This window comes from Propionivibrio sp., from assembly GCF_016790145.1.
Lineage (GTDB): Bacteria > Pseudomonadota > Gammaproteobacteria > Burkholderiales > Rhodocyclaceae > Propionivibrio.
In genome coordinates, this window is the sequence record NZ_JAEUOI010000015.1 from 1 (window position 1) to 43,722 (window position 43,722).

The following is a 43,722-nucleotide window of genomic DNA, read 5'->3' on the forward strand; positions in this document are numbered from 1 at the left end:
GCTAATTTGTCAGGAAAGAGCCAGCTCAGTGTCAAACCAGATCCTGTTATGCCTCGTTTCGAAATAAGTTGTTCCTCATTCACTGCTTGCGGTGGAGCCCCGTACGTTTGGCGATTCACCGGGGCTGGATAAATTAAAGTCGGGTAGATAGGTTGATGCCCCGGATTGTGGAAGTTTACATTTCGAGTCGAGATGGTGTGCTTCCGCTGGAAGGCATCGTCTCACGCGGCCAGCACGTGCGCGACCAACTCCTCTTTACGAATGTGGCTCTTGCTTACATGCTCAATCTCAATCCCGGCTTCGGCGCATACTTCATGCGCCCGATCACGAATCCGGTACGCAACACTTCGGCAAACTTCGGGGAGTCAAAAATTCAAATACTATGCTGGTAAATTAAGTTCGTCATGCCCTGCGCGTAACACACACCCGGCAACGTACCCACAATGATCACTCGATCAAGACAAGACAGAACTCCATGCAGGTTCGATGGGTACCTTTCCACCAGCCCATTGCCCGTCATGATCGTCTCCACCACCACTCGTCATCCTCCCGTCGTAACCCCTGTTTGGTCCCGACTCGTCCAGCTTAGGGGTAAAAGTCACCATGGTACACCGATGTCATCGTTCCGTATTATTATTGACCCTTCACAAGAGGAAATATTGTCATGCGCATGAGTATCGCTCATCTGAAGCTGTCATCATCAGTTGCCATCGGAGTGATCAGCATTCTTAGCCTGGGCGTTCCTGTTCGCGCCGAACCGGTCAGTGGTCTGATCGTTGAGCAGTCTCCCGGCGAGTCGCTCACCCCGAGTAAATTGACGGAAGCAGGCGCAAGCCCGACAAGTGATTCCGGCGATGTCGCGGACGAGAAGAATAAAGCAACAGGTGCCAAACCCGCACAAGAACCGTTAGCCAGGGATCGTCAATCGATCCAGCCATCCGCTGGGCGAAACGAAAGACTGTTGAACCAATCAGGTAGCCAGATCATCGAGTCATCAGGTTCACTAGCGGCGGATGCCCGTGCAAACGAGGACGGGTTGTTAAGCAGAGAGTTCAAGGAAGCCGTTCGCCCGCTATACGAAGACCTGGCGGGCTCGGCCGTTGTGGAAACTTTGCGCGGCCTGAAGTCAGATCTTGGACTGAATAGCAGTCCGTCGTTAAACGGGACGACTTCATCGGACTATTCGCAAAATGGAAGCAATAGCGCCCCACAAGATTCTGAGCCATGGCAAGGGCCCGGTAACAGATACGGACATCACAATCGAGCGCAACCCGCCGCCCAAACCGAAAAGGAAAAGCTGGTAGCCGCAGTCATGCTAGACGAGTTAATCGAGGCGGTAAAACCTTGGCTATACGGTCTGGCAGGCCTTTATATTTTTGGCTACATGGTCAAGTTGGGGCTGGACTACTTTAGCTGGAAAACCACTCGCTCTCGCAAGCGTGCAGCAAGGGGCAAACGACGCCACCGACGCCCGCAACGCCCGACCGATAATCGCGGTGCCTGATCTCTGGGGCTGATCCAAGCGTACATATCAGACCCTTGGTGCTAAGTGTTCAGAAAATTTGCATGGTTTGATTGTATTTTTGTTCCAACTATTTTGCCTCGCCTTTCTTGTGAACCCTGCTACTTCCCAACACTATTTTGAGCCCATCGCGCGCAAGAGCCAATTGACGGCCAGCGGGCTGGATATTGCGCTACGCCGAATTGGCGTTTTTCCTGATGCGGGGCCCGTTGGCGGCACTTTGCCAATCGCCTGCTGCTGGCGGCCGGAACTCTCCTGCTGCCGACCGGGGCGGTGTTTTTCTTTGCCTTCAACTGGAACGGCCTGCAACGCTCCGTGATAATGGCTCTGGTGGTGTTTCCACTAGCAGCCTGGCTGCACCAGACGGCCAACCATGGCAAAAGAGAGCGAACCATGCTTGAGCCCTTGCTCAATGTATTGCGAACTGAAGGCCATTTGCGCGGTGAGGTTTCGCCACCCAAGTCGAGCAAGGCGGGTAAGTCGTGCTGGATTATCCCCTTGCAAGTCATCTGTGGCTGGCTGACCGCCCTTTTCATTCAGCTCTTTTTCGGCATGGGAGCCGCGCCCTTGATAAAAGGTGCGGAGGACTGGATTTGTCGTCGGGCTGATGATGACCTCGCTGAGTGCTCTGTTGCTGGGGTTGCGCGTAGAGTCCCGGCTCTCCGGGAACGTCGGGTCTATGGTGTTGCTTCAGTTTCTGCTGGGCGGCGCATGTCAGGCCGGGCATGGTGCACTGATTGTCGGCGCCAGCCAACTCAGCAAGGGTGCGGGAAGTATCACCCCCGTTTTTTCATAGCTTCACTGGCTATCGGTTTGCAGTGTATCTTCGGCAGTTACACGCCAGCCCCTACCAACCGGAGCGCATGACTTTCTCGGCCCAGAACAGGGCCGTGATGGTTTTGCCGTCCGTGATTTCGCCCTTGCGAAACGCCAGCAGAGCGTCATCCAGGCTCAGATTGAGCACATCAAGAAACTCGCCGTGATCAAGCTGCTGGCCTGATTCGTGTTGCAGGCCGCGGGCAAGAAAGATCTCGATTCGCTCGTTGGAATACCCGATGCAAGGATGCATCACCCCCAGATAGCGCCAATCGCTGGCGCTGTGCCCGGTCTCCTCAAGCAGTTCCCGGGTTGCGGTATTCAGAATGTCTTCGCCCGGCTCGATTTTCCCGGCCGGCAACTCAAGAAAGGCTCGGCCTAGCGGATAGCGAAACTGTCTTTCGAAGATCAATTCACCGTTATCGAGCAGTGGAATGATGAGCACCGCTCCCGGGTGCATGACGTACTCCCGCGCACTTTCGTTCCCGTCAGGCAACTGAATGCGGTCATGGCGCACATCGAGCAGTTTTCCGCGATAGACCTGGGTGCTCTCGAGCTGAATTTCGTGCAGATGTCGATGCTCGTCTTTTTGGCTTTTCATTCGAAACCCTTAATGAAAACGCCCCGGCGAGCGGGGCGTCAATGGCATCAAGCGTGCAGATTACAGCGAACGCAACAGGGAAAACGCACAGAGAGACATCAGCGTCTGCGGGAAGATACCGAGCAGCGCCACGGCCAGGCCGTTGGCCGACATCAGGATTCTTGCGTTCATCGGTGCAGCGATGGGTGCCTTGTTGGCCGGCGGATCGAAATACATGACCTTGACCACGCGCAGGTAGTAATAGGCACCGACCAGCGAGAAGAATACGGCGGCGATGGCCAGCCACAGATAGCCGGCGGCAACGACCGCCTGCAGCACCGAAAACTTCGCAAAGAAGCCGACGAAGAAGGGCACGCCGGCCATTGAGAACATCATCATCATCATGACGGCGGCAAACCACGGGCTGCGCTTGTTCAGCCCGGCAAAATCGCTAATCTCGTCGGACTCGAAGCCGGATCGGGAAAGCAGCAGAATCATGCCGAAGGTCCCGGCGCTGGTCAGCACATAGGTAATGACGTAAAACATCGACGAGCTGTAGGCATTGAGGGCATAGCGTGCATCGCCACCCACGACGCCGGTCACCATACCTAGCAACATGAAGCCCATGTGCGATATGGCCGAATAGGCGAGCATGCGCTTGAGATTTGTTTGCGCGATGGCGGCAAAATTGCCGACAGCCATCGACAGCACGGCGAGGATCAGCAACATCGCCTGCCAGTCCTGCGAAACAACGATCAGCCCATTGACCAGCACCCGAATGACAATGGCGAAAGCCGCGAGCTTGGGCGCGCTGGCGATGAACAGCGTAACCGGTGTCGGCGCTCCGTGATAAACATCGGGAATCCACATGTGAAAGGGAACGACACCGAGCTTGAAGGCAATGCCGGAAACCAGGAAAACGACGCCAAAACCAAGAATTGTCTTGTTCGCCTGCCCGTTGAACAGGCGCTCGGCAATCGCCGAGATTTCTAGCGAGCCGGTGGCACCATAGATCATCGACATGCCGTAGAGCAACAAACCGGAAGCCAGCGCGCCGAGAACAAAATATTTCATCGCCGCCTCGGTCGCCGAAATCGAATCACGATTCAGCGCCACCAGGGCGTAAAGCGACAATGACAGCAACTCGATACCGATATAGACCGTCACCAGATTATTCGCTGAAATCATCACCATCATGCCCAGTGTCGCGAACAGGGTCAGCGTGTAATACTCGCTCTTGGCCATCTGTGCTCGATCAAGCAGGTAAGCGCGCGAGTAGAACAACACCAGCATCACGGTAAGATAAAGCATGAGCTTGAGCAGATCGCCCATCAGGTCGTCGACATACATCTTGCTGAAGGTATAGGTGATCTCGTCACCGACAGGTATACCCAGGGCCTCAACGAAACGGGGCGTCAGATCGGTAGCCGCTTCGGGGCCAAGGACAACGGCGATCAACAAGGACAAAAGTCGCGCGCTGGTAAAAACCGTAACCAGCGCCGCACCCATCAAAGTCAATTGGGTGAGGACGAAACTCAGCGTGTTTTTCTTGTCCCTGACAAACAGATCGACGATCAGGATCAGACAGGCCATGGACAGCAGGAAAATCTCGGCACTGACGGGATAGAGATCGGGCGGAACAAATTGCATTTCGGCAAGCGTCATGGCGGATACCAGTTATAGGATCTTGCTTACGGCGATGTGACGCAGCAGCTCATTGACCGAGCTGTGCATGACTTCGGTGAAAGGCTGCGGGTAGAGTCCCATGCCCAGTGCGCCTGTGGCGAGCAGAGTCAGAACCAGAAATTCGCGCGCACTGATATCGGTGAGTTCGGCGACATGATGATTGGCCACCGCACCGAAGACCACGCGCTTGTACATCCACAGCGTGTAGGCCGCACCGACGATCATTGTCGAGGCGGCAGCGAATGCCACCCAGAAATTAAACTTGACCGCTGCCAGAATGACCATGAACTCGCCGACAAAGCCGGAAGTCGCCGGCAGACCGGCGTTGGCCATGGCGAACAGCATGAAAAAGGCAGCGAACTTGGGCATGGTATTGACGACGCCGCCATAATCGACAATCTGGCGCGAATGCACACGGTCGTACATGACCCCGATGCAATAGAACATGGCGCCGGCTATGAAGCCGTGCGAGATCATCTGCACCAGCGCCCCTTCAAGGCCGAGCGCGCTGAACATGAAGAAACCGAGTGTCACAAAACCCATGTGGGCAATCGACGAATAGGCCACCAGCTTTTTCATGTCTTCCTGAACCAGTGCCACCAGACCGATATAGACGATGGCGATCAGCGACAGGCCGACGATCAGGCCGGAAAGTTCGTGCGACGCATCCGGCGCGATCGGCAAGGAGAAACGCAGGAAGCCATAGGCACCGAGTTTCAGGGCAATCGCGGCCAGCACGATCGAACCGCCAGTCGGTGCTTCAACGTGGGCATCCGGCAGCCAGGTATGCACCGGCCACATCGGCACCTTGACGGCAAAGGCAACCAGGAAGGCGAGGAAGATCCACATCTGGGGAACCATGGCGAGCGGCAGTTGATGCCAGTCAAGAATCGAGAAGCTGCCCCCCGACTGAACAAAAAGATAGATCAGCGAAATCAGGAAGAGCAGCGAACCCATCAGCGTAAAGAGGAAAAACTTGAACGCGGCATAGACGCGGTTCGGCCCACCCCAGACCCCGATGATCAGATAGAGCGGGATCAGCGACGCTTCAAAGAAGATATAGAACAGCATGCCGTCGAGTGCCGCGAAAATCCCGTTCAACAGCCCCGACATGATCAGGAAAGCGGCGTTGTACTGGGCCACCTTGTTGTCGATGACTTTCCATCCGGCGAGCACAACAATGACTGTGATGAAGCTGTTGAGCATCACAAAAAACATCGAGATGCCGTCTACGCCCAGATGGTAGTTGATGTTGAAGCGCGGAATCCACGGCGAAAGTTCGACGAACTGCATCGCCGGTGTCGCCATGTCGAAACCGGTGTAGAGCGGAAGGGTAACCAGCAACCCGAAAATGGCTCCAAGCAGGGCAAGCATTCGAGCCAGCGGAGAATTGCGATCCGATCCGGTTGCCAGAACGACAAAGCCGGCAATAATCGGAACCCAGATGGCGAGTGAGAGCAGCGGCAGACCTGACATATCGTTCCCAGTCATTTAGTACAGTTCAGGCGCGCAACAGCCAGAAGGAGAGTAGCGCACAGACACCAAAGATCATCGTGAAGGCGTAGTGGTAAATATGTCCGGACTGGAAGAAGCGCGCCATCATCGAGACCCAGCCGATCAGACGTACCGATCCGCCGACGATCAGTCCGTCGATCACGGCGACATCGCCGCCTTTCCAGAGCCCCTTGCCCAGCAGGCGTGCGCCGCCGGCGAAAAAAACCTCGTTGAACTTGTCGAAGTAGTATTTGTTGTCAAGCAGGGTGTAGATCGGCCCGCAAGCCGACTTGATCGCCGCCGGGATTTCCGGGCGCTTCAGATAGAAGAACCACGACAGGACAACGCCCGCCAGGGCCAGCCAGAACACCGGCGAACTGACGGCGTGGATCGCCATGGCCAGAGCGCCGTGGAATTCATGGGCCATTTCTTCCATTACCGGATGCGCTTCGGCGTTGATGAAAATGGCATTCTTGAAGAAATTGCCGTAGAGCATCGGCTCGATGGTGAGGTAGCCGATCACCACTGAGGGGATGGCCAGCAGGACCAGTGGCAGGGTTACCACCCACGGTGTTTCGTGCGGTTTCTGGCCGGGCGCCAGGCCGTGATGCTCTTCGTGCACATCGGCAACAGCGTGGTGATCGTCGCCATGTGCGGCAGGATCATCGTGCCTGGCAGGGGCCTGATGCGCCGCCTCATGAACCTTGCCGAAACGTTCCTCGCCATGGAAGACCAGGAAATACATGCGGAACGAATAGAAAGCGGTGACGAAGACGCCGGCCATCACTGCGAAATAGGCAAATCCCGAACCGCTGATGTGCGACAGGGCGACAGCTTCAATGATCGAGTCCTTCGAGTAGAAACCGGCAAAGAAGGGCGTTCCGATCAGCGCCAGCGAGCCGATCAGCGAGGTCAGCCAGGTAATCGGCATGTATTTGCGCAGGCCGCCCATGTTGCGGATGTCCTGGTCATGGTGCATGCCGATGATCACCGAACCGGCCCCAAGGAACAGCAGCGCCTTGAAGAAGGCATGCGTCATCAGGTGGAAGATCGCCACCGAATAGGCCGAGACGCCCAGCGCAACCGTCATGTAGCCGAGCTGCGACAGCGTCGAGTAAGCCACCACACGCTTGATGTCGTTCTGGATGATGCCAAGGAAACCCATGAACAGCGCGGTGATCGAGCCGATGATGATGACGAAGGACAGTGCCGTATCGGACAGCTCGAACAGCGGCGACATGCGCGCCACCATGAATATGCCGGCCGTGACCATGGTCGCCGCGTGGATCAGCGCGGAGATCGGCGTCGGGCCTTCCATCGAATCCGGAAGCCAGACATGCAGCGGGACCTGCGCCGACTTGCCCATCGCACCGATGAACAGCAGGATGCAGGTGGCACTCATCAGCGACACCGTACCCCAGTCGCGATCTGAGATCAGCGTGATCGTGGCATCGGCCAGTGCGGGGGCCTTATCGAACACGGTCTGGTAATCGAGCGTACCAAAATGCGCCAGAACCAGACCGATACCGAGAATGAAGCCGAAGTCACCGACCCGGTTGACCAGGAAGGCCTTCATGTTGGCAAAGATCGCCGTCGGTCGGGTGTACCAGAAGCCGATCAGCAGGTAGGAGACCAGACCCACCGCTTCCCAGCCAAAAAACAGTTGCATGAAGTTGTTGCTCATCACCAGCATCAGCATCGAGAAGGTGAACAGCGCAATGTAGCTGAAGAAGCGGTTGTAGCCCGGATCGTCGTGCATGTAGCCGATGGTATAGATATGCACCATCAGCGAGACAAAGGTAACGACCAGCATCATCGTTACCGTCAGTTGATCGATCAGAAAGCCGACTTCGAAAGCATAGTCGCCTGAAGTCAGCCACTGGTAGACCGGGCCGTTGTAGGTGTTACCGGCTTGCACATCCCGGAAAATGATGAGCGAGGCAATAAAAGCGATCGCCACGCCTGAAATGGCGGCGGTGTGCGCCAGCCAGCGCGGGATCACGCGGCAGAAAAGACCGGCAATGGCCGCCCCGGCAAGGGGTGCCAGGGGAACCAGCAGATAGAGTTTTTGCATTTCCATGGTCAACCCTTCAGGCTGTCCAGATCATCCACGTGGATGGTCTTCAGGTTGCGGAAGAGTACAACGAGAATCGCCAGACCAATCGCCGATTCAGCCGCAGCAACGGTCAGAATGAAGAAGACGAATACCTGTCCGGCAAGATCCTGCAGGTAATGCGAAAAGGCGATGAAGTTCATGTTTACCGCCAGCAGCATCAACTCGATCGACATCAGGATGATGATCAGATTCTTCCGGTTAAGGAATATACCGACGATGCTGATCGCAAAAAGAATCGCGCCTAATATCAAAAAATGGGACAGTGTTAGCAAGGTGCCTCCCTGGTTCCTTCTGCAAAGGGCAGCGTCTTGCGCCACCCCATCGAATTCTTGTATCTCGAAAGCTCAAAACTGCGTATCAGTAAAACAGCGTTTCATTCCCGCTTCTCGGAAGGCATTTGCAGCACGCGAACGCGATCCTTGGACTTGACGAAAACCTGCTGCGCCGGACTGACCGATTTACTCAATCGCTTGCCGCGCAGGGTCAGTGCTACCGCAGCGACCATGGCGACGAGGAGAATGACCGAGGCCAGCACAAACGGATAAACGTACTGGGTGAACAACAGGCGGGCAACGGCCTGGACATTGCTGTAACCGGCAGCCGTCTGCGCAACGTCATGATCGAACAGATCGGAAGAGGTGGCCCAGATCACGAGGCTCATTTCAGCCACCATCAGTAGCGCGACGATAGCCCCCAGTGGCAGGTAGCTCCAGAAGCCTTCGCGCAGACGGTCGAGGTTGATATCGAGCATCATCACAACAAACAGGAAGAGAACCATCACCGCACCGACATAGACGAGTACCAGTGCAATGGCGAGAAACTCGGCCTGCAGGAGAATCCACACGCCGCTTGCGCTGAAAAACGCCAGGACGAGATGCAGCGCGGCGTGCACCGGATTGCGCAAGGTCACGACACGCAGACTGGCATAAACCAGAACCGTGGAAAGAAAATAAAAAACGAAGGTCTTGAATTCCATCGTAGCGGTGCCTATCGTGAGAATCGTGTGAGCGACTCTCGAATCTCCCCTCGCCCTGGGGGAGAGGGGTCGGGGGTGAGGGAAACGGGAATGCGTACGGCGTTCATACTGTGAGATGCTCCAGATCCATTCCCGTTAACGGTATTTCGAGTCAAGTTCGCGGTCTTCGGCGATCTCGGCTTCATAGCGATCGCCGTTGGCCAGCAACATTGGCTTGGTGTAGTAAAGGTCACCACGCTTTTCGCCGTGGTACTCGAAAACGCGCGTCTCTACAATCGCATCAACCGGGCAGGCTTCTTCACAAAAGCCGCAGAAGATACATTTGTTCAGATCAATGTCGTAGCGTGTCGTACGGCGCGAGCCATCGTCCCGCTGCTCGGATTCGATAACGATGGCCAGCGCCGGACAAACGGCTTCACAGAGCTTGCAGGCAATACAGCGTTCTTCACCATTCGGATAGCGACGCAAGGCGTGCAAGCCACGAAAACGGAAACTCTGCGGTGTCTTTTCCTCAGGATACTGAACGGTGATCTTGCGCGCGAACATGTAGCGCCCGGTCACCGACATTCCCTTGAACAACTCCCTGAGCAGGAGGCTGTTGAAAATTTCTCTCATCGAACCCATGACTAGCCTCTCATTTCCAGATATTCCACGGCGACATCATCCAGAAACCGACAACCACCACCCAGATGAGGCAAACGGGGATGAATACTTTCCAACCCAGACGCATGATCTGGTCGTAGCGATAGCGCGGGAAGGTAGCGCGAATCCAGAAGAAGAAGAAAATAATCGCGGATATTTTTGCAAACAACCAGAAGATGCTGTCCGGCAAAAAACCGACGGGCGATAACCAGCCGCCGAGGAACAGCAGCGAGGTCAATGTCGAACACAGGATCATTGCCGAGTATTCGGCAAGCGAGAAGACGGCAAACGCCATCCCCGAATAGTCGACGTGGAAGCCGACGATCTCGGATTCGCCTTCGGCCATGTCAAATGGAGCGCGGTTTGTTTCAGCAACACAGGAAACCAGATATACGACAAACATCGGCAGCAATGACAACCAGTTCCACGACAGGAAACCCAGCCCCATTTCGGCAAAACGGCCCTGCCCCTGGCCTTTGACGATCTCGCCCAGATTAAGGCTGTTCGAGACCATCAGTACGACCACCAGCGCAAGACCCATCGCCACTTCATAGGAAATCAATTGCGCTGCTGAACGCATGCCGCCCAGAAAGGCATACTTGGAGTTGGAAGCCCAGCCGGCAAGCATGATGCCGTAAACGCCGATTGAGGTCATCGCCATGACGTAGAGCAGACTGGCATTGACATTTGCCAGGACCAGCGTGGCGTTGAAGGGAATCACCGCCCACGCCGCCAGCGCCGGGGCAAAGGCAAAAACCGGCGCCAGCAGAAAAACCGATCTGTCCGCTCCGGAGGGTATCACCACCTCTTTCAGCATCAGCTTGAGACCATCGGCAATGGGCTGAATCAATCCCCAGGGGCCCACGCGGTTCGGGCCAATACGCACCTGCATCCAGCCGATGATCTTGCGTTCCCAGAAGGTCACGTAGGCCACAATCAGCAGCAGCGGCGCAATGATCAGCATGACCTTGATCACCGTCCACACCAGCGTCAGAATGTTCGCCCAGGCCGAGCCGAAGGTGTCCTGGCCCAACTGCATCAACCCGTTGAAATACGGAATCAGGAAACCCGGCAACAGTTGCTGCATCACATCCACCATCATGCACGCTCCACGTCGATTGGCCCGAACATGTCACCCAGCGCTGCCGTTGAGACATGGGCTGCCGCCACCCGAACGCATCCTGCCGGTACGCTCTCATCGGCCTTCGCCGTCAGCAGTGCTTCACCCTGCCCCTGCCTGACTCGCACCTGAGAACCATCACTAAGCCCCGCCTGCACCAGCGTTGCGGCACACATGCGTGCCGTCGGCGCTGCCGCGTCTCGCGTTTGCTGCAAGGCGGCGCCACGGCGGACCAGCGGATCAGCGAAATAAATCGGTACATCGGCGATGCGTTGCAGTCCCTTACTGGCCGGGTCAGAGGAAAGCGCAAGGTCGCCGATGCCATTATCCAGGCCAGCAACAAAGACAGTCTCCGGCGCAACGATCTCGTCACGAACCTGTTCGCTGGACGTGTAATCGAAGCCGGGAATCGCCAGCAGGTTGCCGAGAACGCGCAGCACCTTCCAGCCCGGTCGCGCATCGCCCAGCGGACGACAGACGCCGTTAAAACTTTGAATACGTCCTTCGGTGTTAACGAACGAACCGGAGGTTTCGGTAAACGGAGCAAGCGGTAGCAGTACGTCGGCGTAATCAGGCGCGGCCTCGTGTTTGAAAGGCGTCAACATCACGACCAGCGCGGCCTGCTGTAGTGCAGCAACGGCCTGGTGCGGGTTGTAGCAGTCAAGTTCTGCTTCGATACCCAGCAGGACATAGGCCTGGCGCGGCTGAGCGAACATTTCGTAAGCGTTGAGCGCTGTCGGCAAGGCCCTGGCCACATGGCCGCCGACGCTGTTTGCCGCTTCCCCGATAAAGCCGAAACGGGCTCCGGTCAGAGTGGCTAGCAGAGACGCCAGGGCGTGAAGCTGGGCCGCCTGTGCGCTTTGCTCGGCCACATTGCCGAGGAAAATGGCGCGCTTCTCGCCGGCCAGCAGGCTTTCGGCAATCGCCTGGCTCACGGCGCAGGGCTCGACTGATTCCAGGCCGACCGGCAGTGCAACCTTCTTGATCCGGGCCGCTGCCTTGACCACGGCGGCCAGCGCCCTCGTCAAATCGGCCGGAGAGACCGTCATACGGGAATGCAGCCTGATCAGCGGATCGTCACCGGTCACCGATATCAGGCTGACCTGGCCCGACTGCTTGGCCAGTTGGCGCAAGCGTTGGGCGAACAGCGGGTGATCCTTGCGCAGGAAACTGCCAATCACCAGTGCGGCATCAAGATCCTTGATTTCGGACAGCTTCAGACCGAGCCATGGAATGCCTGCCAGCTTGCCTTCGCTTGAAAAATCGCGGCGACGCGGCCGAAAATCAACACTCCCCGAACCCAGGCCACGGGTCAGTTTCTGGAGCAGATACAGCTCTTCAAGCGTTGCGCTTGGCGCGGCAAGGGCTGCGATGGACTCGCCGCCGTGCGTCCTGGCAATGTCCGTCAGCGCATGTGAAACGTAGTCCAGCGCGATATTCCATTCGACTTCACGCAGGCTGCCATCGACACGGATCATTGGCTTCTGCAAGCGCTCACCTGAATTGAGCGCTTCGTAGGAGAAACGATCCTTGTCGGATATCCAGCACTCGTTGATCTCTTCGTTATCGCGCGGTAGAACACGCATGACGCGGTTGCTCTTGACCTGTACCGTCAGATTCGATCCGATGCTGTCGTGTGGGCTGACCGACTTGCGGTGCGACAGTTCCCAGCTGCGTGCCGAGTAACGGAACGGCCTGGATGTCAGTGCGCCAACCGGGCACAGGTCGATCATGTTGCCCGACAATTCGGAGTCAACCGTGCGCCCGACAAATGTTTGAATCTCCGAATGCATGTTGCGGTTGGCCATGCCGAGTTCCATCACACCGGCGATTTCCTGACCAAAACGGACACAACGCGTGCAATGGATACAACGCGACATTTCCTGCATTGAAACCAGCGGACCAATATCCTTGTGAAAAACGACGCGCTTGGCTTCATCGTAGCGTGAGGCGCTGCCCCCGTAACCGACCGCCAGATCCTGCAACTGACACTCGCCACCCTGATCGCATATTGGACAATCCAGCGGGTGGTTGATCAGCAGAAATTCCATCACGCCCTTCTGGGCATTGATGGCAAGCTCCGAGTGGGTAAAAACCTTCATGCCGCTGGTCACCGGCGTAGCACAGGCAGGCAGGGGCTTGGGTGCCTTCTCGACCTGCACCAGGCACATCCGGCAGTTGGCGGCGATCGAAAGCTTCTTGTGGTAGCAAAAATGCGGGATATAAACGCCAATGAGCTGTGCGGCATCCATGATGGTGCTACCCGCTGGCACCTGCACCTGCTTGCCGTCAATTTCAATATCTAGCATATCGCTACCTTAGACCGTTGCCTTGAAGAAGCCACTGCCAGCGCGCTGAACATCAGGCGGAACCAGGCACTTCTTGTGTTCGATGTGGTACGCAAACTCGTCACGGAAATGCTTGACGAAGCTCTGCACCGGCATCGAAGCGGCATCGCCAAGCGCGCAAATGGTGCGTCCCATGATGTTGGTGGTCACACTGCCGAGCAGGTCGAGGTCATCCGGACGTCCCTGCCCGTTCTCGATGCGGTGGACAATCTTGTACAACCAGTTGGTGCCTTCGCGGCACGGCGTACATTGCCCGCAGGACTCTTCGTAGTAAAAGAAGGAAAGGCGTTCGAGCGCTTTCACCATGCAGGTTGTCTCATCCATGACGATGACTGCCCCGGAACCGAGCATCGAACCCGCCTTGCTGATCGAGTCGTAGTCCATCGTGCAGTCCATCATGGTGGCGCCAGGCACCACCGGGGAGGATGAACCGCCCGGTATGCAGCCCTTCAGCTTGCGCCCGCCACGCATGCCGCCGGCCATTTCGAGCAGCGTCGAAAAAGGCGTTCCGAGCGGAATTTCGTAATTGCCCGGCCGGTTGACATGGCCGGAAACCGAAAACAGTTTGGTGCCGCCGTTATTGGCCAGTCCGGCTTCCAGATAGGCCTCGCCGCCGATATTCATGATGAAGGGGACGGCGCCGAAAGTTTCGGTGTTGTTGATCGTTGTCGGCTTGCCGTAAAGACCGAAGCTGGCCGGAAATGGTGGCTTGAAGCGCGGTTGTCCCTTCTTGCCCTCAATCGACTCGAGGAGTGCGGTTTCTTCGCCGCAGATATAGGCGCCGTAACCGGGGTGGGCAAAAAGCTCGAAATCGAAGCCGGAACCGAGAATGTTCTTGCCGAGCAGGCCGGCCGCAATGGCCTCGTCCAGCGCTTCCTCAAAACGAGTGTAAACTTCCCAGATTTCACCATGGATGTAGTTATAACCGCGCGCCGCGCCCATGGCATAGGCGGCGATGGCCATCCCTTCGATGACCGAATGCGGATTGAAGAGCAGGATGTCCCGATCCTTGAAGGTTCCCGGTTCGCCCTCGTCGGAATTACAGACGACGTACTTGTCGCCCGGAAAGGCACGCGGCATGAAGCTCCATTTCAGTCCGGTCGGAAAGCCGGCGCCACCGCGACCGCGCAGGACGGATTTCTTGACCTCGTTGATCACCTGATCCTGCGGCATTTTTTTGGAGAGAATTCGTTTCAGGGCCGAATAACCACCGCGCTTGACGTAGGCGTCCAGCCGCCAGTCACGATCATTGTTGCCATCGAGCCCAACGGTGAGCATCGGATTGAGTGCGCCGAGGATCGCCATTATTCGAGCTCCGCCAGCAGTTTATCGATTTGCTCAGGGTACATCCAGCTGCACATGCGATGGTTATTGACCAGCATCACCGGGGCATCACCGCACGCCCCCATGCACTCGCCTTCCTTGAGCGTTATCCTGCCGTCAGGTGTCGTCTCGTTGTAACCGACACCCAGTTTTTTCTTCAGGTACTCGCCGGCATCGACACCGCCGGACAGCATGCACGGAAGATTGGTACAGACCGTCAGTTTGTATTTGCCAACCGGCTTCAGGTTATACATGTTGTAGAAACTGGCCACTTCGTAGGCGGCAATCGGTGCCATGCCAAGGTAGTTGGCGACAAACTCGATAGCCTCGCTTGACAGCCAGCCCTGCTCTTCCTGGGCAATCGCCAGCGCCGCCATAACCGCCGACTGTTTCTGCTCAACCGGATACTTGGCGATCTCTCGATCAATTCTCTTCAATGATTCTGTAGTCAGCATCAGCGGTCAATCTCGCCAAAAACGATGTCAATTGTGCCGACCATCGTTACCACGTCGGCAATCATGTGGCCACGTGTCAGCTCGTTCATGGCCGACAGATGGACGTAACCCGGCGAACGGATTTTCAGGCGGTAAGGCTTGTTGGCGCCATCCGAAATCGCGTAGATCCCAAACTCGCCTTTGGGGTGTTCGACGGCTGAGTACACCTGACCTTCGGGCACGTGAATACCCTCGGTGCACAACTTGAAGTGGTGGATCAGTTCCTCCATGTTCGACTTCATGTTCGCACGCGGAGGCGACGCGACCTTGTAGTTATCGGTGATCACCGGACCCGGATTGACACGCAACCAGTCGATACACTGTTTGATGATGCGATTCGACTGGCGCATTTCCTCGACCCGAACGAGGTAGCGGTCATAGCAGTCACCGGTCACGCCGACTGGAATATCGAAATCGAGTCGGTCATAAACCTCGTAAGACTGCTTCTTGCGCAGATCCCAGGCGATGCCCGAACCGCGCAGCATCGGTCCGGTAAAACCCAGTTGCATGGCACGCTCGGGAGAGACGATGCCGACATCAACCAGTCGCTGCTTCCAGATACGGTTATCGGTCAGCAGGGTTTCGTATTCGTCGAGGATTTTCGGAAAACGGCTGACAAAATCCCCAAGAAAATCGAGCAAAGAACCGCTGCGCACCTCATTGATCTTCTTGACCTCTGTTGCACTCTTCCATTTCGACTCGCGATACTGCGGCATGCTGTCCGGCAGATCACGATAGACGCCCCCCGGACGATAGTAAGCGGCATGCATGCGGGCGCCGGAAACAGCTTCATAACAGTCGACCAGATCCTCACGCTCACGGAAAGCGTAAAGGACCATGGTCATCGCACCGACATCAAGTCCATGCGCACCAATCCACAACAAGTGATTCAGAATGCGCGTTACCTCGTCGAACATCACGCGGATGTACTGAGCGCGAATCGGCACCTCGATTGCGAGCAGTCTTTCGATCGCCATGCAGTAGGCGTGCTCGTTGCACATCATCGACATGTAATCGAGTCGATCCATGTAAGGAACCGACTGCACCCAGGTTTTGGTTTCCGCCAGTTTTTCTGTCGCGCGATGCAGCAATCCGATGTGCGGGTCAGCACGCATCACGACTTCGCCGTCAAGCTCGAGCACCATGCGCAACACACCGTGCGCGGCAGGATGTTGCGGTCCGAAGTTGAGCGTGTAGTTCTGGATATCAGGCATTTTCCACGTCCCCGTAGCTCTCTTCACGAACAATTCGCGGCGTGACCTCACGCGGCTCGATGCTCACCGGCTGATAAATCACGCGTTTCTGATCAGGGTCGTAGCGCATCTCGACATATCCGGAAATCGGAAAATCCTTGCGGAAGGGATGCCCGATGAAGCCATAGTCGGTCAGAATCCGGCGCAGGTCGGCATGCCCGGGAAAAACAATCCCGTAAAGGTCGAAGGCTTCACGCTCGAACCAGTTCACCGAATTCCAGATCGAAACGATTGAAGGAATCGAGGGAAAATCATCATCCGGTGCGAAACAGCGAACACGGACACGCCAGTTGTGCGTAACCGATATCAGGTGGCTGACGGCGGCAAAACGCTTGCCGGCCCACTCGCCATTTCCATAGGTGGAGTAATCGACTCCGCACAGGTCCATCAACTCCTCGAATCGCAACTCCGGCTCATCGCGCAGCATAGTCATTACGCCGGGATAATCAGCCACGTCGACGTCAATAGTGATTTCACCCAGGGCAAGCTGTAGCGACCCGATTCGATCGCCGAGATGTTTTTGCAGATTCTGGCTAAGCATTTCAAGCTTGGCGGACATGATGCATTCTCGGTTGGTTTATCGGGCGATGGTGCTGGTACGGCGGATCTTGTTCTGCAACTGGATCAGGCCATAAATCAGCGCCTCAGCAGTTGGCGGGCAACCGGGAACATAGATATCGACAGGAACGATGCGGTCACAGCCACGGACTACCGAATAGGAATAGTGGTAATACCCCCCGCCATTGGCACAGGAGCCCATGGAAATCACCCAGCGCGGCTCGGCCATCTGGTCATAGACCTTGCGCATGGCCGGAGCCATCTTGTTGGTCAGCGTTCCGGCAACGATCATCACATCAGACTGGCGCGGACTGGGGCGAAATACGATACCGAAGCGGTCCAGATCGTAACGTGAGCAACCGGCATGGATCATTTCGATCGCACAACAGGCCAGACCGAAGGACATCGGCCACATTGAACCGGTGCGCATGTAGTTGATCAGCTTGTCGGCTGTCGTTGTAACAAAGCCTTCCTGGAGAATGCCATCAATAGCCATCGTTCACTCCCAATCCAGTGCGCCCTTGGCCCAGGCATAGGCATAGCCAACGACCAGAATGATGATAAAAACCAGCATCTCGACAAAGCCGAACCACTTGACCGATTCGGTGTGGACGATCTCCTTGAAGATCGTCGCCCACGGTACAAGGAAGGCTACTTCGAGATCAAACAGGATAAACAGGATGGCGATCAGGTAGTAGCGCACATCGAATTTCATGCGCGCATCCTCGAAAGCTTCGAAACCGCACTCGTACGGAGAGAGCTTTTCGCTATCGGGACGATGGGGAGCGACCAGCAGACCGGTGATGACCGGCGCAATACCAAATACGATACCAATCAGGATGAAGATAAAAACCGGGAAATAGTTTTCCAGCATGATCCGCCACGCTATCGCTTACATTCAGACCGGAGTCACCCGCATTGGACAACTCCACTTGGTGCCGACGATGAGACTCGAACTCATACGACCTAAGTCACTACCCCCTCAAGATAGCGTGTCTACCAATTTCACCACGTCGGCACAGCTATAGTCAGACGGCGAGGTACAACTACGAGGGGAAGCACCCCTCGCCGCTTTGCTGCAGTCACTCTACTTCGGAATATCTTTTGACTTCGAGCCAGAATCCACGGGGATTCCAGCCTTGTCAGCCGCCGCCGGAGCGGGCACCGAAACAGCCTCGGATTTTACCGCATCCTGCATCACACTACCAGTCGTTTTTGGCTTGTGGGAGGCTATATAGGCCAGTGAAAGGCTGGTTACGAAAAACACGGCGGCCAGCACTGCGGTGGAGCGGCTCAGGAAGTTGGCAGACCCCGTCGCTCCGAACAGGCTGCCCGAGGCACCACTACCGAAAGCCGCGCCCATGTCAGCACCCTTGCCGTGTTGCACCAGCACCAGACCGATGACGCTGATCGCCGCCAGAATGTGAATCACCAGAACTGTAGAAAACAGATAGTCCATGTTGTTATTGAGCCGCTGCGCGACAAATCGCCAGAAAGTCAGCCGCAACCAAAGACGCACCACCGATCAGACCACCATCGATATCAGGCATGCCGAACAGTTCGACCGCATTGGACGGCTTGACACTGCCACCGTAGAGAATTTGCAGACCTTCGGCCACCTTGGCATCGGCACGGGCAATCTGTGCGCGTATGGCGGCATGCACTTCCTGCGCCTGCTCGGAGGTCGCCGTACGACCGGTACCAATGGCCCAAACCGGCTCATAGGCAACAACAGCGCCGGAGAACGCGGCCACACCAGTGCGCTTCAGAACAGCATCCATTTGCGCCGAAACCACGGCGACGGTCTGCCCGGCTTCACGCTGCTCCAGCGTTTCACCGACACAAAGAACCGGACATAAACCGGCGGCCAGCGCAGCTGCAAACTTTTCGGCAACCAGGGTATCGGACTCACCATAGATAGCACGACGTTCGGAGTGCCCGACCAGCACATAACGACAGGAAAAATCCTTCAGCATTGCCGCACTGACTTCGCCGGTGAAGGCACCCTGTGCCTGCTCGCTCATATTTTGCGCACCCCAGGCGACAGATGTTCCGGTCAACGCGGACTGCGCCTGAGCCAGATAGGGGAAGGGGACGCAAACTGCCGCCGACATTCCACGCAATTGGGCTACACCGGCTACAACGTCCTGAAGCAATTGCAGGTTGGTCTTGAGCCCACCGTGCATCTTCCAATTACCCGCTACGAGCTTTTGACGCATTGTACACCCCCAAGAAAAAGGGAGGATTATAGTCAGACAGAGCCCTTCAGGTCAATAAAAAGACACTAAGCGCTTTTCCGGAAGCATAAAAAAGCGGCCGCTGGAAAGCGGCCGCCAGAGCAGGAAATACAAGGCAATCCGCCGTTTCAGGCTAACCAAAACGACCGGTAATATAATCCTCGGTCTCCTTCTTGTTGGGCTTGATGAAAACCTGATCGGTTTCGCCAAACTCGACCATCTCGCCGATATACATGTACGCGGTATAGTCCGAAATCCGGGCAGCCTGTTGCATGTTGTGCGTCACGATCAGAATCGTCACCTTCTCCTTCAACTCGGTGATGAGTTCCTCAATACTGGCCGTGGCGATCGGGTCGAGTGCCGAGGTCGGTTCGTCGAACAACATCAATTCCGGATCAGTCGCCAAAGCACGGGCGATGCACAGGCGTTGCTGCTGCCCCCCCGACAGATTGGCGCCCTGTTCATTCAGACGATCCTTGACCTCTCCCCACAGTGCGGCGCTGCGCAGCGCCGCCTCGACCTTGTCGTCGATCACCGAACGAGCGCTTTCACCGCGCACACGCAAGCCGTAGGCAACGTTCTCATAAATCGATTTCGGAAACGGATTGGGTTTCTGAAAGACCATGCTGATGCGCATGCGCACCTCGATCGGATCGACCTTTGGCGATAGCAGGTCGGTATGGTCGGGGTGGAAATCGATCGCTCCCTCATAACGATTACCCGGATACAGATCGTGCATGCGGTTGAAGCAGCGCAAATAAGTCGATTTTCCGCAGCCCGAAGGCCCGATCAGGGAGGTCACCCTTTTCTCGTAGATCGGCATGTTGACGTTCTTGAGCGCCTGAAAACTGCCGTAAAAAAAACTCAGGTTCCGGGCTTCCGCCTTGAGCGGCAATTGCGTCTCTTGCATGTTGATTTCAATCATAAAATTTTACCCAGGCATCCCTACCAATTGATATTCTTGCGCAATCGGTAGCGCAACCAGATGGCCAGTCCGTTCATGGCCAATGTCATCAGAACAAGAATGAAGCCGGCCGCCGCCGCATTGGCGAGAAAGGCCGCCTCCGGTCGCGAAGTCCAGTTGAACATCTGGATCGGCATCACGGTAAAGGGGGCAAATAGCCAGTCAAACACTCCAGCCGGCGGTTCTCCCGTAAAGGGTGCCGGAGGCAGGAAGGCAATGAAGGTCAGAGCGCCCACGGTAATGATCGGTGCGGTTTCACCAATGGCCCGCGCCATGCCGATGATCACACCGGTCAGAATGCCGGCGCTGGAATAAGGAACGATATGGTCGCTGACCACCTGCCAGGTGGTCGCTCCACAGGCATAGGCGCCCTCCCGGATGATCTGGGGAATCGAGCGGATCGCTTCGCGGGTGGCGACAATGACAACCGGTAAAATCAGCAACGCCAGGGTCAGGCCGGCAGTCAGGATGCTTTGCCCGAGGCCGAAGGTATAAACAAACAGGCCGAGCGCCAGCAAACCATATATTATCGATGGAACACCAGCCAGATTGCTGACATTGATCTCGATGATGTCGGTCACCCAGTTCTTTCGAGCATATTCTTCGAGGTAAACGCCAGCCGCCACCCCTAAAGGTACGGCAGCAACTGCGGTCACCAGCATTACCAGCACCGAGCCCACCCAGGCCGAGAGTATCCCCGCGTTGGCGGCACGCCGCGAGGGAAAGGAAGTCAGAAATTCCCAACTGATTCGACCCAGTCCATTGATTGCCATATCGGCGAACAGCGCGGTGAAGGTCATCAGAGCGATCATCAGCGCCAGGATACCGAGCAGACCAAACATCATGTCCCAGCGCTTGTGCGCAACGATCATCGTGCGCAGAGCCTGCAATTCCTGTTGATTCATTTCAGTACACCTCGCGATACTTCTTGCGCATGTAAAAGCCGATCAGGTTGAATACCAGCGTCAGCAGCATCAGCGTCAAACCGGCAGCAAAGATCGTCTGATATCCGATGCTGCCGTGCGGCAGGTCACCCAGCGCCACCTGAACGATGAAGGAAGTGATCGTTGCACCGGGCTCCGCCGGGTTGAAGGTCAGATTCGGCTGCATACCGGCCGCTACCGCAAGAATCATCGTCTCGCCGACTGCCCGCGAGATGCCGAGAATGTACGCTGCGGCGATCCCCGAGGTGGCCGCTGGCACGACAACCCGCAAGGCGGTCTGCAGGCGGGTGGCTCCGGTGGCGTAAGACCCTTCACGCAGCGCCATGGGGACAGCGCGCATGGCATCCTCGGAGAGCGACGCAACATAAGGTATGATCATGACTCCCATGACCATACCGGCAGAAAGCAGATTGAAACCGGGCAATTCAGGGAACACTTTTTGCAGCAAGGGGGTCACGAACAGCAAGGCAAAGTAGCCGTAAATGATCGTTGGAATACCGCCAAGCAACTCAAGGAATGGCTTGGCAATCTCCCGAATGCTGAAGGGTGCAAACTCGGAGAGGTAAATGGCGATGATGGTCCCCAGGGGAATCGCCACCAGCAAGGCCACCATCGAACTGGTAATGGTTCCGGAGAGCAGTACCATGATGCCGTAGTGGGCATCATCAAAAAGTGGTGTCCACTGCGTATCGAAAAGGAAATCGGTCAGCGGAACGTGTTGAAAGAAAATCCAGGACTCTTTGACCAGAATGTAGACAATCGCTGTCGTGGTAAAAACCGAAAGAAACGCCGCGAGAAAAAGGATCGCCTCGATCACCCGTTCCTTGAAATGGCGGGAAAAGTCTTTTTTCAGTCGATCACTCGGTTGCGGCATAAGGTCAAGACTTTCGGCAGTAATAGCGTATGAATTCACCGGCAAAACCCCCAGGAATAGCCTGCTTGAGGCATTGAAAGCCCCCGGTCAGGCCGGGGGATGTATTCAGGGAGTCTTGTTACTTGGCTTCCAGCTTCATCAATTCCTCGATGGTGATACCAACCTTGTTCTCGCCGCCAAACTTGGTTCCCTTGTCGCGCTTGGCAAAGTGACCCAGGTTGTAGTCATAGGCCTTGGCAGGCAAGGGAACATACTTGACTTCCTTGGTCAGCTTCTCGGCGTTTTTCATGTAGTACTCTACGAACTCCTTGACTTCAGGCTTGTCGGCCGACTTGGCATTGACGTAAATGAAGATCGGTCGAGCCAGCGGCTGGTAGCTACCGTCAATTACCGTCTTGATTGACGGGGCAACCGCCGGCTTGCCTTCCTTATCGACAATCGGCACCGCCCTCAGTTTGTCCTTGTTTTCCTCGTAGTAGGCAAAACCGAAGAAGCCAAGGGCACCGACATCGCGAGCCACGCCCTGAACCAGGACATTGTCGTCCTCCGAGGCGGTGAAGTCGCCGCGGCTGGCCTTCGACTTGCCGTTGATGGCTTCGGTGAAATAATCGAAGGTACCCGAATCGGCGCCGGCACCGAACAGCTTCAGCGGACGATCCGGCCAGGCCGGATTAACCTGCTTCCAGTTGGTGATCTTGCCCTGCGCGCCAGGCTCCCACATAGTTTTGAGTTCGGCGACGGTCAGCGACTTGATCCAGTCATTTTTCGGATTGACAACCACAGTCAGCGCATCGTAGGCCACCGGAAGTTCCATGTATTCAATACCTGCCGCCTTGCAATCGTCAATTTCCTTCTTGAGGATGGGGCGCGAAGCGTTTGAAATATCGGTCTCGCCACGACAGAACTTCTTGAAGCCGCCGCCGGTACCGGAAATTCCAACCGTCACCTTGATGGCGTTCTTCTTGGACTTCTGAAAATCCTCGGCAACCGCTTCGGTAATCGGATAAACCGTTGACGAGCCATCAACCTTGACCAGTACATCCGCGTGAACCAGCCCGGAGGCAGAAACACCGGATAGAACCAAAGCCGCCGCAGCGGCGTAATTTGTGATCTTCATGCAACATTCTCCTTGGGTAGACATGACTAAAACAGCGAACGGCGACAAGTTTAACCGGGGAATGTTACAACTCTGTTACATCACGATTTTACTGCTTCACGCACTGCCGCTGCGAGTTTTTCTGCCGCGGCCCGTACTTTATCCGCATCCTGACCTTCGACCATGACGCGCAAAAGCGGCTCGGTTCCCGAGGCGCGCAGCAGCACCCGGCCTTGACCCTGCAGCGCCGATTCCACTTCCTGCAAAACGGCGCGAATCAGCGGATGATCTTGCCATGGAAAACCCTTGACCAGAGGCACATTGATCAATAACTGCGGATACAGCGTCAACTGTCCCAGCAGGGAAACGAGATCGCCTCCCTCCTCGCGCAACGCCGTGAGCACCTGCAAGGCCGAAACGATTCCGTCACCGGTGCTGTGTTTGTCGAGACAGAGGATATGTCCCGAGTTTTCACCCCCGAACAACCAGCCCTTCTCACGCAACATTTCCAGCACGTAACGGTCGCCGACGTCGGCCCGGGCAAAAGGCACGTTCAATCCGGCCAGCGCGTGTTCAAAGGCCAGGTTGGTCATCAACGTTCCCGCAACACCAGTCACCGGGCCTTGCCGCAGACGGCTACGGACCAGCGCCAGTAGCAATTGATCGCCGTCATAGACGCGGCCGGCGGCATCGACCATCATCACGCGATCCGCGTCACCGTCTAGGGCAATGCCCAGATCAGCCTGGTGCGCCAGAACCGCCTTGCTCAACGTCGAAGGCGCCGTCGCCCCAACGTCCTTGTTGATATTCAGGCCATTGGGCTCGGCGCCGATGGCGACCACCTCGGCACCCAACTCGTGAAAGACATGCGGCGCAATGTGGTAGGCCGCGCCGTGGGCGCAATCGACAACGATCTTCAGTCCGCGCAGGTCGAGATCGTTCGGGAAGGTGCTTTTGCAAAACTCTATGTAACGACCGGCCGCATCATCGATCCGGCGTGCACGGCCGAGTTCTGCCGATTGCACGCAGACTAACGGCTCATCGATCCCGGCCTCGATCTTCGCTTCCAGCGCATCCTCCAGCTTGGTGCCATGCCCGGAAAAAAACTTGATGCCGTTATCGTAGAAGGGATTGTGCGAAGCCGAAATGACAATCCCGGCCTGCAGGCGAAGCGCTCGTGTCAGGTAGGCAACGGCTGGTGTCGGCATCGGCCCGACCAGGCAGACATCGACCCCCGCTGCCGAAAAACCGGCTTCCAGCGCAGCCTCCAGCATATAACCGGAGATCCGCGTGTCCTTGCCGATCAATACCGCCGGGCGCTCGCCGGCCTTGTGCTTACCCCTGGCCGACTCGTCGGCAACCAGCACCTTGCCCGCCGCATAGCCGAGGTGCATCACGAAATCCGGCGTAATCGGGGACTGCCCCACCCGGCCGCGAATGCCATCGGTACCAAAATATCTTCTTGTCACTTGTTCTCTCCCCCGCCGTACCGGAATGGTTTGGCGTCAAAGCCCGACATTGTACTTAAACCTCTGGCGCTAGCGCTAATGCTATGCAAAACAACTCAAGCCATCGATGATGCGTGAAGCATGGGGCGGTGATCCGAAACACACTCTTCCCGAATTGTCGATAAATAAAATATGGGCTGCGATCAGAAAACATCGATCAACGACATCAAATCGAATTTTTAATGCCAAATATCGCATCAAAAAAACCGACCCGCAACACTCGTCAACAGGCCATTCCAGCATTGCTTGCCGTGCAAGCCTGATGGACAGCGCCTCGCGCCGCATCGCTCGTCGTGCGGTCCAGCCAGCCTGTTACTGCCAGGGTTTTTTATTGGTCAGGAAACCGCGCAGTTCTTCATTCAAGGCCATGACAAGAAGCTGGGTTCGACCGGCAATCCAGCCTCGCGTCAGCGGATCCGGCTCGCCTTTCGGATGCACTTCCTTGATCAGACGTGAAGCCGTGACCTGATCGTTGAGCGTACCGAGTAGATCCTGAATCGATGCGAGGGAAGCCTGATAAGCTGTCAGACGCTTGCGCGGCAGAATCGGCGTAAAAAATTCGAGCGCATAACGCAGCTTCTTGAAGGCGATGCGTAATTCATGTCGACGTTCGGCATTCATCCTGGCGTGTTGGCTGACCAGCCCTTCAATCATCTGTGCCCGTTTCTGCAGCCGACGCGCGGCGAACTTGCGCAGACTCAAGGCTGATGACTTGTGCTGAGCTTCGATCGTTGGCGGTTCGACTCTGAACAGTGCGGCTGAAAAGGCCAGCAGGAGCTGGCTGTATTCCTTCTGCTTCAAGGTAATGCCTGCCGATGCCTGTGCCCTGGCCTTGGTGGCCTCGCCTCTGGCTCTCAAAACCGCCAGATCGGGATCCCCTGGAAAGGCCTCTTCCAGCGGAGCCAGGGTCTCCATCAGAAACACATCCCAGTCGCGCGCACTGCCGAGCCCCCCCGCCATCTCCCGCCAGCGTGGTGAATAAACCTCGACAAAACGGACGCCAAGCACCGGTGAAAACAGTCTGAAAGCCGAGCGCAAGCGGCGGATGGCGACTCTGGCCTGATGCACGTATTCCGGGTTTTTTCCCGCGATGGCCCCACCTTCGTTGCCTTGAAGCTGCATGAGGCAGGACAACGCTATCGATCGAAACGCATCGACCGGCGACATGCCCTTATTGACCGGAGAGGTAAAGGCCTTGACCGGTTTGGCCAGATCCAGGTCGGCCAGCGCGTAGCCGCGTTCCGCCTTGCTGGCCATCTCCGGGTGAAGATGCAGGTCGGTAGCCAGCGCGATGGCCAGTTCAAAGAGGGCATCGGGCGATTCGCCCTCGAGCAGTTCCAGCTCCAGTTCGCACAGCGGTTTGCTGACCGGAGCTGCGCCAGTCGTAACGGCTATGGCGTTGATCCTGCCCCGGTCAAGCGCCAGTTCGACCAGCGAACCTGAACGCTTGACAACCCATGCCGTACGCGTGAAATCGGTCGAAAAAACGGGTTGCAGCCGGGAATGACAAGACTCAAGAAACTCGCGCAAACCGGCATCGGTAATGAGGTCAAAATCGAATACTCCCGGCTGCGTTGGCGCTTCCCACTCGCTGCGCTGCGCCAGACCACCGGCACCGGAAGCACCGCATTTGACAGTCATCAGCCAGACGGCCCAGCCCTTGCGCCGCAAACGCAGGGCGATGCCGCGCTGGCGCAGATCCATCTCCGGCGTGTCATAGTAGGTATTGAGCAGCCGATACTTCTGCGGCTTGTTTCCGGCCAGCGCCGGGTGGGCTTGCAGGAGTCCAGCCTGGGAGGGCGATACGCGTAATTTCAGCTCGATTTCCGTTGACATTCGGGGTTCTCTCTTGGGTATCTTCCTGATGTTGCCGTGACCAACAAAGCCAAGGTTTCCACGCCTTGCAGCCAACGGCAAAGGTTAGCAGAATTCCATACTGCCTGTCTTGCCCGAAATTATTACAGCATTGTTACAAGAGACGATCCGGCTTGAAGAATGAGTCGCCGTAGAAAGTCATCCCGAACCAACCGCCTGCCAGACCGCCAACGCGTCACGTGTTTCGAGAACATCATGCACACGCAGCAGGCGTGCGCCGCGCTGCAGTGCCAGCAAGGCGGCAGCCAAGCTGGCTGACAGGCGCTGTTCGACTGCTCGACCGGTGATGACGCCGAGCATCGACTTGCGCGAAATACCGGCCATTAGCGGCAATCCGTCAATTGCCAGCGTATCGAAATGACGAAGCAATTGCAGGTTGTGTTCTAGCGTCTTGCCAAAACAGAAACCTGGATCGAGCACCAGTCGATCAGATGCAATGCCTCCGGCAACTACCGTGGCGACGCGCTGGCCAAGAAACTCACGCACCTCGCCGAGCACATCAGCATAGCTAGGACTGTGCTGCATGGTCAGCGGCTCGCCCTGCATGTGCATCAGACATACCGCGCAATCACTTCCGGCGACGGCCTCCAGCGCACCGGGCATGCGTAGCGCGTAGATGTCATTGACCATCGATGCGCCATGCGCGATGGCCGCACTCATCACGTCGGGCTTGTAGGTATCGACCGAAATCGGCACGCCGCAGTCTGCCAAGGCATCCAGTACCGGCAGCAGGCGAGCGAGTTCTTCATCGAGCGTGGCTGGAATGGCGCCAGGGCGCGATGATTCGGCCCCAATGTCAATAAGATCGGCACCGGCCTCGATTTGACGGCGGGCGTACGCAATGGCTTGCTCACTATCCGCCGCCAGCCCGTCGCCGGAGAAGGAATCCGTCGTCAGGTTAACGATGCCCATGACCAGCGGACGATCAAGGGACAGTGCAAATTTTCCGCAACGAAGCATAGGAACCCATCATAAAAAAACCGGGGGAAACTTCCCCCGGTCTGTATTGAATGATTCGGCTCAAGCCGGTGCGGTTGCACTCGGCGCCGCATCCGGTGGCGGCGTATCGGCAGGATTCGTCGCCCTGGCTTGTGGCGGTTTCGGTGGTCGGGGCGGCTTGCCTTCCATGATGTCGTTGATCTGGTCGGAGTCTATCGTTTCCAGTTCGAGCAGCGCAGCCGTCATCGCTTCGACCTTGTCGCGGTTTTCTTCGAGTACCTTGCGCGCCAATGCGTACTGCTCGTCGATGATGCGACGGATTTCGGCGTCGACCTTCCGCATCGTCGTTTCCGACATGTTCTTGTGCGTGGTCACCGAACGCCCGAGAAAAACCTCGCCTTCGTTCTCGCCATAGACCATCGGGCCGAGCGCATCGGACATGCCGTAGCGGGTGACCATATCGCGTGCCATTTGCGTGGCGCGCTCGAAATCGTTTGAAGCGCCGGTCGTCATCTGGTTCATGAACAGCTCTTCGGCAATGCGGCCACCGAACAGGACGGCGATACGGCTCATCAGATAGACCCGGTCATACGCGTAGCGGTCCTCTTCCGGCAATTGCATGGTCAGCCCCAGCGCACGACCGCGCGGGATGATCGTCACCTTGTGCACCGGATCGGACTTGGGCATCAGTTTGGCGACCACGGCGTGGCCCGACTCGTGATACGCCGTATTACGTCGCTCATCCTCGTTCATCACCATGCTGCGACGCTCGGCACCCATCAGGATCTTGTCCTTGGCTTTCTCGAAGTCGTCCATATCCACCAGACGCTTGCTGGCGCGTGCAGCAAACAAGGCCGCTTCATTGACCAGGTTGGCCAGATCGGCACCCGACATTCCTGGTGTTCCGCGCGCCAGGATGTCTGCCTTGACGTCGGGCGACAGCGGCACCTTGCGCATATGCACGACAAGGATCTGTTCTCGGCCACGGATATCCGGCAACGGCACGACCACCTGACGGTCAAAACGACCCGGACGCATGAGCGCCGGATCAAGGACGTCCGGACGGTTGGTTGCCGCAATCACGATCACACCGACACTCGCCTCAAAGCCGTCCATTTCGACCAGCATCTGGTTCAAGGTCTGCTCGCGCTCGTCGTTGCCGCCACCCAGTCCGGCTCCGCGCTGGCGACCGACGGCATCGAGTTCGTCAATAAAGATGATGCACGGTGCGTGCTTCTTGGCGTTCTCGAACATGTCGCGCACCCGCGCCGCGCCGACGCCGACGAACATTTCAACAAAATCGGAACCGGATATCGAAAAGAATGGCACCTTGGCTTCGCCGGCAATCGCCTTGGCAAGCAATGTTTTACCGGTACCCGGATTGCCGACGAGCAGTACGCCTTTAGGGATACGCCCACCCAGCTTCTGGAATTTGGACGGGTCGCGCAGAAAATCGACCAGTTCGGAAACTTCTTCCTTGGCTTCGTCGCAACCGGCCACATCGGCGAAGGTGATGCTGTTGGTCGACTCGTCGAGCAGTCGCGCCTTGCTCTTGCCGAACGAGAACGCGCCACCGCGGCCACCGCCCTGCATCTGGCGCATGAAGAACACCCAGACGCCGATCAGCAGCAACATCGGGAACCAACTGACGAAGATACTCATCAGGAAGGACTGTTCCTCTTCCGGTTTGGCTTCAACCTTGACGCCATGCTTGAGCAGATCGGATACCATCCACAGATCGGGCGGTGCGTAGGAGGTCAGCTTGCGCCCGTCGCTGGTGGTGGCCTTGAGCACACGCCCCTCGATCACCACCTTGGTTATGGAACCCTGTGCGACCTCTTCCATGAACTGGGAGTACTCCATCGAGGACTGAGCGACCTGACGGGTATTGAACTGGTTGAAAACCGTCATCAAAACCAGACCGATGACCAGCCACACCGCCATATTCTTGAACATGTTATTCAATGCTGTACCTCTTCCTCGTTGCTCATCAGGGGGCTCCTGAAGGTATATGTATTGCGAAAAAATTTCATTCTAAACCTTCTGAAGCGATTCAGGCAGTACAAACCGAAGCCATTCAAAAGGAAAATCAGGCCTTTAAGCCCTTGCCCAGCAGGTACAACTCGGCACTTCGATCGCGCGAAGCATCCGGCTTGCGTGAAGAAACCGATTTGAAGACCCGTTTCATTTCACGTACAAAGTCTTCATAACCATAGCCCTGAAAAACTTTGACCAGAAAAGCACCGTCAGGTTTCAGCCAGTTCCGGGAGAATTCGAGCCCCAACTCGGCCAGATGCATCACTCTGGCCTGATCGGAGAGGAGAATACCTGACATATTGGGGGCCATATCGGAAAGTACAAGCCCCACTTTGTCACCCGCCAGCATCGTTTCCAGACGCAGCAGTACCTCAGGCTCACGGAAATCGCCGAGAATGAAGTCAACGCCCTGCAAAGATTCCATTTCCAGAAGGTCCAGCGCGATGACCCGACCCTTGCCCTGCATCCGCCTGGCGGCCACTTGCGACCAGCCGCCGGGAGTCGCCCCAAGGTCAACGACGACCTCGCCCTGGCGAATCAGTCGATCCCGCTCGTCGATTTCCATCAGTTTGAAGGAAGCGCGTGATCGATAACCTTCGGCCCTGGCGCGCTGCACGTAGGGGTCATTGACGTGTTCGCGCAACCACGCATTACTCGTTCTGCTTCGTTTCATCGCTTAAAACTCGGTAAAATGCGTTCTTTGCCAGGGTTTACTGAATGCTCGATATTAGCGCTGACCAACGACGTGCCCTGCGGGCTCGTGCCCACGCCCTGAATCCAGTCGTCACCATCAGTCAGAACGGGCTATCCGATTCGGTGCTGCAAGAGATCGGCACCAATCTGGACAGCCATGAACTGATCAAAATCCGCGTCTTCAACGATGATCGGGCAGAGCGCGAAAAGTATCTGGCGATCATCTGCGAACAACTCAGTGCCGCAGCGGTACAGCATATCGGGAAGCTCCTCGTCGTCTGGCGCCCGTCACCTGCCGCCATGGCACCGAAATCTCCTCGCCGCCGCGCAGCACCACGGCGCAGCAAGCGCAGCTTTCAGGGCAACTCGAGCAATTGAAGCGTACGGCCATGCCAGGCACGGGCAGAATTTCGCCTATTTCAGCCCGCGGCCGGCACCGACCACCAGTAGCAAACCGAGCACACTCTGCACCAGATAGAGAATGCTCGAAACACCGTGCCAGGTAGCAAAGCGATCACGCAGCACACTCTCCATCACTTCGCGCGGCAAAGCGTCGGCCTTGATTTGCGCAAGCAAGGGCTGGATACCGAACTGGCTGAGCACTGTCAGTACCAACATCACCACAAGCAGCCAGAAAACTCCGCGTTTCAAGGCGCTGCGACCAAGGCGAATCAGCATGAAAAGCAACAGGTAGGCCGCACTGGCCAGACCAACCCAGCCGATCAGCGCGAACAGCTTGCCGGCCAGCATGCCGGCCAGTTGACGGTCGGCCAGCGTGGCGAAAAGAACGGGGGCGACGAGATAGCCGATCGCCCACAAGCCGCCGACCCATAGCGACAGCGTTATCAGGTAAAGCGCTTCGGAAAAACGTCGCACGTTGCGTCACCTACTCGTATCGAACGTCGAGCACTTCGTATTGGCGCAGCCCGCCCGGAGCCTGCACCTGCGCAATATCGCCAGCAAATTTACCGATCAATGCCCGGGCGATCGGCGAATTGACCGAAATTTTTCCGGCCTTTATGTCGGCTTCATCCTCGCCAACAATCTGATAGCTGACCTGGGTTCCGGTATCCTGATCCTCAAGATCCAGTGTCGCCCCGAAAACACAGCGTCCGTCGGCATCGAGCAGTTTGGGGTCAATGATCTGGGCATTGGACAGTTTGCCTTCGACATCCTTGATGCGGCCTTCGACGAAACCCTGACGTTCCTTGGCCGCATCATATTCGGCATTCTCCGAAAGATCGCCATGTGAGCGCGCTTCGGCGATGGCCGCGATCACGCTTGGCCGCTCAACCGTTTTCAGTTGATGCAGTTCGGCACGTAGTTTCTCGGCGCCGTTAACGGTCAGAGGTACTTTGCTCATGGTCTTTACTCACGTGGTTCGCTGGCAAAGCAAAACCGCCGGCGCCCTGAATGGCGTCACCGGCGGCACGAGGACTGTTCAACTCAGTTGTGCGTGCAAAGCCTGGATCGAGTAGACCTCAAGCTCACCGCGGTTCTTTATGCCAACGGCTGCGGCTTCGGCGCCCCATACCGTGGTGTACATCGTCACGCGCGCCGCAAGTCCGGACGTCCGTATCGAGCGGGAATCGTTGATCGCCTGGCGTTTCTCGTCGACCGTATTGATGATCAGGGAAATCTCGTTGTTCTTGATCATGTCGACAACGTGCGGACGTCCTTCGGTCACCTTGTTGACGGCCTGCACTGGAATACCCGCTGCCGCAATTGTCGATGCTGTGCCGCGCGTAGCCAGAATACTGAATCCTACCGCATGCAAATCACGGGCAATCTCGACGACCTTGTTCTTGTCCGACTCCTTAACGCTGATGAAGACCTTGCCGGAATCAGGAAGTTTGACATTGGCCGCCATCTGGCTTTTAACGAAAGCTTCCTCGAAAGTCTTGCCGACACCCATCACTTCACCGGTCGACTTCATCTCCGGACCTAGAATCGTATCAATTCCCGGGAACTTGTTGAACGGGAAAACGGCTTCCTTGACCGAGAAATAAAGCGGAATGATTTCCCTGGTCACGCCCTGGCTGGCGAGCGACTGCCCGGCCATGCAACGTGCGGCGATCTTCGCCAACTGCAAGCCCGTCGCCTTGGAAACGAAGGGTACCGTGCGCGAGGCACGCGGATTCACTTCCAGCACATAGACGACGTCGTGCTGGATGGCAAACTGCACGTTCATCAGGCCGCACACATTGAGCGCTCTGGCCATCAGCTTGGTCTGCCGACGCAGTTCATCCTGTACTTCTGCCGACAGCGAATAGGGCGGCAGCGAGCAGGCCGAGTCACCCGAATGCACGCCGGCCTGTTCGATATGTTCCATGACACCGCCGATGATGACTTCATCGCCATCGGACAAAGCGTCGACGTCGACTTCAACGGCATCGTTAAGGAAACGATCAAGCAACACCGGCGAATCGTTCGAGACCTTTACCGCTTCGCGCATGTAGCGCTCCAGGTCGCGAGGATCATGGACGATTTCCATGGCACGGCCGCCCAGAACGTAGGAGGGACGAACGACCAGCGGGTAGCCGATTTCGGCTGCCAGGCGCAAGGCATCGGGCTCGGTTCGCGCCGTACGGTTTGGCGGCTGCCTGAGGCCAAGTTCCTGCAGAAGTTTCTGGAAACGTTCGCGATCTTCGGCCGCGTCGATCATGTCCGGACTGGTACCGATGATCGGCACCCCATTCGCCTCAAGGTCGCGCGCCAGTTTGAGCGGCGTCTGGCCACCGAACTGCACAATGACGCCCACCGGCTTTTCAATGGCGACGATCTCGAGCACGTCTTCAAGGGTCAGCGGTTCGAAGTAGAGGCGATCCGAGGTGTCGTAGTCGGTGGATACGGTTTCCGGATTGCAGTTGACCATGATCGTCTCGTAACCGTCTTCACGCAGCGCGAGTGCCGCATGCACGCAACAGTAATCGAACTCGATGCCCTGACCAATGCGATTCGGACCGCCACCGAGAACCATGATTTTCTTCCGGTCGCCCGGATTCGACTCGCACTCGTCCTCATAGGTCGAGTACATATACGCGGTACTGGTCGAGAACTCGGCGGCACAGGTATCGACCCGCTTATAGACGGGACGGATACCCAAAGCGTGCCGACGCCTACGCACATCGGTTTCGCCCGTCTTCATCAACTTGGCCAGCCGACGGTCTGAAAACCCCTTGCGCTTGAGTTCACGCAGGGTCACTGCATCGATCTCGTCAAATGACATGTCATCGAGCTTCATCTCGATCCTGACAATATCCTCGATCTGGGCGAGGAACCAGGGATCGATATGCGTCAGCTTATGCACTTCGTCCAGCGTAAAGCCATTCTCGAAAGCGTCGCCAACGTACCAGATGCGCTCGGGGCCGGGTTCGCCGAGTTCGCGCTCAAGCTCCTCGCGGTCAGTGGTGCGTTGGTTCATTCCATCAACGCCCACTTCAAGGCCACGCAAGGCCTTCTGGAAAGACTCCTGGAAGGTGCGCCCAATGGCCATCACTTCGCCAACCGACTTCATCTGCGTGGTCAGGTGTGAATCGGCAGTCGGGAATTTTTCAAAGGCAAAGCGCGGCACCTTGGTCACGACGTAGTCAATCGAGGGCTCGAAAGAAGCCGGCGTTTTGCCGCCGGTAATTTCGTTGGCCAGTTCATCAAGCGTTAACCCCACGGCCAGCTTGGCTGCCACCTTGGCAATCGGAAACCCGGTCGCCTTAGAGGCCAGTGCCGACGAGCGCGAAACGCGCGGGTTCATTTCGATGACTATCATGCGACCGTCATCCGGACAGATCGCGAATTGCACGTTGGAACCACCGGTATCCACCCCGATCTCGCGCAGTATGGCGATCGAGGCATCGCGCATAATCTGGTATTCCTTGTCGGTCAGAGTCTGGGCTGGAGCCACGGTGATCGAGTCGCCGGTGTGTACGCCCATCGGGTCGAGGTTCTCGATCGAACAGACGATGATGCAGTTGTCCGCCTTGTCGCGAACTACCTCCATTTCGAACTCTTTCCAGCCGATCAGCGACTCCTCGATCAGCAGTTCACTGGTCGGGCTGACTTCGAGACCACGCTTGCAGATGTCGACGAATTCTTCCTGGTTGTAGGCAATGCCGCCACCCGAACCGCCCATCGTGAACGACGGACGGATGATCGCCGGAAAGCCGATCATGGCCTGCACCTGCTGCGCTTCTTCCATCGAGTGTGCGGCGGCCGAACGTGCCGAAGCGAGACCGATCCGGGTCATTGCCGCCTTGAACTTGAGGCGATCCTCGGCCTTGTCGATGGCCTCCCTGGTGGCGCCGATCATTTCGACGCCGAACTTTTCGAGCACGCCGTATTTGGCCAGATCGAGCGCGCAATTGAGCGCCGTCTGGCCGCCCATGGTCGGCAGCAGCGCGTCGGGGCGCTCCTTTTCAATGATCTTCTCGACCACTTTCCAGGTGATCGGCTCGATGTAGGTGATATCGGCCATTTCCGGGTCGGTCATGATCGTCGCCGGATTGGAATTGACCAGGATGACCTTGTAGCCCTCCTCGCGCAGCGACTTGCAGGCTTGCGCGCCGGAATAATCGAACTCGCAGGCCTGGCCAATGACGATCGGGCCGGCGCCGATGATGAGAATGCTCTTGATATCTGTACGCTTGGGCATGAGTTACTTTCCCGCCGCTTTGCTGTCTTGCATCAGCGTGATGAAACGGTCAAACAGGTAGGCTACGTCGTGCGGGCCAGGACTCGCTTCCGGGTGTCCCTGGAAGGAAAAGGCGGACACGTCCGTTCGCGCCAGGCCCTGCAATGAGCCGTCGAACAAGGAAACATGCGTCGCTCGCAAATTGGCGGGCAAGGTGTCGGGATCGACTGCGAAGCCGTGGTTCTGGCTGGTAATCAGCACCTGTCCGGTATCGAGATCCTTGACCGGGTGATTGGCTCCATGATGGCCAAATTTCATCTTGATTGTCCTGGCGCCGGAGGCCAGTGCCAGCAACTGATGGCCAAGGCAGATGCCATAGGTCGGGACGCTGGCAGCGAGCAGTTCGCGAATGGCGGCAATGGCGTAAGCGCAGGGTTCGGGATCGCCCGGGCCATTGGACAGGAAAACACCATCGGGCCTGTACTTGAGCACTTCGGCGGCGGAAGTTTGTGCCGGCACGACCGTCACCTTGCAATTTCGCGCGGCAAGCATGCGCAGGATGTTGCGCTTGACACCAAAATCATAAGCGACGACGTGGAACTTTGCTGCGGGAGCCGGCTGATAGCCTTTCAGAGTCCATTCGCCCTCGTTCCACTCGTAGGGTGAATCGACGCTCACAAGCTTCGCCAGATCCATTCCGGCCAGCCCGGGGAAAGCCCGCGCCTCGGCAATGGCCTTCACCTCATCAACCTCAACCGCCATGATGCAGGCGGCCTGCGCACCTTTCTCGCGCAGGATACGGGTCAGCTTGCGCGTATCGATTCCGGCAATGGCAACCACACCATGCTGCTTAAGATAATCGGGCAAGGAATCCTGCATACGCCAGCTCTCGCAGCGAAGCGGCAGGTCCCGGATGACCAGACCGGCCGCGAAATTGGCGCGCGACTCGAAGTCCTCTTCATTACACCCGGTGTTACCAATATGCGGGTAGGTCAAGGTAACAATCTGCTGGCAGTAGGAAGGATCGGTAAGGATTTCCTGATAGCCGGTCATCGCCGTATTGAACACCACCTCGCCGCGGGTAGTGCCCTGGGAGCCGATGGCGAAACCACGAAAAACCGTTCCATCAGCCAGTGCGAGAATCGCGGGCGGAAGAGAGGGTAACAACGACACGAAAGACTCCTGATCCTTAGCCTACATACACAAAAGCGGGACGGCGCGCAGCCCTCCCGCTTAAATACTTGAAAACCTTCGGATTATACCCGAGAGCCCCTTTTTCGGCAATTCTCCGCAGTAAAAGCCCCTCAGTCAGCCCCTCTGCGCAATCAGCTTCAACTGCCCCGGCAAACAGATCCGCTTCAAATCGTACCTGTCCACAATGGTCTGCCGCGCGCATACTCGCAGGGGAGCGAAGTGAGCCGGATCGGCCAGGGCGGCAACGACACGTTCAGCAATTTCCTCCGGCCTGAAGAAATCCACCAGCACCCCATTCTCCCCATCTTGGATTACTTCCTCGACCGGTGCGGTTTTTGAGGCGACCACCAGACAACCCGCCGCCATGGCCTCCAGCATCGACCAGGAAAGCACAAAGGGATAGGTCAGATAGACATGTACGGCTGAAATCTGCAGGATCTTCAGAAAGAACGGATACGGCACCTTTCCCAAAAAATGTACACGGCGGCGATCCAGCGAATCGCCCAGTTCATCGAGCAGGCGTTGCCGGTACGAGTGGCCTTCCGGCAGGCGCGCGCCGTAGCTCACCTCATCGCCGCCGACGATCAGTACCTGCGCCTTCGGCCGTGCGCTCAGGATGGCCGGCAGGCTGCGCATAAAACTCGGGAAGCCCCGATAAGGCTCCAGATTTCGCGCGACATAGGTCACCACGTCATCGCCGGCGGCCAGGTGCACATCGCTTCCCGGCAGACGCAGGCGTGCCTGAGGGTCGGGAACCACGGTATCGGTATCGATGCCTTCATGGACGACGTGCAACATCGAGCGATAGCGCTCGGGATACGTCGATTTCTGCCACTGAGACGGGCACTGACCCCAATCGGCGGCCTCCAGCCCGAGCAGGTTGCCGGCATTCCGGGTGCGGATGCGCGGCGCGGTGTCGAAGCTTGGCTTCTCTGCGGGGTCGAAGCCGACGTCGGCCCCGACAAAACGATAGTAGAACTCGAAGTACCCGAGCAGCGGGGTCTGTGGAAAAACGTCCTTCAGGTACCAGATCTCGCCCCAGCCGTTATGCCCGAGCATCACATCGGGGATGAAACCGGATTTCTTCAGATCAAGCGCCACACGCGCCACCGCCTGCGCATTGAGTACCCCGGCCTCGGCTTCCTTCAGATAATGGTGCAGGTGCCGGGTCACGGTGCGCTGCGCTTTGTAAACGACTTTGCGCACACCGCTCAGGGCGGCGTCTTCGCGCTGCGTGATGAACACCACTTCATGACCCGGCTGAGCCGCCAGGTGGCGGGCCAGATGCAGGTATTGGCCGGGAAAGTTCTGATGCACGAAAAGGACACGCATGGTCGCTTCCGCTTCAGCGCTCCCGCCCCGCCTCGTGCCACGCCTTGCGCACCGGCGAGAGCAGAAACTCCATGACGCTGCGCGTGCCGAGCAGGATTTCGGCCTGCGTCTGCATGCCGGCACCGAGGGCAAAGCGCTGTTCGCCCATCACCAGTTGCATGGCCTTGAGCGTCACCAGCGCCTTGTAGAACAGGGGCGGGCTCCTGGCCGGCGCCTTGTCGTTGGCCGTGCTGTCCTTGTTCGTGGTGCTGTCGGCCGAATCGGCGCTGACATGCTCAACCACCCCGTCGACCAGGCCGTATTTCTGGAAGGGGAAGGCGGCAAACTTGAGTTTCACCGGCTGCCCCTGGCGCACAAAGCCGATGTCCTCGTTGCTGACCCACACTTCGGCGCGCAGCGTCTCTTCTTTCGGCACCAGGGTGAGCAGCACGGTGCCCGGTTGCACGACGGTGCCGGTGGTATGCGTGGACAGATCCTTGACTACGCTGTCCTGCGTCGCCTTCAGTTCCATCAGCGACTGGCGGTGCGCCTGCTTGGCGACTTCCTGCGCCAGTTTGTCGGCCTGGCCATGCACCTCGTTGCGCTCCGTATGCAACTGGCGGCGGTAGTCGCTGTCGATCTGCGCCAGCCGTTTCTCCGACTGCGTGACATAGGCGCGGTTCGATTCGATCAGGTAGTTCTGGTTCTTCAGTTCCTGCTCTTTCTCGATGCGTTCGCGCTTCTTGTCGCTGGCCATCAGGGTGCCGGCGAAACCCTCCTTGACCAGTTTCTCGAACGCCTGATCCTGCTGCTGATAGTGCGGCAGGGTTTGCGTCAGTTTGGCTTTGACCTGCTCGGCCGAGGCCAGGTCGAAGCGGTATCGGAGCAGGCGGCTGGTCTCTTCGGCCAGCGCGGCGTGGCGTGCGGCGCGGTTGGCGTGGTACTGGGCGGCGATTTCGCTGGCCAGTTCCGGCGGGTCGTCGACGGCGGGCCGATAGGGGGTGTCGGCCAGTTCGGCCTCGATGCGCGCCAGCGTGGCCTGCTTGCGGCGATACTCGGCCGCGATCGATTGGCTGTCCGCTTCGCTGATCAGCATGTCCATGCGCATCAGCACCTGTCCGGCCTTGACCGTTTCGCCTTCGCGCACCAGGATTTCCTTGACGATGCCCGACTCGGCCGGCTGCACGATCTTCAGGTAGCTGTGCGGGATGAGTTTGCCTTCAGCGACGGCGACGATGTCGAGCTGGCCGATCAAGGCCCAGAGCAGCAGCGCGGTAAGCAGGGCGAGCAGGGTCCACAGGACTTTGCGTCCGACCGGGTTGGGCGGCGAGTCGGTCAGGCGCAGCAGCGGCGGATAGAAGTCCAGCGGGCGCGGGTCGGAGGCCGGCAGGGCGCGTTCGAAAGCGCCCTGCAGCCGTTCGTAGCGGGACCGTAGCGCGGACAGCGGCAAATGCTGTTTCAAATTAAATGACATGTCTCACCGCCAGGGCACGCACAAGGATTCACCAGAACTAATTTTCCCATTTCAAAAATCAATGATCTCAAGAAGACGAGCCGAAACAGTCGATCTTAAAAACACAGTTGAGCGTAATGTCAGAATCGTAGGCCCTCATCCCCGGCCCTTCTCCCGCAGGGCGAAGGGTGTAACCCCCCTCTCCTTGCGGGAGACCGCCTGGATTCTGCGCTGGTTAGCGCGTCATCTCGATCAGTTCGATATCCTTCCTTAGCAGATCATTGACCAGTACCGAGAGTTCGACTCCCTTGGCGTCGGCCAGCGCCATCAGGCGGCTCTGTACCTGATCGTCCAGATACACGGGCAGATGCAGGCAGGCATCGGGGCGGTAGAACTTCCCGCGCACCCCTTTGGTAAAGTCGATCTCGTCGGGCATGTCGTCATCGAATGCGGATTGTGCTGGGCTCATCGTGTCACCTATCGTGGTTCGTTTTCGTACTGTTCCCGTTCTCGCCGTGTGGCCAAGCGTGCCGAAATGATGCGCACCTGCATGCTGGCCGAGCGGCTTGTACGGAAGGTATGCGCCACAGCCAACAATTTACCTTCTTCCGAGCGGCCCAGGGTAAACCAGCGCTCCTCGCTTTGGCTATGCGTCTCATCGAATACCGTCAGCGCCAGCGGATCGACCAGCACCGTGGCCGCCTGCGCGAAGCCAATGCCATGCTTGGCGAGATTGGCTTGCGCCTTGGCCGAATCCCAAGCGATTTCCAGTTCCGGCCTCATGCGGCTGCAACCGCCGAAATCGGCCCCGATTGGACGTGTGGCTTCACGATTAAGGCGACAAAATCATCTTGAAGTACTTTGCGATGCGGCCCTCTGGATTCTCGTTTCAGGTCGCGCTTGAATTGCCCGGTTTGCTTAGTCGTCCGCATCGAGCACCGACTGCAAGTCGCTCAGGGTTACCGTCTCCAGATTGCCGCGTCGAGCTTCTTTCATCGCCGCTATCGTTTCGGCATTGGGTACCAAGGGGTCGAAAGGCAGTCTCTTCTCGCTGGCTACCCGAGTCAGCATGATCCGTAAGGCATCGGACACGGTAAGCCCCATGGCCGCCAGTACGGTGGAAGCCTCTTCTTTGATGTGCTCGTCAATTCGGGCACGGACAACAGCATTCGCAGGCATTACAAACTCCTTTACTTTGTGTAGCTACATTGTAGTACACAGAAAAGATAGGCTTCGACGTGGCCGGCACCCATATCCGCCAGGGCCTCGCGAGTCAATCGGCTGCGCGGCTCTTCCTGGTCGATCCAGGCGGTCGACGCCGGTTTGACGATCCAGCCGCACGGACGTTCAAGGCGAGCGGCCAGTTGATCGACGTTTTCGGCAAGCGGCAGCGGCACGTGTGCAGTGCGTATTTCGGTGTCTATCGGTGCCATGTTTTGTCAGGGCTCGGTATCGAGCTTCAAGCGGCGAATACTACGCGGCAACCTTGATGTCTTGCACAGGTTTTTTGGGTAGGGTAACAAATATGCGGCCCTGGTTGCGCGCAAGGTCTTCCTTCTGCTTCAGTTCGGCAAAGATGCTGTCCGAATCAAAATGATGTGCCTCGGCATGTGCTTCGCGCAGCTTGCGCAATTCTTCAACTATCGGGTCTTGCCACATGCTTCATTCTCCTGAATTAAGTAGTTCTTCCGGGGTGCCGATCAGCGCCGGCTCATAACCCGCACTTCGGCAGACTCGTTCGATTTTGCGGCGCATTTGTAAATTGGCGATATGTTTGCAATTCCAGGTCAGCAGGTAATCCATGCCGTGTACGGCGGCCGTGGCGATATGGTAAGCATCCTCAATTGCGCGGATGGGTATCGCCAGTTGGGCAACAAGTAAATCGCCGAGTTCTTTGGTGTCTGCACCCAGCGTCAGTGCAGGCAGATCAGCAAGGCATCCAGACGCGCTTTTGCGGCCGTGGTATCGCCTCGCGCCGCCTCTTCATGAACGAGCTGTGAAACATAGAATTCGTATTCCTGACGTTGTTGCCATAGGTCGTGGGTGATGGACTGGTGGGCAGCGACCAATATGTCACGGCTGGGCTGTGCCGTCAGGTAGCTGATGACGCTGGTTTCCAGATAAATGCGTGGTTTCAGACCCCAAAGACCCCAAAGGGGTCAGAGACATTTCCTTTTTTACTTTTCCGACTCGGTATTTTCATTTCCCTCTCCTCTTAGAATCCAAAATCTGTTTGCCCTGGCAGCGGGTTCGTTACAGCCTCTTTCTCAGTGACTGGACGACCTCTTTGCCCGGTATTCCGCCGGATTCCCAATTGCCGACAGATGCTTTCGGCAAATCGCTCGTTGCCCAAGGGCATCCCCAGGCGCAAGGCCTCACGTATCGTTTCTGCCGCTTCAGCATCAAGTTGCGGGCGGAATAATTCCCGATAAGCCGCGCTGCGGGTTTCCGGTGAATTGCCAAGACTCTGATAGAGCAAGTGCGGGGTAAGCCGACGCTCGTGTTGCTGCAGGCCGTTGCTTCGATAGCTGCTGCAACGGTATTGTCCGGGATCGTCAACCATGCACGCCCTGACCGGATTGAGTTCGATATAGCGCTGGCAGGCCAGGAGATAGTCTTCGGCATGAATTACGCTGGATTTGTACCGCCCTTCCCAGAGGCTGCCTGTTCTCCGGTAGAAGCGGTTGACGTACTGCACATAACGACGAACGAGCGATTGCATAAGCCGTGCTGCCGCTCCCGATGCAGCGGGGGTAAGCAACAAATGGACGTGGTTGGTCATGAGGGCGTAAGCATGTATGGCACAACCGCAAGCGCGAGACGTTTCTTCCAGCCAGTGGAGGTAACAGTGGTAATCCTCCTCGGCAAAAAAACACGGCTCGCGGTTGATGCCGCGCTGGACAATATGCAAGGGGTAACCCTCAAGCAATACACGTGGACGACGGGGCATGGGTTTATGCTCGATGGCTTAAAAGGTTAATCACTCTGACCCCTTTGGCTCAATATAATCGAACTTGCCGGGCTGACCAGTCACCGGCTTGCTGTAAACGGTCGCCCCGAACCCGGTATCCGGGTCGTCGAACCGTCTATCGACTCTCCAGTCGCTCAGGTCGGCGAACCAGGAGGAAGGCATTTGATCGCTGTATGGATCGCCGTTCTCGGTATCCAGGTAGTAGTTCAGAAAATCGTCAGGGGCGACACCTTTGACCGTGGTCTTGTAGGACTGGTCGCAGGCTACCAGAAGGGCATGCAGAAAACGATTGGTCAGGTTCATGGCAAGTCTCCTTGTTCAATTCTTGGAACAGAAATCGACGATGCGGACGAAGGATGTCCGGGGTTTCTCGCGGTAGGATTTGGCAGCTACCGCCAATTTACAACCGTCCGGGGAAAGGCCCATTTGGCCGGACAAATCAAAAATGCGCTTGAGTTCGCCGTTCAGCTTCAGCCACCAGCCGCCTTCACCTTGTTCGGTGCCCACGTTGCCATTGAAGTACAGACCTGCACGGGTAAGGGCGATGTCCATGGGAGGCAGCCATTTCCCATCCGGGATCGTTATCGTCTCGACCCGTCCGTTGGGTGTCATCAAATAGATTTGGTAAGGTGCCTTTCCTTCCATTAAGCCACCTATTAGCCCGCCGTTGTATGCTTTATCTCTTCGGCTAGACGGAACAATGAGATATTTGTTTGCCCATTCGGCGTAGCGGATGTACGAGCCCAGCGACAACTCTTTCGCAAGGATCGGTAGTTCGATGGGCTCGGCTCGATCCGGTCGGTAAAGTTTTGACGGGTTTTCGAATGAGTGTTTTTCTGGAAGTCCGTCGCAGTATTGTTGTTTGCAGCTATGCACAAATATGTAGCCGTCTTCGGGGCGCAGGAACTTCGCCCCGACCGGAAAATGATCTTGCACCAAGGCCGCATGTTCGGGTCTCAGGCGCTTCTCCCGATCCACCCTGGGGCAGTCGGTGTAGGAACTGTTGTTATTAAAATCAGCATCGAACCTGTTACCGGGAGGCAACAGTTTTTCCTGTCCGAACATCCCTTCCATCTGTAAATCCTTGCTGTGATCGCCCCCCGATTTGTTGTAGATCGAGTAGGTGATAAAGCCCTGGTGGAAGCAAAAGCGGGAACCATCCCCCAAGTCGGCATGCCGAACATAAGTATTGTTCCGGGTGTCGAGGATGTACAGTCCTTTCTTCGGTTTGCCACTCTCGTCCAGAAGCTTGTCGTCAGGCGCATAGCCGGGGACGAAGACGTGGTCGTTGTCCAGCCAGTAGAGCCGCGGGCTGTCTGCCGTTTCCAGTCGCGATATTTTTTCGGTATAACCCGGCCCAGAAGATTCGCAGCCCGACAACATCAGAACCAGACCCGCTAATCCGGCTAACAGCCCTTTGAATCGAGGCACCCAAGGTTCCAGAGCACGTCCATTTCTCACGCCGTCATCCTCCAATGCATGTCGTTCGCACAATTGCTCATGGCATTATGCACTACGCGACCCCGCAGAAGGTCATTACCGCGCTTGCCGTCCATCCGGTCGCTCACATTGGTTCCGACGATCGTGTTATTCCCCGCATCCCCCGCCAGATCGAACCCTCGTGCCAGGAGCTGCGCATAGCTCAGCACCGTCCCGTCGGCAAACGCGAAGCGATCGATCGCCGGCGCATTGAGTGAGGCCAGCGCATCGCCGGGATTGCGACCCCAAAGGGGTCAGTGCGACCCCAAAGGGGTCAGAGACATTTCCTTTTTTACTTTTCCGACTCGGTATTTTCATTTCCCTCACCTCTTAGAATCCAAAATCCGTTTGCCCTGGCAGCGGGTTCGTTACAGCCTCTTTCTCAGTGACTGGACGACCTCTTTGCCCGGTATTCCGCCGGATTCCCAATTGCCGACAGATGCTTTCGGCAAATCGCTCGCTGCCCAAGGGCATCCCCAGGCGCAAGGCCTCACGTATCGTTTCTGCCGCTTCAGCATCAAGTTGCGGGCGGAATAATTCCCGATAAGCCGCGCTGCGGGTTTCCGGTGAATTGCCAAGACTCTGATAGAGC

The 43,722-nt window shown here is 57.1% G+C and carries 48 protein-coding genes and 1 tRNA gene; 5 read left to right on the forward strand and 44 right to left on the reverse strand.

Going from position 1 to position 43,722, the window contains the following annotated elements; all coding sequences use genetic code 11:
• Positions 1–197 precede the first annotated feature (197 nt).
• From JNM42_RS01240 to JNM42_RS01250, 3 genes are all read left to right on the forward strand, one after another.
• On the forward strand, positions 198–392 hold the full coding sequence (locus JNM42_RS01240; protein WP_294264948.1) for a hypothetical protein: 195 nt from the start codon (positions 198–200) through the stop codon (positions 390–392).
• 272 nt (positions 393–664) lie between these two features.
• Positions 665–1,504, forward strand: coding sequence for a hypothetical protein (locus JNM42_RS01245; RefSeq protein ID WP_294264951.1), 840 nt, complete (start codon positions 665–667; stop codon positions 1,502–1,504).
• A gap of 625 nt (positions 1,505–2,129) precedes the next feature.
• Positions 2,130–2,318 (forward strand): hypothetical protein, encoded by a 189-nt coding sequence (locus tag JNM42_RS01250; RefSeq protein WP_294264955.1) that lies wholly within the window; start codon positions 2,130–2,132, stop codon positions 2,316–2,318.
• Between the two features lie 51 nt (positions 2,319–2,369).
• On the opposite strand, the gene JNM42_RS01255 is transcribed toward JNM42_RS01250, so the two are convergent.
• From JNM42_RS01255 to JNM42_RS01385, 27 genes are all read right to left on the reverse strand, one after another.
• The gene (locus JNM42_RS01255) at positions 2,370–2,939 is read right to left on the reverse strand and encodes an NUDIX hydrolase (RefSeq protein WP_294264958.1); all 570 of its coding nucleotides are present in this window, start codon (positions 2,937–2,939) and stop codon (positions 2,370–2,372) included.
• Between the two features lie 60 nt (positions 2,940–2,999).
• Entirely contained in the window at positions 3,000–4,568 is a 1,569-nt protein-coding gene (gene nuoN / locus JNM42_RS01260; protein WP_294265055.1) for an NADH-quinone oxidoreductase subunit NuoN, read from the reverse strand.
• 27 nt (positions 4,569–4,595) lie between these two features.
• Positions 4,596–6,080: an NADH-quinone oxidoreductase subunit M gene (locus JNM42_RS01265; protein ID WP_294265058.1), complete on the reverse strand. Its 1,485-nt coding sequence runs from the start codon at positions 6,078–6,080 to the stop codon at positions 4,596–4,598.
• A gap of 25 nt (positions 6,081–6,105) precedes the next feature.
• Entirely contained in the window at positions 6,106–8,178 is a 2,073-nt protein-coding gene (nuoL, locus tag JNM42_RS01270) for an NADH-quinone oxidoreductase subunit L (protein WP_294264961.1), read from the reverse strand.
• Between the two features lie 2 nt (positions 8,179–8,180).
• Positions 8,181–8,486 (reverse strand): NADH-quinone oxidoreductase subunit NuoK, encoded by a 306-nt coding sequence (gene nuoK, locus JNM42_RS01275; RefSeq protein WP_294264964.1) that lies wholly within the window; start codon positions 8,484–8,486, stop codon positions 8,181–8,183.
• Between the two features lie 101 nt (positions 8,487–8,587).
• Positions 8,588–9,190, reverse strand: a complete 603-nt coding sequence (locus JNM42_RS01280) for an NADH-quinone oxidoreductase subunit J (RefSeq protein ID WP_294264967.1) — start codon at positions 9,188–9,190, stop codon at positions 8,588–8,590.
• A gap of 135 nt (positions 9,191–9,325) precedes the next feature.
• Positions 9,326–9,814, reverse strand: coding sequence for an NADH-quinone oxidoreductase subunit NuoI (gene nuoI, locus JNM42_RS01285; protein WP_294264969.1), 489 nt, complete (start codon positions 9,812–9,814; stop codon positions 9,326–9,328).
• A gap of 10 nt (positions 9,815–9,824) precedes the next feature.
• Positions 9,825–10,871: an NADH-quinone oxidoreductase subunit NuoH gene (gene nuoH / locus JNM42_RS01290; RefSeq protein ID WP_294265062.1), complete on the reverse strand. Its 1,047-nt coding sequence runs from the start codon at positions 10,869–10,871 to the stop codon at positions 9,825–9,827.
• 59 nt (positions 10,872–10,930) lie between these two features.
• Complete coding sequence (nuoG, locus tag JNM42_RS01295; RefSeq protein ID WP_294264972.1) at positions 10,931–13,261, reverse strand: NADH-quinone oxidoreductase subunit NuoG; 2,331 nt, start codon at positions 13,259–13,261, stop codon at positions 10,931–10,933.
• A gap of 9 nt (positions 13,262–13,270) precedes the next feature.
• A complete protein-coding gene (nuoF, locus tag JNM42_RS01300; protein ID WP_294265064.1) occupies positions 13,271–14,578 on the reverse strand; it encodes an NADH-quinone oxidoreductase subunit NuoF in 1,308 nt (435 codons plus the stop codon).
• 26 nt (positions 14,579–14,604) lie between these two features.
• Entirely contained in the window at positions 14,605–15,078 is a 474-nt protein-coding gene (nuoE, locus tag JNM42_RS01305) for an NADH-quinone oxidoreductase subunit NuoE (protein WP_294264974.1), read from the reverse strand.
• Positions 15,078–16,331 carry an NADH-quinone oxidoreductase subunit D gene (locus JNM42_RS01310; protein ID WP_294264976.1) on the reverse strand — a complete coding sequence of 418 codons (1,254 nt, stop codon included), beginning with the start codon at positions 16,329–16,331 and terminating at the stop codon, positions 15,078–15,080. The genes nuoE and JNM42_RS01310 overlap by 1 nt, the downstream gene beginning before the upstream one ends.
• Positions 16,324–16,929, reverse strand: coding sequence for an NADH-quinone oxidoreductase subunit C (locus tag JNM42_RS01315; RefSeq protein WP_294264979.1), 606 nt, complete (start codon positions 16,927–16,929; stop codon positions 16,324–16,326). The genes JNM42_RS01310 and JNM42_RS01315 overlap by 8 nt, the downstream gene beginning before the upstream one ends.
• Before the next feature lie 18 nt (positions 16,930–16,947).
• Positions 16,948–17,424, reverse strand: coding sequence for an NADH-quinone oxidoreductase subunit B (locus JNM42_RS01320; protein WP_294264982.1), 477 nt, complete (start codon positions 17,422–17,424; stop codon positions 16,948–16,950).
• Positions 17,425–17,427: 3 nt separating this feature from the next.
• On the reverse strand, positions 17,428–17,802 hold the full coding sequence (locus JNM42_RS01325; protein ID WP_294264984.1) for an NADH-quinone oxidoreductase subunit A: 375 nt from the start codon (positions 17,800–17,802) through the stop codon (positions 17,428–17,430).
• Between the two features lie 59 nt (positions 17,803–17,861).
• Positions 17,862–17,946: transfer RNA gene (locus JNM42_RS01330), tRNA-Leu, on the reverse strand.
• 69 nt (positions 17,947–18,015) lie between these two features.
• Complete coding sequence (gene secG / locus JNM42_RS01335) at positions 18,016–18,387, reverse strand: preprotein translocase subunit SecG (RefSeq protein ID WP_294264988.1); 372 nt, start codon at positions 18,385–18,387, stop codon at positions 18,016–18,018.
• Positions 18,388–18,391: 4 nt separating this feature from the next.
• Positions 18,392–19,147 carry a triose-phosphate isomerase gene (gene tpiA / locus JNM42_RS01340; protein WP_294264990.1) on the reverse strand — a complete coding sequence of 252 codons (756 nt, stop codon included), beginning with the start codon at positions 19,145–19,147 and terminating at the stop codon, positions 18,392–18,394.
• Between the two features lie 151 nt (positions 19,148–19,298).
• On the reverse strand, positions 19,299–20,075 hold the full coding sequence (pstB, locus tag JNM42_RS01345) for a phosphate ABC transporter ATP-binding protein PstB (protein ID WP_294264993.1): 777 nt from the start codon (positions 20,073–20,075) through the stop codon (positions 19,299–19,301).
• A gap of 35 nt (positions 20,076–20,110) precedes the next feature.
• Positions 20,111–21,034 carry a phosphate ABC transporter permease PstA gene (gene pstA / locus JNM42_RS01350; RefSeq protein ID WP_294264995.1) on the reverse strand — a complete coding sequence of 308 codons (924 nt, stop codon included), beginning with the start codon at positions 21,032–21,034 and terminating at the stop codon, positions 20,111–20,113.
• 1 nt (position 21,035) lies between these two features.
• Entirely contained in the window at positions 21,036–21,947 is a 912-nt protein-coding gene (gene pstC, locus JNM42_RS01355; RefSeq protein ID WP_294265067.1) for a phosphate ABC transporter permease subunit PstC, read from the reverse strand.
• A gap of 118 nt (positions 21,948–22,065) precedes the next feature.
• Positions 22,066–23,064 carry a PstS family phosphate ABC transporter substrate-binding protein gene (locus JNM42_RS01360; protein WP_294264998.1) on the reverse strand — a complete coding sequence of 333 codons (999 nt, stop codon included), beginning with the start codon at positions 23,062–23,064 and terminating at the stop codon, positions 22,066–22,068.
• Positions 23,065–23,144: 80 nt separating this feature from the next.
• Positions 23,145–24,512 carry a phosphoglucosamine mutase gene (gene glmM, locus JNM42_RS01365; protein ID WP_294265001.1) on the reverse strand — a complete coding sequence of 456 codons (1,368 nt, stop codon included), beginning with the start codon at positions 24,510–24,512 and terminating at the stop codon, positions 23,145–23,147.
• 351 nt (positions 24,513–24,863) lie between these two features.
• On the reverse strand, positions 24,864–26,387 hold the full coding sequence (locus JNM42_RS01370; protein WP_294265003.1) for a CYTH and CHAD domain-containing protein: 1,524 nt from the start codon (positions 26,385–26,387) through the stop codon (positions 24,864–24,866).
• Between the two features lie 177 nt (positions 26,388–26,564).
• Entirely contained in the window at positions 26,565–27,386 is an 822-nt protein-coding gene (folP, locus tag JNM42_RS01375; protein ID WP_294265006.1) for a dihydropteroate synthase, read from the reverse strand.
• Between the two features lie 60 nt (positions 27,387–27,446).
• Entirely contained in the window at positions 27,447–29,330 is a 1,884-nt protein-coding gene (gene ftsH / locus JNM42_RS01380) for an ATP-dependent zinc metalloprotease FtsH (RefSeq protein ID WP_294265009.1), read from the reverse strand.
• Positions 29,331–29,454: 124 nt separating this feature from the next.
• Positions 29,455–30,075, reverse strand: a complete 621-nt coding sequence (locus JNM42_RS01385; protein ID WP_294265012.1) for an SAM-dependent methyltransferase — start codon at positions 30,073–30,075, stop codon at positions 29,455–29,457.
• 44 nt (positions 30,076–30,119) lie between these two features.
• Between JNM42_RS01385 and JNM42_RS01390 the strand changes: the two genes are divergently transcribed.
• Positions 30,120–30,473, forward strand: a complete 354-nt coding sequence (locus JNM42_RS01390) for a YhbY family RNA-binding protein (protein WP_294265017.1) — start codon at positions 30,120–30,122, stop codon at positions 30,471–30,473.
• Between the two features lie 36 nt (positions 30,474–30,509).
• Here JNM42_RS01390 and JNM42_RS01395 read toward each other — a convergent pair whose 3' ends face one another.
• The 16 genes from JNM42_RS01395 to JNM42_RS01470 all read right to left on the reverse strand — a co-directional run bounded on the left by JNM42_RS01395 (position 30,510) and on the right by JNM42_RS01470 (position 43,112).
• Positions 30,510–30,971 (reverse strand): DUF4149 domain-containing protein, encoded by a 462-nt coding sequence (locus JNM42_RS01395; RefSeq protein WP_294265019.1) that lies wholly within the window; start codon positions 30,969–30,971, stop codon positions 30,510–30,512.
• A gap of 10 nt (positions 30,972–30,981) precedes the next feature.
• Complete coding sequence (gene greA, locus JNM42_RS01400) at positions 30,982–31,458, reverse strand: transcription elongation factor GreA (protein ID WP_294265022.1); 477 nt, start codon at positions 31,456–31,458, stop codon at positions 30,982–30,984.
• A 78-nt stretch (positions 31,459–31,536) separates the two neighbouring features.
• The gene (carB, locus tag JNM42_RS01405; protein ID WP_294265025.1) at positions 31,537–34,743 is read right to left on the reverse strand and encodes a carbamoyl-phosphate synthase large subunit; all 3,207 of its coding nucleotides are present in this window, start codon (positions 34,741–34,743) and stop codon (positions 31,537–31,539) included.
• 3 nt (positions 34,744–34,746) lie between these two features.
• On the reverse strand, positions 34,747–35,895 hold the full coding sequence (gene carA / locus JNM42_RS01410; protein WP_294265027.1) for a glutamine-hydrolyzing carbamoyl-phosphate synthase small subunit: 1,149 nt from the start codon (positions 35,893–35,895) through the stop codon (positions 34,747–34,749).
• 135 nt (positions 35,896–36,030) lie between these two features.
• Positions 36,031–37,248, reverse strand: coding sequence for a glycosyltransferase family 4 protein (locus JNM42_RS01415; protein WP_294265029.1), 1,218 nt, complete (start codon positions 37,246–37,248; stop codon positions 36,031–36,033).
• 13 nt (positions 37,249–37,261) lie between these two features.
• Positions 37,262–38,701 carry an HlyD family type I secretion periplasmic adaptor subunit gene (locus JNM42_RS01420; protein WP_294265031.1) on the reverse strand — a complete coding sequence of 480 codons (1,440 nt, stop codon included), beginning with the start codon at positions 38,699–38,701 and terminating at the stop codon, positions 37,262–37,264.
• Between the two features lie 214 nt (positions 38,702–38,915).
• Entirely contained in the window at positions 38,916–39,149 is a 234-nt protein-coding gene (locus JNM42_RS01425; RefSeq protein ID WP_294265033.1) for a hypothetical protein, read from the reverse strand.
• Positions 39,150–39,157: 8 nt separating this feature from the next.
• A complete protein-coding gene (locus tag JNM42_RS01430; protein ID WP_294265035.1) occupies positions 39,158–39,463 on the reverse strand; it encodes a BrnT family toxin in 306 nt (101 codons plus the stop codon).
• Positions 39,464–39,598: 135 nt separating this feature from the next.
• The gene (locus JNM42_RS01435) at positions 39,599–39,859 is read right to left on the reverse strand and encodes a type II toxin-antitoxin system RelB/DinJ family antitoxin (protein ID WP_294265037.1); all 261 of its coding nucleotides are present in this window, start codon (positions 39,857–39,859) and stop codon (positions 39,599–39,601) included.
• Between the two features lie 11 nt (positions 39,860–39,870).
• Complete coding sequence (locus JNM42_RS01440; RefSeq protein WP_294265038.1) at positions 39,871–40,113, reverse strand: ribbon-helix-helix domain-containing protein; 243 nt, start codon at positions 40,111–40,113, stop codon at positions 39,871–39,873.
• A gap of 40 nt (positions 40,114–40,153) precedes the next feature.
• Entirely contained in the window at positions 40,154–40,339 is a 186-nt protein-coding gene (locus JNM42_RS01445) for a hypothetical protein (protein WP_294265040.1), read from the reverse strand.
• A 3-nt stretch (positions 40,340–40,342) separates the two neighbouring features.
• A complete protein-coding gene (locus tag JNM42_RS01450; protein ID WP_294265042.1) occupies positions 40,343–40,483 on the reverse strand; it encodes a hypothetical protein in 141 nt (46 codons plus the stop codon).
• Positions 40,484–40,593: 110 nt separating this feature from the next.
• Entirely contained in the window at positions 40,594–40,749 is a 156-nt protein-coding gene (locus tag JNM42_RS01455; protein ID WP_294265044.1) for a hypothetical protein, read from the reverse strand.
• 146 nt (positions 40,750–40,895) lie between these two features.
• Positions 40,896–41,630, reverse strand: coding sequence for a transposase (locus JNM42_RS01460; protein WP_294265045.1), 735 nt, complete (start codon positions 41,628–41,630; stop codon positions 40,896–40,898).
• Positions 41,631–41,660: 30 nt separating this feature from the next.
• Positions 41,661–41,954, reverse strand: coding sequence for a hypothetical protein (locus tag JNM42_RS01465; protein ID WP_294265047.1), 294 nt, complete (start codon positions 41,952–41,954; stop codon positions 41,661–41,663).
• Positions 41,955–41,969: 15 nt separating this feature from the next.
• Complete coding sequence (locus JNM42_RS01470; RefSeq protein WP_294265049.1) at positions 41,970–43,112, reverse strand: hypothetical protein; 1,143 nt, start codon at positions 43,110–43,112, stop codon at positions 41,970–41,972.
• 47 nt (positions 43,113–43,159) lie between these two features.
• Between JNM42_RS01470 and JNM42_RS01475 the strand changes: the two genes are divergently transcribed.
• Positions 43,160–43,348, forward strand: coding sequence for a hypothetical protein (locus JNM42_RS01475; protein ID WP_294265053.1), 189 nt, complete (start codon positions 43,160–43,162; stop codon positions 43,346–43,348).
• Between the two features lie 112 nt (positions 43,349–43,460).
• Here JNM42_RS01475 and JNM42_RS01480 read toward each other — a convergent pair.
• A partial coding sequence (locus JNM42_RS01480; RefSeq protein WP_366504392.1) for a hypothetical protein occupies positions 43,461–43,722 on the reverse strand: 262 nt, incomplete at its 5' end.

Excerpts from the sequence above, each read along its gene's own strand:
- JNM42_RS01245 (WP_294264951.1), top strand. The coding sequence starts at position 665 with ATGCGCATGAGTATCGCTCATCTGAAGCTGTCATCATCAGTTGCCATC.
- JNM42_RS01250 (WP_294264955.1), top strand. The coding sequence starts at position 2,130 with ATGATGACCTCGCTGAGTGCTCTGTTGCTGGGGTTGCGCGTAGAGTCC.
- JNM42_RS01255 (WP_294264958.1), bottom strand. The coding sequence starts at position 2,939 with ATGAAAAGCCAAAAAGACGAGCATCGACATCTGCACGAAATTCAGCTC.
- nuoN (WP_294265055.1), bottom strand. The coding sequence starts at position 4,568 with ATGCAATTTGTTCCGCCCGATCTCTATCCCGTCAGTGCCGAGATTTTC.
- JNM42_RS01265 (WP_294265058.1), bottom strand. The coding sequence starts at position 6,080 with ATGTCAGGTCTGCCGCTGCTCTCACTCGCCATCTGGGTTCCGATTATT.
- nuoL (WP_294264961.1), bottom strand. The coding sequence starts at position 8,178 with ATGGAAATGCAAAAACTCTATCTGCTGGTTCCCCTGGCACCCCTTGCC.
- JNM42_RS01280 (WP_294264967.1), bottom strand. The coding sequence starts at position 9,190 with ATGGAATTCAAGACCTTCGTTTTTTATTTTCTTTCCACGGTTCTGGTT.
- nuoI (WP_294264969.1), bottom strand. The coding sequence starts at position 9,814 with ATGGGTTCGATGAGAGAAATTTTCAACAGCCTCCTGCTCAGGGAGTTG.
- nuoH (WP_294265062.1), bottom strand. The coding sequence starts at position 10,871 with ATGCAGTTGGGCCAGGACACCTTCGGCTCGGCCTGGGCGAACATTCTG.
- nuoG (WP_294264972.1), bottom strand. The coding sequence starts at position 13,261 with ATGCTAGATATTGAAATTGACGGCAAGCAGGTGCAGGTGCCAGCGGGT.
- nuoF (WP_294265064.1), bottom strand. The coding sequence starts at position 14,578 with ATGCTCACCGTTGGGCTCGATGGCAACAATGATCGTGACTGGCGGCTG.
- nuoE (WP_294264974.1), bottom strand. The coding sequence starts at position 15,078 with ATGCTGACTACAGAATCATTGAAGAGAATTGATCGAGAGATCGCCAAG.
- JNM42_RS01310 (WP_294264976.1), bottom strand. The coding sequence starts at position 16,331 with ATGCCTGATATCCAGAACTACACGCTCAACTTCGGACCGCAACATCCT.
- JNM42_RS01315 (WP_294264979.1), bottom strand. The coding sequence starts at position 16,929 with ATGTCCGCCAAGCTTGAAATGCTTAGCCAGAATCTGCAAAAACATCTC.
- JNM42_RS01320 (WP_294264982.1), bottom strand. The coding sequence starts at position 17,424 with ATGGCTATTGATGGCATTCTCCAGGAAGGCTTTGTTACAACGACAGCC.
- JNM42_RS01325 (WP_294264984.1), bottom strand. The coding sequence starts at position 17,802 with ATGCTGGAAAACTATTTCCCGGTTTTTATCTTCATCCTGATTGGTATC.
- secG (WP_294264988.1), bottom strand. The coding sequence starts at position 18,387 with ATGGACTATCTGTTTTCTACAGTTCTGGTGATTCACATTCTGGCGGCG.
- tpiA (WP_294264990.1), bottom strand. The coding sequence starts at position 19,147 with ATGCGTCAAAAGCTCGTAGCGGGTAATTGGAAGATGCACGGTGGGCTC.
- pstB (WP_294264993.1), bottom strand. The coding sequence starts at position 20,075 with ATGCAAGAGACGCAATTGCCGCTCAAGGCGGAAGCCCGGAACCTGAGT.
- pstA (WP_294264995.1), bottom strand. The coding sequence starts at position 21,034 with ATGAATCAACAGGAATTGCAGGCTCTGCGCACGATGATCGTTGCGCAC.
- pstC (WP_294265067.1), bottom strand. The coding sequence starts at position 21,947 with ATGCCGCAACCGAGTGATCGACTGAAAAAAGACTTTTCCCGCCATTTC.
- JNM42_RS01360 (WP_294264998.1), bottom strand. The coding sequence starts at position 23,064 with ATGAAGATCACAAATTACGCCGCTGCGGCGGCTTTGGTTCTATCCGGT.
- JNM42_RS01370 (WP_294265003.1), bottom strand. The coding sequence starts at position 26,387 with ATGTCAACGGAAATCGAGCTGAAATTACGCGTATCGCCCTCCCAGGCT.
- folP (WP_294265006.1), bottom strand. The coding sequence starts at position 27,386 with ATGCTTCGTTGCGGAAAATTTGCACTGTCCCTTGATCGTCCGCTGGTC.
- JNM42_RS01385 (WP_294265012.1), bottom strand. The coding sequence starts at position 30,075 with ATGAAACGAAGCAGAACGAGTAATGCGTGGTTGCGCGAACACGTCAAT.
- JNM42_RS01390 (WP_294265017.1), top strand. The coding sequence starts at position 30,120 with ATGCTCGATATTAGCGCTGACCAACGACGTGCCCTGCGGGCTCGTGCC.
- greA (WP_294265022.1), bottom strand. The coding sequence starts at position 31,458 with ATGAGCAAAGTACCTCTGACCGTTAACGGCGCCGAGAAACTACGTGCC.
- carB (WP_294265025.1), bottom strand. The coding sequence starts at position 34,743 with ATGCCCAAGCGTACAGATATCAAGAGCATTCTCATCATCGGCGCCGGC.
- JNM42_RS01415 (WP_294265029.1), bottom strand. The coding sequence starts at position 37,248 with ATGCGTGTCCTTTTCGTGCATCAGAACTTTCCCGGCCAATACCTGCAT.
- JNM42_RS01420 (WP_294265031.1), bottom strand. The coding sequence starts at position 38,701 with ATGTCATTTAATTTGAAACAGCATTTGCCGCTGTCCGCGCTACGGTCC.
- JNM42_RS01425 (WP_294265033.1), bottom strand. The coding sequence starts at position 39,149 with ATGAGCCCAGCACAATCCGCATTCGATGACGACATGCCCGACGAGATC.
- JNM42_RS01430 (WP_294265035.1), bottom strand. The coding sequence starts at position 39,463 with ATGAGGCCGGAACTGGAAATCGCTTGGGATTCGGCCAAGGCGCAAGCC.
- JNM42_RS01435 (WP_294265037.1), bottom strand. The coding sequence starts at position 39,859 with ATGCCTGCGAATGCTGTTGTCCGTGCCCGAATTGACGAGCACATCAAA.
- JNM42_RS01440 (WP_294265038.1), bottom strand. The coding sequence starts at position 40,113 with ATGGCACCGATAGACACCGAAATACGCACTGCACACGTGCCGCTGCCG.
- JNM42_RS01445 (WP_294265040.1), bottom strand. The coding sequence starts at position 40,339 with ATGTGGCAAGACCCGATAGTTGAAGAATTGCGCAAGCTGCGCGAAGCA.
- JNM42_RS01450 (WP_294265042.1), bottom strand. The coding sequence starts at position 40,483 with ATGGATTACCTGCTGACCTGGAATTGCAAACATATCGCCAATTTACAA.
- JNM42_RS01460 (WP_294265045.1), bottom strand. The coding sequence starts at position 41,630 with ATGCCCCGTCGTCCACGTGTATTGCTTGAGGGTTACCCCTTGCATATT.
- JNM42_RS01465 (WP_294265047.1), bottom strand. The coding sequence starts at position 41,954 with ATGAACCTGACCAATCGTTTTCTGCATGCCCTTCTGGTAGCCTGCGAC.
- JNM42_RS01475 (WP_294265053.1), top strand. The coding sequence starts at position 43,160 with ATGCACTACGCGACCCCGCAGAAGGTCATTACCGCGCTTGCCGTCCAT.